Raw genomic sequence first — 57,671 nt, 5'->3', positions numbered from 1 at the left:
GACGATGGGCTCGCCCCAGCCGGAGATGCCTTCGTCGGTGTCGACGCGCAGGAAGACCCAGCGTGGCTCGACGAGGAAGAGTTCGTATCCAGTGATCTTCATGGTGTGGACCTCCGGTCCTGGTGCACGGCCCGGAGGCCGATGGTGTTGTTGTCGAGGGGATGTTGAGGTGCGCGGGGGAGCCCCGGGCGGCCTACTCCTGGGAGCTGATGCCGCGGCCGCCGTCCACGAGCAGGTTCTGGCCGGTGATGAAGGAGGCGTCGTCGGAGGCGAAGAAGGCCACCGCGGCCGCGATGTCCTCCGGGGCGCCGAGTCTGCCGACCGGCGTTCGCGCGCGAGTCAGGGCCTTGTACTCCGGGGGCACCCCCGTCCACAGGGCGGTGACGACGGCTCCGGGCAGGACGGCGTTGAACCTGATCTCCCCGCCGTACTCGACGGCGAGCTGGCGCACCAGGGCGCCGATCCCGCCCTTGGCCGCCGCGTACGCGGGGAAGCCGCGGAAACCGAGGGTGGCGTGCACGGACGAGGTGACGACCACCGCTCCCCGGGCGGTTCTGAGCAGCGGCACCGTGGCCCTCACGCCGTAGAACACCGAGTCGAGGGAGAGCCGCAGCTGGTCGTGCCAGGCGGCGTCGTCCAGTTCGTGCGCGGGACCGGGCACGTTCCGGCCGGCGTTGAGGTGCAGTACGTCGAGGCGTCCGGTCCAGGACGCCACCTCTTCGACGGCCGCGGTCCACTCCTCGGGCGAGGTGGCGTCGAGCCGGCGGGCCTGGGCGTGTCCGTTCTCGGCGCGGATCTCCTCGGCCACCCGGTGAGCGCCCTTGACGTCCACGTCGGTGACGAGGACGGACGCTCCCTCCGCGGCCAGGCGGTGGGCGGTGGCCTCGCCGATCCCGGAGGCGGCCGCGGTGAGCAGGGCCGTACGGCCCGCGAAGCGTGTCAGCCCGGCGGCTGTCATGGCGTTCCTCCGGGTCTCGCGGTGGAGCCGCGCAGTACCAGACGCGGCTCGGTGGGTACGACGACGTCTCCCACGGGCGCCCCCTGGATGGCGGCCACCAGGGCGTCGACCGCCGCGGTGCCCAGTTCGTACAGGGGCATCGCCACCGTGGTCAGCGGCGGGGAGAGGTGGGCGGCGACGGGCAGGTCGTCGTTGCCGACGACGGAGATGTCCTCGGGGATGCGCAGGCCGAGCCCGCGGATCGCCGCCATCGCGCCTATCGCCTGCGCCAGCGAGCTGGTGTAGACGGCCGTGACCTGCGAGCGGGTGCTGCCGTCGGGGCGGAGCAGCTCCAGGGCCGCGGACCCGCCGCCGTCCTCGGTGAAGTCCCCGGACGCAACCGGGGCGGCGGTCAGGCCCAGTGCGTCGGCGTGCTTCAGGAACGCGTGCTTGCGGGCATCACTGGGGGTGATGCCGGGTGGGCCCGCGATATGGCCGATGGCCCGGTGCCCGAGACCGTGCAGGTGGTCGAGGGCGGTGACGCTGGAACGGGCCACGTCCATGGTGACGTTCCGGCCGGATCCCTCGACCGACCGGTTGAGGAAGACATGCGGGATCGGGCTGCGGCTCAGGGTGTCCAGCAGCGGGTGACCGGGGCGGGCCGAGGCGATGAGCAGTCCGTCGACCCGGCCTTCCTGTACCAGGTCGTTGAAGGAGTCGTCGGCCTCCTGTCCCTCGAAGTCCTCGGCCAGCAGGGAGAGATAGCCCAGTTCGCGTGCCCGCTGGTAGGCACCGCGGGCAAGGGTGACGTACGTGGGGTTGGCGAGGGCGGGGATCAGCAGGGCGAAGGCGTGCGTGCTGGCGCCCGCCAGAGCACGCGCGCCGGAATGGGGTCGGTAGCCGAGCGCTTCGGCGGCCTCGTGCACGCGGCGCCGGGTCTCCGGTCGGACGGACAGGTCCTGTCGGCCGTTGAGCACCTTGGACACGGTGGCCTTGGAGACCCCGGCCTCTCGGGCGACGTCCACCAGCCTGGCCCGTACTGGCTGCTCCGGCACCTCGCACCCACCCCTTCCGTTACGGGTCACGTGGCCGATCTGTTCCGGTCGGCGGTGACTCGCTTTACACCCTTGACATCTTCTGGCGCCGCAACTTAACGTTCGCCGAAGTTTTAGTCAACCGGTTTCCTTCGGTGGAAAACAGCGCTATACCTACGCAGTACCGAAGAATCGGTTGAACCACCGTAAGCACGACAAGTCGGCGGAAGTCGAGGATGGGTCAGGTGTGCGGTGAAGCGCTCCGGCAGACTCCTCGCGGTTGCCGCCACAGCGGTTCCACGGCCCGAGAACGCAGACGTGTTAGCGGGTTCGTCCTCCGCGGACGGGGCTCCTGGGGCTTGTGCGCCATGAACCCGGTCCCGGCCGCATGACGGGCTTCGGCTCGATGGACGTGTTCCGAGAGATGACCGGGGGCCAGGACGAGGCCCGGTAAGGCCATGAGAACAACCGCTTCACGAGAGCGGTCCGGCACGTTGCCGGAGACACCCTCGGCTACGACGCGTCCGTCCCGGGACAAGCCCAAAGCAGCTGCATCGCTTGTGCGTACCACGAACCCGCCTTGATCCCCACGGCGGTGATTGCGGGTCGGGCCGATCGGCCCCGAACGCCCGCCTACGGCGTGCCCACGTGTCCTGACGGACCGCGGCAGGCACGAACACAACTGCTTCACCTTCCTCCCGGCCGGAGGCTGCCGCCCCGTGCGCTCCTGCCCTGTGCGCTCCTTCCGTTTTCTCGCCGGGTGAATCCCCGTCTTCCCTCGCCACCTCCACCTGCATCGCCTTCTCCATACCGCAAGAAAGGCTGACAAGCATGCCCATTTCCCCCTCGGGTTCCCTCGGACGGCGCCAGTTCCTCGCCGCCTCCGCCGGTGTCGCGCTCGCCGCGACCGCCCTGCCCGGCTGCGCCGCCTCGGTCGACGACGGCGACAGCGGCGGCGGCTCCGCACCTGGCGGCACGACGACGCTCACGGTCATGTGCGCCAAGGACGAGTTCGACAAGAAGGCCGCCGAGCAGGCGCTGGGCATGAAGATCAACGTCATCCTCGACGACGCGACCAAGCTCAACGCGATGCTGGCCGCCAAGACCCCGCCGGACGTGGTGCGCGGCCTGGGCGCGCTGGACACGCCGTTCTTCGCGGCACGCGGGCTGATGACCGACCTGGACCCCTACTTCGCCAAGAGCACGGTGCTCAAGCCCTCCGACCTCGACCCGGTCAACGACGTGTGGCGTTACGACGGCAGCAAGCAGGGCGCCGGCCCCCGCCACGGCATGACGAAGGACTTCTCGCAGGACGGGATGTTCTGGTACCGCACCGACATGTTCGACGCCGCGAACCTGGACCACCCCAGCGGCACCGAGCCGATCTCCCACGACGAGTGGCTGGACCTCGGCGAGCGGCTGGTCAAGCGCAGGCTCGGCAAGGTGAAGGTCTACGGAATGGACCCGGCCGGCATCGGAGTGTTCGTCGCGCTCATGGGCATGACCGCCTCGGCCGGCGGCAGCGTGTTCGCCGAGGACCTGGCCTCCGTCGACTTCTCCTCCCCCGAGGCGCTCAAGGCCCTGAAGTGGTACCTGAAGTACGCGAAGGCCGACATCGGCCCGAACCCCGCCAACCCCAACCCGGACGGCTGGGACGGGCCCACCTACCAGGCCAACCGGCTGGCGATGGCCGGTGACGGCTACTGGTTCGGCGGCCTGATAGGCGGCGACCCCAAGCTCGCCAAGGTCTCACGGTTCGCTCCCGCGCCCCAGCTCGGCAGCAACCGCGTCAGCCCCTGCCACGCGGCCACCGGCTACTGGATCCCCAAGGGGTCCAAGAACAAGGACGCGGCCTGGAAGTTCTTCGAGTGGTTCTTCGCCGGCAAGCCCGCCCAGGAACGGGCGACCAGCGGCTGGGGCATCCCCTCCCTGAAGTCGCTGCGCCCGCAGATGCCGCAGGGCACTCCCTTCCAGAAGCAGGCGTTCGAGGTTCAGCAGCAGGAGCTCGACCACTTCTCCATCCTGACCTTCAGCCCGTACGCCCGGATCAGCGCACTGGAAGGGGTCGTCAGCCAGACGCTTCCGAAGGCGATCAAGTCCGGCACCTCCGCGGGCAAGGTCGCCGACGAGCTGAACAAGCGCATGAACGAGCAGATCACCAACGGCAAGAAGGTCCTCGGGTGAGCGCCCATCAGCTCGCCCGACCCGACGCCGGGTCAGACGTGCCGTCGCCCTCCCGGGCGGCGGCCCCCCGGCCGGGCCGCAGGCCGCGCTCACTTCAGACACGCAGAGCCTGGGCCTTCTACGTCTTCACCGGCCCCTGGGTGCTGGGTTTCCTCACCCTGACGGCCTTCCCGCTCGGGTACGCGCTGTGGCTCAGCTTCACCAACTCCGACGGGCTCTCCGAGAACTCCCACTTCGTCGGCCTGGACAACTACCGGGAGGTCTTCTCCGACCCGGAGACGATGGCCTCCCTGGCCCGTACCGGGCTGTTCACCGCGATCACGGTGCCGCTGACGATCGTGGCGGGACTGTTCCTCGCGGTGCTGGTGAACCAGCCGATACAGGCCCGCGGACTCTTCCGCACGCTGCTGTATCTGCCCGCCGTGGTGCCGCCGGTCGGCGCGGCCCTCACCTTCAAGCTGATCTTCGACCGTGACTCGGGCGCGGCCAACGGTGTCCTGGACCTCCTCAACATCAACGGAGTGTCCTGGCTGGTCGATCCGTACGCCCGCTGGGTGCTGATCTCGCTGACGCTGTGGGGCGTGGGCAACGTCATGATCATCTCGCTGGCGGGGCTGCAGGACATACCCAAGGAGCTGCACGAGGCCGCACGGATCGACGGGGCCAGCTCCTGGCAGTCCTTCACCCGGATCACTCTGCCGCTGCTCTCACCGGTGCTGTTCTTCCAGGTCATCACCGGGATCATCGCGGCGCTGCAGAGTTTCATACCGCTGCTCATCTCGCTCGACCCCACCCTCAAAGGCGTTTCGGCCATCCCGCAGAGCAACTACCTGTTCATGATCCACGTCTTCGCCCAGTACTTCGTCAACGGGCGTTACGGCTACGCCTCCGCGCTGCTGTGGGTGCTGTTCGCGATCATCATCGCCGTCACCGTCCTCGTCTTCAAACTGAGCAAGGGCGCGGTCTTCTACTCCGTGGAACCGGAGCGGGCGAAGAGCAAGCCGCGCACGATCGGAGACTCGCGATGACGTTTCGCCGGCGCAATGCCACCTACATGCTCCTGGTAGGGGTCCTCGTCCTCTTCCTCAGCCCCTTCGGCTGGCTCGTGCTCACCGCGTTCAAGGACCCGTCGGAGCTGCGCGCCCTGCCCATCCACTGGTGGCCGCACGACCCGAACCTGGGCAACTTCCAGCATGCCCTGACCTTCTTCGACTATCTCGGCTACGCCCGCAACTCGCTGACGATCGCGTGCATCTACGCGGTGCTGGTGACGCTTGCCTCGGCCTGGGCCGGATACGGCTTCGCCCGGCTGGAAGCACCGGGAAAGCGGGTGATCTTCGGGGTGTTGCTGTCGACGATGATGCTGCCGCAGATCCTCACCCTCATCCCCACCTATCTGCTCTTCGCCAAGGTCAATCTGCTGAACACCTACGCGCCATGGGTGCTGTGGGGGTTGTGCGGTGCCCCGTATCTGATCTTCCTGTTCCGGCAGTTCTTCACGAACATGCCCAAGGAACTGGAGGAGGCGGCGATCGTCGACGGCTGCGGACAGATCCGTATCTTCCTGCGGATCTTCCTGCCGCAGTCATGGCCGGTCATCGCCACCAGCCTGATCCTCTCCTTCAGCTGGACCTGGGGCGACTTCGTCGCGCCCGCCCTGCTGCTGGACGACGACCGCACCACCCTCGCCGTCAAACTCGCCACCAGCTACGTCAACCAGCAGGGCGGCACGCTCTCCAACCTGGTCGCCGCGGGCGCCGCGATGTACGTCATACCCGTACTCGTGCTCTTCCTGATCGTTCAGCGTGGCTTCGTCTCGGGCATCGCCACCTCTGGACTCAAGTAACCGCCCCACTCCCGTTGTTGAAGGGACCTTCCCCCATGACTCACACCCGGAGGCTCCGGACCGACCCGGCGCACCCCCCGCCGGGCCGAGGACAGACCCGCGGCGGCCGACCGGCCGGTGGCATGTCCCGTCCCGAGCGGGCCCGGCGCACGGTCATGGTGAACGCCCACCCCTTCATCGACCCGCGCACGGCCCGGGCGGCCGGCGCTCCGCACGATGCCCGGTGCCCGGCCACCCTGCCCCGTGTCCTCCCGCTGCCGTCGGCGCCCGCGCGACAGCATGAGGACGCCGGAATCTCCGCCGGGGCGGTCGCATCATGACGGCGCGTCCCGCCCTCACCCCGCAGCTCGGCCGGACCCGGGTCATGGCCATCCTCAGGTCGGCCGACGCCTCGGGCCTGCCCGCCGTGGCCCGGGCACTCGCGGCCGGCGGCATCACCTGCCTGGAGATCACGCTCACCACCTCGGGGGCCCTCGACGCCCTGGCCCGTATCCGCGACGTGCTCGGACCTGACGTGGCGGTCGGTGCCGGCACCGTGATCACCGAGGCACAGGCACGGGACGCACGGGCCGCCGGAGCCGCATTCCTGGTGGCCCCTGTGGTGGACGTCCAGGTCATCCGTACGGCGGCGGACTCCGGTACCCCCTGTTATCCGGGCGCCTGGACACCCACCGAGGTGTCCACCGCCTGGCAGGCGGGCGCCGCCGCCGTCAAGCTCTTCCCGGCGAGCACCGGCGGCCCCGCACACCTGCGCCAACTGCGCGCCCCGCTACCGGACATCCCCCTCATCGCCGTCGGCGGCGTCGACCTCGCGCAGGCACGGGACTACCTCGACGCCGGAGCCCGCGCCGTCGGCATCGGCTCCCCGCTGCTGCGGGGAGCGGACCGGAACCCGACCGCGGAAGCCCTGACGACTCTCACGGAAAGGACGCGCGTGCTGCTGGAAACGGTCGGCGCCGCCGAACGGGCCGAGGAGGCCGGCTCGTGAACAGCCCCGGGAAGGACTCGCCTCCGTACCTGGTGACGGTCGGCGAAATCCTCGGCGTCCTGGCGGCGGCGGAGCCCGGTCCGCTCGGGCTGGGCGCCGCGCTGCGGCTCGGCCTCGCCGGAGCGGAGTCGAACGTCGCCATCGGCGTCAGCCGACTCGGCGGGTCGGCCACCTGGATCGGCCGCGTCGGCGAAGACGGACTCGGCGAGATGATCCTGCGCGAACTGCGGGCCGAAGGTGTCACGACCGTCGCCGTCCGGGACCCGGCGCCCACCGCGCTGTTGATGAAAGAGCGACGGACCTCCACACACAGCCGGGTGCACTACCACCGCACCAACACCGCCGGTTCCCGGCTGTCCCCGCAGGACATACCCGAACACGTCGTGGCCGGCGCGGCGGCCCTGCACATCACCGGGATCACCCCTGCGCTGGGGGAGGGCCCCGCCGCTGCAGTCCGCCGGGCGGTGGACACCGCCATCGACGCCGGCGTACTCGTCTCCATGGACGTCAACTTCCGCTCCCTGTTGTGGGGTGAGGCGGAGGCCAGGCGCACGCTGCTGCCCCTGCTGCGCCGCAGCGACCTGGTGTTCGCGGGACCGCACGAAGCCCGGCTGGTGGTCCCCGGCGCCGACAGCCCCGAGGAACTCGCCGAGGGAATCTGCGACTTGGGACCCGGGGGTGCCGTCATCAAGATGGGCGCCGAAGGGGCTTTCGCGCTGCTCGACGGGAAGCCGTACCGGCAGCCCGCCGTGCCCGTCCGCGTACAGGACTCGGTGGGGGCGGGGGACGCGTTCGCCGCCGGGTACCTGGCCGAACTGCTCGCGGGTGAACCGCCGGAGCGGCGACTGCGGACGGCCGCCCTGGTCGGCGCCTTCGCGGTGAGCACCACCGGCGACTGGGAGGGCCTGCCCCGACGCGCCGAGCTCGCCCTGCTGGACCATCACGACGACATCGTCCGCTGACGCGGTAGGTCGGCAGGCTTTCAACTCCCCCATCGCTCAAGGAACTTCCATGTCAACCAGCTCATCCGCCGAACCGACCCTCGTCGTCACCGGCTCCTACACGCCGGACACCGGTGGCGACGGTGCCGGACTCGTCGCCCTGCGCTTCGATCCGGCGGCCGGTTCCCTGACGCCCGACACCCGGCTCGGACCCATCCCCGTCGGCGGCGCCTCCTTCCTGACCGCGCATCCCTCGCTGGACGTCGTCTACAGCACCGGCGAGACCGAGTCCGGAGCCGTCAGCGCCTTCGCCCGGCACGGTGACGACGCCCTGACGCCGATGGGAGAACCGGTCCCGAGCGGCGGCGCGAACCCGTGCCATCTCACCGTCCACCCCGGCGGAGGCTGGCTGCTGACCGCCCATTACGGCACCGACACCCTGCGCGGAAGCGTGGCCGTGCACCGGCTCGACCCGGACGGGCGCATTCGGGAGCTGACCGACGTCGTGGTCCACGACGGGTCCGGCCCCGTCACCGGACGGCAGGACGGCAGCCACGCCCACCAGGTCCTCGTCGACCCGGCGGGCCGCTTCGTCCTCGTCACCGACCTGGGGGCGGACGCGGTGTTCACCTACCGACTCGACACCGAGACGGGAATCCTGGAGCGGACCGCCACGAACCCGCTCCGCGCGGGATCAGGCCCCCGTCACCTCGCCTTCGCGCCCGGCGGTGAACTGGTGTTCAGCGCGGACGAGCTGTCATCGACCCTCACCTGCCACGGCTACGACACGGAGAAGGGCACCCTGACGGCTCTCTCCAGCGTTCCGGCCACCAGCGCCCGTGACATCGCCAACCAGCCCGGCGGAATCGTCGCCTCGCCCTGCGGACGCTTCGTCTGGCTGACCAACCGCGGCGCGGAGACGGTGGCCGCCTTCCGGATCAGCGGCACCGATCTCCAGCCGATCGGCGAGGTGCCCAGCGGCGGTACCTGGCCCCGAGGGCTGATCCTGACCGACGGTCATCTGCTCGTCGCCAACCAGCACAGCGGCACCCTGGCGGCACTGCGCGTCCTGGACACGGGTGCACTCGACGCGCCCGGCCCGGTGGCACAGCTTCCCTCCGTCGTCTGCGCGCTCGCCCTCTGACCCCGGGGCGCAGCCGCCGCTCCCGGCGGCGGGGACCGCTCAGTCCGGCTCCCCGTCTGTCCCGCGCCCCGTCCACCCCCTCGTCATACGCTCTGAAAGGCAGTCATGTCCCACCCCGACACCACCCCCGCCCGCTTCACCCTCGACTCGGCCTTCGGCGTCGGCCCCGTCGCCCCGCGCCTGTACGGGTCGTTCGTCGAGCACATGGGCCGCTGCGTCTACACCGGCCTCTACGAGCCCGGCCACCCGGCGGCCGACGCCGCCGGCCTGCGCCAGGACGTCCTGGACCTGGTCCGCGAGCTGGGCATCACCACCGTGCGCTACCCGGGCGGCAACTTCGTGTCCGGCTACCGCTGGGAGGACAGCGTCGGACCGCGCGAGGAGCGGCCGGTCCGGCTGGACCTGGCCTGGCGGTCCACCGAGACCAACGAGTTCGGCCTCGGCGAGTTCATGGACTTCTGCGCCAAGACCGACGTGGAACCCATGATGGCCGTCAACCTCGGCACCCGCGGGGTGCCGGAGGCACTGCAGCTGCTGGAGTACAGCAACCACCCGGGCGGAACCGAGCTGTCCGACCGCCGTATCGCCCACGGCGACAAGGAGCCGTACGGCATCAAGATGTGGTGCCTGGGCAACGAGATGGACGGCCCCTGGCAGATCGGTCACAAGACGGCCGAGGAGTACGGGCGGCTCGCCGCCGAGACCGCCCGCGCCATGCGGATGATCGATCCCGGCCTGGAGCTGGTCGCCTGCGGCAGTTCGGGCTCGGGCATAGAGACCTTCGCCGCCTGGGAGGCGACCGTCCTGGAGGCCGCCTACGACCAGGTCGACTACGTCTCGCTGCACGCCTACTACGAGGAGATCGACGGTGACCGCGACTCCTTCCTGGCCTGTGCCGTCGACATGGAGCACTTCATCGAGTCGGTCGTCGCCACCTGCGACCACGTCCGCGCACGGCTGAAGGCGACGAAGCGGATCAACCTCTCCTTCGACGAGTGGAACGTCTGGTACATCCGCCGCAGCGAGGCCGCCACCCCGCCGGACTGGGACAAGGCTCCCCGGCTGCTGGAGGACAACTACTCGGTCACCGACGCCGTGGTCTTCGGCTCGATGCTCATCGCCCTGCTGCGGCACGCCGACCGGGTCACCTCCGCCTCGCTCGCCCAGCTCGTCAACGTCATCGCGCCGATCATGACCGAGCCGGGCGGCCCCGCCTGGCGCCAGACCACGTTCTTCCCCTTCGCCCAGGCCTCCCGGTACGGCCGCGGCCGGGTCCTGCGCGTCGAGGTGGACAGCCCCACGTACACGACCGCCAAGTTCGGCGAGGTGCCGCTGCTGCACGCCACCGCCGTGAGGGACGACGAGACCGGCGACGTCACCGTCTTCGCCGTCAACCGCAGCCAGACCGACGCCCTGCCGCTGGAGATCGACCTGCGCGGCATCGACGCCCACACGCTGGCGGAGCACTTGGTCCTGAGTGACGGCGACCCGGAGGCCACCAACACCGCGGACCAGCCCGACCGCGTCACCCCGCACGCCGCGACCGGCACGAGCCTCACCGGCGGAGTCCTGCGCGCAGAACTGGAACCCATGTCCTGGAACATGATCCGTCTGGTGCGTGCCTGACCGCTCGTGGGCAGGGCCTCCCCGCAGGGAACACGATCACGGCCCGGCTCGGAGCGCCCCGGGAAGACCACCGAGGTGGTGGCAATGCCCGGGTGCGCCCCTTGCCGTTGGCGGAGGCAACGGCGACCGGGCTCGGCCGCACCTGGTCCGGCAACCGTACTGGGTCGTCCTCCGTGATCGTGCCCCCGACCGAGCCACGGCCGGCCGGCGCCATGACATCACCGGTGAACGCGTAGTCGGCCTGGGTGATCATGATGCGGGGCCGGTGACCTCGCCGAGGACCACTCCGGCCTCGGTCTGCGCGGCGGCCGGTCCCGGCACTCCTGGGACAGGCCCGGCCGTGCTGCGGGCAGGGCGGGCACTGGTACGGCGCGGGTGGACGGCGGAGTTCGGGGGCGCGAGTCGGTGGGCCGGAGCCGACCATGGCGGCGTCCACGGCGGACCGGGGCGTGGCGGCTGTCCCTGATGGCCCGGCGCGCCGACGGCGAGACGCTCTTCGACTGTCCGATGGACTGCCCCGCCGGACAACCGGCCCGCCGTACGGTCAGCCGCCTGTCGACTCCCGTACCACCAGGGAGAACTGGCTGACGAATTCCTCCCGGTCCGCGGGGGGCTCAATCTGTTCGATCCGTCGGGCGAGGAGGGCGACCGCCCGTTCGGCCATCGTGCCGTGATCCGGATCGACGGTGGACAGTGAGGGGACGAGGAACTCGCTCTCCTCGACGTTGTCGAAACCGATCACCTTGACCTGTTCCGGGACCCGCACGCCGACGTCGGCCAGGCCGCGCAGTACACCCGTCGCCACGGTGTCCGTCACGCAGAACACGCCGTCGAAGTCGAGCCCGCTCTCCACCATCTCCCGGGCGCGCCGCGCACCCGCGCGCAGGGTGAGCGTCTCCACGTTCTGCGTCAGACCGGGATCCACGGGCAGACCGGCACCCTCCAGTGCCTGCCGGTATCCGGTGTGACGCAGGCTGGACACGTCCACTTCCTCGCCCACCGCCCCGCACACGATCGCGATGCGCCGACAGCCCTGTTCGATCAGGTGGCGAGTGGCCGCTCGCGACGCGTCGACATTGGGCATGGCGATGTGGTCCACGGGACCGCCGAAGATCCGCTCGCCCAGGATGACCACCGGGTAGTCCACCTTGAGCCACTCGACGTCGGCGGGCCCCATGCCCACGGTGCTGAGGAGGAGTCCGTCGTACAGCCGGTTGCGCGACAGGGACAGCGCGTCCAGCTCGTTCTCGCGCAGCGCACCGGTCTGCTCGATGCTCACCCTCAGGCCGTGCCGCTTGGCCGCGGTGATGATGGCGGTGGCCAGCTGGCCGTAGTACGGGCTGTTCACCTCGGGGACGGCGAGACCGATGGTGCCGGTCCGTCCCTTGCGCAGATTGCGGGCGGCCACGTTGACGCGGTAGTCGAGCCGGGCCATGGCTTCGAGGACCTTCTCCCGCGTCGCCCTGCGCACGTTCGGGTGATCGTTGATGACGTTGGAGACGGTCATCGCCGAAACCCCGGCGGCCTTCGCCACGTCCTGGATCGTCGCCACGTTCACCCCCGGTCTGCGGTGGGGTCCGCCACCCGTGACCCATTACACCTCAGCCCTGCCTCCCTCGTGACAGGCAGGGCCCCCGCGCTGCTCAGCCGGTGGTGCCGGGCGGGGTGAGGCGGTAGAGGCCCGCGCCGTGGGCGGGGAGGTCGACGCTCAGGTGGTGGCCGTCGTGCGGGATGTTGGTACGGGTCCACAGTTCCCGGACGTGGTCGGCGGAGCGGGCGCCGACGGATCCGAGCGGGACGGTGACGCGCTCAGGGGTGCCGGACAAGGAGAACACGGCGGCGTAGCGGGTGCGGCCGTCGGTGTCGCCGGCGGTCCACAGGACGAGGTCCCGCTCTCGGAGGACTTCCCGGTTGCCCGTGCTGTGCCACAGGACGGCGAGCGCTTCGTCGTTGGTGAGCAGTGCGATCGTCTCCGGCGGGCTGGTGGGCAGGTCGCCGCCCATCATCAGCGGGGAGCGGGAGATCAGCCACAGCGTCAGCAGGCTGACCTGCTCGGGGTGGGTGAGGGCGCAGAGCCGGTCGTCGCCCCGCTCGGCCCGGATGCCGATGTGGCCGAGGGGCAGCATGTCCGCGTCCGCCCAGCCGCCCGCGGCGGAGCCGCTCATCGGCACTGTCCCCTGCCACGGTGCCCAGCGGGCCATGCGCGCGAACTGGGCCTCGATGTCCTCCCACCGGTCCCACAGGTCGTCGCACACGCGCCACATGGTGGCGTTCTCCCGCAGGTGGTCGAGGTGGGCGAGGGAGACGTCGGTGCCGGGGGAGAGGCTCAGCTCGATGGGCCGGCCGGTGCGGGCGATGGCCCGGGCGTAGGCGGAGATCTCCCGCTCGTGGTAGGGGAAGAGCATGTCGTCGGCCTTGATGAAGTCGACGCCCCACCGGGCGAACTGGGCGACCTGGGAGTCGTAGTACGCCTGCGCGCCCGGGTGGTCGTGGTTCAGGCCGTAGTTGTCGGAGTTCCAGGGGCAGACGGAGCTGGTGTCGGCGACCTCGTCGGCGGTGAAGTCCGTACCCATCACGGGCAGGCGGGCCTCGACGGCCCGGCGCGGGATGCCGCGCATGATGTGCAGGCCGAACCGCAGGCCGAGTCGGTGCACGCGCTCGGCCAGCGGCCCGAATCCCGCGCCCTCCGCGGCTGAGGGGAACCGGTTCGGCGCCGGTAGTTGGCGGCCGTGGCCGTCGAGGACCAGCGGGGCGTCCGCGTTGTAGCCGTGGGCGCGGGCCGTGGGCTCGTACCACTGGATGTCCACCACGACGGTGTCCCACCCGTGGGCCAGCATGTGGCCACTCATGAAGACCGCGTTGGCGAGGACCTCGTCCTCGGTGACGGTCGTCCCGAAGCAGTCCCAGCTGTTCCAGCCCATCGGAGGACGCAGACGGCGTTCGGGGATCGGACGGGCGGGTCGTGCCATGGCTGATCGCTTCCTGTTCGGGTGCGCAGGGCGGTGAAGGAGCGGGGCGGGTTGACGCAAAGGGCCTGTTCAGCCGGTCTTCGGCGGAGGCATCCGGGGCGGGGTCGAAGATCACGTCATCGGCTGCGCTGTCTCGGACGGCCGGGACCGTGTCGTCGTCTCCGTCAGACCTCGAGTGGGGCCTGAACGGTGAGGAAGGAGTGCGGCGGCAGCGTCAGGACCAGACCCTGGTCGGTGACCTTCAGCGCACTGAAGGGCTGCGGGGCTACCGCTGCGGACGCGTCCGGGGTGTTGTGGGCCTGGAGCCTGTCGGCCGTCAGCAGCCGGGCGGTCGGTTCCCCGATGGACCCGCCGCGCAGGTCGAGCGTCACCTCGACGGGTTCCTCCGCGTCCAGGTTGGACAACGAGACGAGGACCGTCCCGTCCTTGACGCTGGCCGAGGCGGAGAGGGTGTCCAGTTCGGCGTCCCCGACGCGGCGCCGGGCGTTGTCCGTACGCAGGTGGACGTCGAGCGCGGTGGCGTCCTGGTGGCCCTTGTTCATCTCGAACACGTGATAGGTCGGGGTCAGCACCAGCGCGTCGCCGTCGGTGAGGACCATCGCCTGCAGGACGTTGACGGTCTGGGCGATGTTGGCCATGTACAGGCGCTCGGCGTGCCGGTGGAAGATGTCGAAGTGCGTGCTCGCCACCAGTGCGTCGCGCAGCGTGTTCTGCTGGAACAGGAAGCCGGGGTTGGTGCCCGGTTCGACGTCCCACCAGGTGCCCCACTCGTCGAGGACGAGGCCGACCTTCCGGCCGGGGTCGTAGCAGTCCATGACGGCGGAGTGGCCCGTGAGGATACGGTCGATCTTCTGGGCCGAGACCATCGTGCGGTAGTAGTCGTCGGTGTCGAAGGCGGTGGCGCTGCCCTTCGCCTCCCAGGGACCGGCCATCGTGTAGTAGTGGACGGACAGGCCCTGGAAGAAGTTCTTCGGCGTGGCCTCGCAGCCGAAACAGCTGATCTGCTGCATCAGCGTCTCGGTCCACTTGTAGTCCGCGTCGGACGCGCCCGAGGCGATGCGGTAGAGCTTGTTGTCGCCGTGGTCGCGGCAGTACGTGGCGTACTGCCGGGACAGGTCGGCGGAGTACTCGGCGCGCATGTTGCCGCCGCAGCCCCACGTCTCGTTTCCGATGCCCCAGAACTTCACGCGCCAGGGCTCGTCCCGGCCGTTGGCCTTGCGCAGCCGCACCATGGGGCTGTCGCCGTCCCGGGTGAGGTACTCGACCCACTCGCTCATCTCCTGGACGGTGCCGCTGCCCATGTTGCCGCTGATGTACGGCTCGGCGCCGAGCAGTTCACACAGGGCCATGAACTCGTGGGTGCCGAAGTGGTTGTTCTCCTCGACGTTGCCCCAGTGGGTGTTGACCATCCGGGGCCGCTGGTCCCTGAGACCGATGCCGTCCTTCCAGTGGTACTCGTCGGCGAAACAGCCGCCGGGCCAGCGCAGGTTGGGGATGTTCAGCGCATGCAGGGCCTGCACGACGTCGAGGCGGATACCGCCCTCGTTGGGGATCGACGAGTCCTCTCCCACCCAGAAGCCGCCGTAGATGCAGCGGCCGAGGTGCTCGGCGAAATGACCGTAGAGGTGGCGGCTGATCCTCGGGCCCTCGATGTCGAGGTTGATGACCGCGGTGGCGGTGGCGGTGGCGGTGGTGGCGGTGGGGGAGGCGGAGGCAGTGGGCACGGGCGTACTCCGGTGTGGGATGTTTGTATCGATAAAAAAACTTGCATGGCCTTGCGGCTGTGTCAAGAGCCGGTGCGCTGCCTGTTCGGCATGCGGGCAAGTCCGGGTGACGACGAGCAGGCGGGCAGGGCCTGCGCAACTCCACGGGCGTGACCGCTGGGCTGGGCGCAGGGCGCCCAATCGCGCACGTTGCACCATCTCGGCGTGGCCACCCACGAATGCCACGGGTCGCCTTCGGCACACTGGGCGAATCCCGCGGTGTGCCCCCGGACCGGGCCGCGGAGCTGCTGCGCGTGGCCCAGGGCATGCTGGCCAACGCGTGCGAGCACGCACACGCGTTGGCCACGTGTGGGTCACGCTCGACCGCCGAGACGCCTGCGCGGTCATGTTGGAGGTGTGGGACAACGGCGTGGGTTTCGACGTCGCGTCACTGAATGGGGGCGACGCCGGCGACGGGCGCGGTTACGGACTGATCGCGGGCCGGGAGCGGCTCGCCGCGTGCGGCGGCACGATGACCGTCGACAGCGCGCCCGGACGTGGCACCCGGGTGCTGGCCACTCTGCCCGTGGAAGCCTCCGTCACAGCGAGCACGCGATGAACGAGCCACCCCCCCCGCGACGATCCGGATCCTGATCGTGGACGACCACGCCGTCGTCCGCGCGGGACTGCTCGCCCTCCTCGACGGCGAGCCGGGCTTCGCCGTCGTCGGCGAGACCGGCGACGGGCAGGAGGCTGTGCGCCTCGCCGGGCGGCTCCGGCCCGACGTGGTGCTGATGGACCTCCGACTGACCGACGGGGCAGGGACAGGCGAAGGGGAGGACGGCATCGAGGCGACCCGGCGGATCATCGCAGCGGTCCCCGGCGTACGGGTCGTCGTGCTCACGAGCTACCGGGCCCAGGGCGACGTCGTGCGGGCGATGGAGGCCGGTGCCTGCGGCTACATCCTCAAGGCGGGCCCGCCCGAGGAACTGTTCCGGGCCGTGCGTGCCGCGGCCACCGGAGGCACGTTCTCGCCCCTGAGGCTGCCGAGCGGTTGGTCGGACACGTCTGCGAGCCGGAGGCGGCGGTGAGTGAGCGGGAGACCGAGGTCATACGACTGCTCGCCCAAGGACACAGCAACCGGAAAGTCGCCGCCGCGCTGTCCCTCAGCGAGGCGACGATCAAGACCCGCCTCGTACGCATCCACCGGAAGCTCGGAACCGAGAACAGGGCGAGTACGGTCTCCGAAGCCGCCCGCCGCGGGCTGATCGAACTCTGACTCCCTGACGCTTCGGTGTCTCCACGGTGTGCCGCTCACCGCAACCACTCCGAAGGCCCCTGCGCCCTTCATACGGGCCGCGAGACTTGCTCCCCACGGGTTCGCATCCATGGCGGGCGGAACACCGCGGGAGGGGAGTACAGAAGCGGCGGCCGCACCCGGAGCGGAACCTCCTGACATCTCCGGCCGTCCCCGACGGCGAGCGTGTGTGCCAGAGTGTGGGTGCCGTCCCTGGCCGCCCAGGACGACGCATCCTCGTTCTCGTGAACGGCCTGGGCTACAGCCGAGGGCGGGGGAAGGGATCAGCTGTAGAAGTTCTTCGACCAGCGGTGCCTGGCCAGCAGCGTGAGCTCCCCGGCGGTCAGCGGCGGTGCGTCGGCGATCACCGCGTTGCGTTCCACGTTCCGCAGTGAGCGCATCCCGACGATGACGGTGGAGACCGCCTGCCCGGCGAGGGCGAAGCGCAGGGCGGTGGACGGGAGTTCCTCGACATCGATCCCCAGGTCGGCGAGGATCGCGTCCACGCGCTTCTCGACCTGGTCGGGCCGGTCGTCCCTGAAGTACCAGTTGCGCCAGTCGCCCTCCGGGAAGGTGACGCCCCTCCGGATCGAGCCGGTGAGGGAGCCTTCGTCGAGTGCGACCCGGACGATCACACCGACGCCGTGCTCCGCGCAGGCCGGCAGCAGGGCGTCGGACGGGGCCTGTTCGAAGACGTTGTAGATGACCTGGACCGTGTCCAGGACGCCGGTCCGCAGCACTGCGAGCACGTTCTCGGGCTGATGGTCCTTGACGGAGATCCCGAAGGACCTGATCTTGCCCTCCTGCTTGAGGGCGTCCACCGTCTCCAGCCAGTCGCCGCGGCCGGTCCACTCGTCTTCCCAGGTGTGCAGTTGGAGGAGGTCGACGTGGTCGCGGCCCAGTTCGCGCAGGCTGGTCTCCAGGCTCTCGCGCAGGTGCGAGCCGGGGAACGCCTCGTCGGGGTGGAGCCCGCTGGGCGACAGGGAGACGTGCACCTTCGGCCCGACCTTCGTCGCCACGTGCACGCCGTCACCCCCGCCGGGGAGCTCCTTGAGCGCACGGCCGACGATGCTCTCACTGCGGTCATAAGCTCTGGCGGTGTCGATGAAGGTGACGCCCAGGTCGATGGCGCGGCGCAGGGCACGCACGCCGGAGTCGTCGTCGGCACCGACCCAGGCCCCCTGGCCCAGCCCCCAGGCCCCGTAGCCGATCTCTGACACGGTGAGCCCAGTGCGGCCGAGTTCCCGAAAACGCATGTGATGTCCGACCCCTCTTAGAACCGTGCCAGGTCCGGTTTCCGTGGGCTTTGAGGCACCACGACTTGCCTGGTCAACGGTACAGACGGCGGGTGACCGGCCACCACCTCGCACGGGCACTGAAACTTTCGAACCCCACGCAGGACCTCCGCACCGACGTACACCTCACAACAGGCCGTGAGTGCGGGCGTTGGCGATCAGTTGGGCCCGGTTGCGGGCGGCGAGCTCGTGCATCATCTCTCGCAGACAGGAATGCACGGTGTTGACCGAGAGATTGAGCTCGTCGCCGTCTCTCGGGCGTGAGGCCCTCGGTTTCCGACTTCACCTTCAGTCACGGTCTCCACGCTACCGAGTGTGTGACGGATGTCCGAACCTTGGAAGCGGGAACTGGTCGGAAGGGTGCCGTTGCAGGAGCGTACGGCGGAAGTTTCAGCGGCGGCCGAGCAACTCGGGGCGGAGGCGGCTCGATGTGGTTCGCTTCATCCGGCACGGACTGCGCACCGCCCACCCGGTCCTGGACCCCCGGTGCCCCGCCTGTGTCCCGTGCACTCCGACACGATTCGGCATGTTCGCGCCCGTGGTGTCGCCGCCCAGCGGGATGTGAGCCGTCGATTGCGTCGACAGCCGGCGCTGAAGGTGCCGAGGTCTCTCGGAGCCGTCAGCGGGCTCGCAGCATGTCGAGAGCCGTGAGGGCCACATGCAGTTCGGTGCGCTGTTCGCCGGATTCGAGGTCACAGTCCAGCAGGCGCTCGATCGTGCGCAGGCGTTGGTAGAACGTCTCACGGGACAGGCCGCCGCGGCGGGCGGCGCTGGTCTTGTTGCCGGCGGCGTCGAGGTAGTGGCGCAGGGTCGTCAACAGGTCGGTGCCCTGTCGGGTGTCGTGGTCAAGAAGCCGGCCGAGTCGGTGTTCGGCGTAGTCCTGGATCCGGGTGTCCGCGCGGAGCGCGTACAGCAGGCGGCGCAGGTCGACGTCGGCGAGCTCGTGGAAGGAGCGGCCCTGGGGGAGAGGCTGGCCGGGCGGGGTGGCCTCGGCCACACGGGTTGCCTGGTGGAAGGAACGGGGGGCGGCAGTGAGGTCGTCGACCTCGGAGCCGACGCTCACCACGGCCTGCGGGGAAAAGTCGAGCGCGGCGCGGCTCAGCCGTTCGACCGCGGGCTGCCAGGGATGCGTCGGGCTCAGCGCGAGCAGTACCCCCAGGCGGCCGGGGGTGAGTTCGCCGATGAGTGCCGGGATTCCCGTCGTGTGGAGGACCTGGGACAGGCGGGTCTCCGCGTTCGCTGGGGAGTCCTTCGCGGGAAGGTCGACCAGGACGGTGAGGAAGCGGCTGTTCACGGTGGGCAGGCCCAGTGCGGCCAGGCGGGCATGGGCGTCTTCGCGGGAGCGGTGGCGCTGCTCGACGAGATCGCGCAGGGCGTTGCGGTGCGCGGTGCGTTCCCAGGGGACGGGGTGGATGAGGCGGGCGACGGTCAGGGCCATCGCCGTTCTCTCCAGGACCGTCACGTGCTCCGGATCGAAGGCCCGCTCGGAGGACGTGTCCGTGGTGGGGGCGGGCAGCATGGCCACGCGGCCCCAGCGTTCGCCCTGGTATTCGACCGGTGCGGTGAGCCAGCCTTCCGGGCCGAGTCGACTCCTGCGGTGGCCGGGCGGAGTGGCCCTGGAGCGCTCTTCCCAGCCGGTGAGTGCCTCCTCCAGGGTGGTGCCGGAGGGTTCGCAGATCAGTGCCTGATGGACGAGGTTCTCCAGGACGACCGTGTGGCCGCTCATCTCGGCCGCCGCGCGCATGACGTCCTCCGGCCCGGCGCCGCGCAGCGTCAGGGTGGTGAACGCCTCGTGGACGCGCTGGGTGCGGCGCATCGCCTCGGCCTGGTTGCCGAGGATGAGGGCGTGCACGACCTGGGTGACCTCCAGGAAGTTGACGTCCTTGGCCAGGGTGATCAGGGGCAGACCGCGGGCGCGACAGGCGTGGACGAGGGCGTCGGGCGGGCGGTGGTAACGCCGTACGAGTTCGATGACCAGGGCCGCCGCGTCCACGTCGGCGAGTTCGTCGACGTAGCGGCGCACCCCCGCGGCGTCGTCGGGCAGCGGCATGCCGGTGGTCAGGACGAGTTCGCCGCCCTTGAGAAAGGAGGCGGGGTCGGTCAGCTCGGTGATGTGGACCCAGCGCACAGGACGGTCGAGGAGGGGCACGCCGGTGACGACCTGGGGCTGTCCGGAGGCCAGGACGGGCAGCGCCAGAACGTCCGCGACGGTGAGGACACGGCCGGGCGGACCGCCGGCCCGGTCGCCCGTGTCCGGCGGCCGGGCCGTCGAGGGATTGTCGTTCACGGTGTCTCCCTGAGTGCCCGGCCACTGTGACAAGCATCGCTGACCTGCGCAAGAGATGTTCCGCTTCGGTCGGACGGGGCTACGAGCCGCCTTCCCACCTCACGTTTGACACAACGTCCGAACATTGTGCCCCCACCAGACAGATCGCGCGTTGGCTCCGGGAGGGGCTCCGGAGATGCTCGATGGACCGCAAGAGTCCGACGACCCACGCCGGGAGACGAACATGACCGCACTGTCGCCGCACCTTCGCCAGGCCACGCCCGTGACGGCGGTGCGGGGCGAGGGCGTCCACCTCTTCGACGAGGACGGCCGCCGCTACCTCGACTTCACCGCCGGTATCGGTGTCACCAGCACCGGGCACTGCCACCCCAAGGTCGTGGCGGCGGCGCAGGAGCAGGTGGGCACGCTGGTCCACGGCCAGTACACGACGGTCATGCACCAGCCGCTGCAGCGACTGGTCGAGAAGCTCGGCGAGGTGCTGCCGGCCGGTCTGGACAGTCTGTTCTTCGCCAACTCCGGCAGTGAGGCCGTCGAGTCCGCGCTGCGGCTGGCCCGCCAGGCGACCGGCCGCCCGAACGTCATCGTCTGTCACGGCGGCTTCCACGGCCGTACGGTCGCCGCCGCCTCCATGACCACCTCGGGCACCCGCTTCCGCTCCGGCTTCTCCCCGCTGATGAGCGGTGTGGTCGTCACCCCGTTCCCGACGGCCTACCGCTACGGCTGGGACGAGGAGGCGGCCACCCGCTTCGCCCTCCAGGAGCTGGACTACACGCTCCAGACGATCTCCTCGCCCGCCGACACTGCCGCGATCATCGTCGAGCCGGTGCTCGGGGAGGGCGGCTACGTCCCCGCGACCCGTGCCTTCGTCCAGGGACTGCGGGAGCGGGCGGACCGCCACGGTTTCCTGCTGATCCTCGACGAGGTGCAGACCGGCGTGGGCCGGACCGGCCGGTTCTGGGGCCACGACCACTTCGGCGTCACGCCCGACATCCTCGTCACCGCGAAGGGCCTGGCCAGCGGCTTCCCGCTGTCCGGCATCGCGGCCTCGGAGGAACTGATGACCAAGGCGTGGCCCGGCTCGCAGGGCGGAACCTACGGTGCCAACGCGGTCGCCTGCGCCGCGGCCTGCGCCACCCTCGACGTCGTACGCGACGAGAAGCTCGTCGAGAACGCCGACGCGATGGGCGCACGGCTGCGCACCGGTCTGGAGGCGGTGGCCGACCGGACCCCGGGCATCGGCGACGTGCGGGGCCTCGGGCTGATGCTGGCCACCGAGTTCGTCACCGAGGACGGCAGCCCCGACCCCGAGACCGCCGCCCGCGTGCAGCGCGCCGCCGTCGACGAGGGACTGCTCCTGCTGCTGTGCGGGGCCTGGAACCAGGTCGTACGGATGATCCCGGCGCTGGTCATCGACGAGACGGCGGTGGACGAGGGCCTCCAGGCGTGGGCGACCGCGGTGGAGGCGGGAACCTCAGGAGCGTCGGCACGATGAGCGACGCCCTCGCGCGGCTGACCGCCCGGCTGGCCGAGTCCGCTCCGGGCCTGCGGGTGGAGACGGGTCCGGGCACCGGCCCCTACGCCTACGACGCCTCCAACTACCGGATCCCGCCGCGGGCCGTGGCGTTCCCCCGCTCCACCGCCGACGTGATCGCGGTGCTGCGGAGCTGCCGTGAGGCGGGCGTTCCGGTCACCGCGCGGGGCGGCGGCACCAGCATGGCCGGCAACGCGGTCGGGCCCGGTGTCGTCCTGGACTTCTCCCGGCACATGAACCGGATCCTGGACATCGATCCGGCGGCCGGGCTCGCCCGGGTCCAGGCCGGAGTGGTCCTTGACGCGCTGTGCGGTGCGACCGCGCTGCACGGACTCACCTTCGGCCCCGACCCGTCCTCGCACAGCCGCTGCACCATCGGCGGGATGATCGGCAACGACGCCTGCGGCAACCGGTCGGTGCGGCACGGGCGGACCAGCTCTCACATCGAAGCCCTGGAGATCGTGACGGCCGACGGTGTGCGGGCCGTCGCCGACCGCACGGGGCTGCACCCGGTGGACCCGGCCGACGCGGAGCACGTCGCCCGCCTCGAAGCGGACGTACGACGCCTGATCGACGCCGACCTCGCGCCGATCCGCACCGAGCTGGGCCAGATCCCGCGCCAGGTGTCCGGCTACCAGCTGCACCACCTGCTGCCCGAGCGCGGCTTCGACATGGCCCGCGCCCTGGTGGGCACCGAGGGCTCCTGTGCGGTCGTCACCGCGGCGACGGTCCGCCTGGTGGCGACCGCACAGGCTTCGGCACTGCTGACCCTCGGCTACGACGACGTGGTCGCCGCCGCCGAGGACATCCCGGAGATCCTGCGCTGGAACCCCACCGCCGTGGAGGGCATGGACGAGGCGATCGTCGCCACCATGCGCGCCCGCCGCGGCCCCGACTCGGTCACCGGACTGCCCGAGGGACGCGCCTGGCTCTACGTCGAACTCGACGGCGACGACCAGGCGACGGTGGACACCCGAGCGGCCGAGCTGCTCGACGTGCTCAAGGCCCAGGAGCGGATGACCGGCGGCCGGGTCGTGGCGAGCGCGGCCGAGCGGCGCTCGCTGTGGCGGGTCCGCGAGGACGGGGCCGGGCTGGCCGCCCGTCTCGTCGACGGCGGGGAGTCCTGGCCCGGCTGGGAGGACTCGGCGGTCGCGCCCGAGAACCTGGCCGGCTACCTGCGGGACTTCCGCAAGCTGCTCGCGTCCCACGACTTCACCGGCGTGATGTACGGGCACTTCGGGGCCGGCTGTGTCCACGTACGCATCGACTTCGACTTCGCTTCGGACGAGGGCCGTGACGCGGCCCGTCGCTTCCTCCAGGAGGCGGCAGCCCTGGTCGTCGCGCACGGCGGAACCCTGTCCGGCGAGCACGGTGACGGACGGGCGCGCGGTGAGCTGCTTGAGGTCATGTACAGCCACCGGATGATCCGGGCGTTCGCCGCCTTCAAGAAGGTCTTCGACCCCGAAGGGCTGCTCAACCCGGGCGTCATCGTCGCCCCCGCCCCGCTCGACGCCGACCTCGCACTGCACCAGATCCAGCCCCTCGCGACGGAGTTCGCCTTCCCGCACGACGAGGACGGCTTCGCGGGCGCGGCCCGCCGCTGTGTCGGCGTCGGCCGATGTCGCAGTGACGCGGGCGGGGTGATGTGTCCCAGCTACCGGGCGACGGGGGAGGAGAACGACTCCACCCGGGGCCGGGCCCGCATGCTCCAGGAGATGGTGCGCGGCGAGACCGTGAAGGACGGCTGGCGCTCGACCGAGGTCAAGGACGCCCTCGATCTGTGCCTGTCCTGCAAGGCGTGCTCCAGCGACTGCCCCGTCGGCGTCGACATGGCCACGTACAAGGCCGAGTTCCTGCACCACCACTACAAGGGCAGGCTCCGCCCCCGCTCCCACTACTCCCTGGGCTGGCTGCCGCTGACCTCCGCCCTCGCGGGTTTCGCGGCCCGCCCGGTCAACGCGCTGCTGCGCGGGCCGGTCGGCAAGCTGCTCGCCCGACTGGGAGGCGTGACCACGCAGCGCAGAATCCCGGCCTTCGCCTCCCGCCGCACGCTGCGCAAGGTCCTGCGCGCGGCGAAGCCGGAAGAACCGGCGAAGGCCCTGCTCTTCGTCGACAGCTTCACCCGTGCCTTCCGCCCGCACGTGGCGGGTGCCGCCAGTCGCGTCCTCGCCGACGCGGGTATCTGCAGCACGGCCGAGGACGGCCTGTGCTGCGGTCTGACCTGGGTGAGCACCGGCCAGCTGTCGGTGGCCCGCCGCATCATGGCCCGTACGGTCGCCCACCTGGACAACGGCGACGAGCGGCCCATCATCGTGGCCGAGCCCAGCTGCGCCGCCGCGTTGAAGCGGGACGTGCCCGAACTCCTCGACACCGATGCCGCCCGGCGCGTCGCGGACCGCGTCCACACCTTCGCCGGCGCCCTCACCGACCTCGCGGAACCGGGCTGGACCCCGCCGCCGCTGCCCGAGAACGTCGTCCTGCAGACCCACTGCCACGAGTACGCCACCTTCAAGGGCCGCCGCCCCGCCGACCTGCTGCGTCGGCTCGGTGTCCGCAAGGTCGACGAGGCCGAGGGCTGCTGCGGACTCGCCGGGAACTTCGGCTTCGAGGAACAGCACTACGACACCTCGATGGCCGTCGCCGGCCTGGCCCTCACACCCCGCCTCGACGGCATCGACGAGACGGCACCGGACGACACGCGGACCGCCGTCGTGGCCGACGGCTTCAGCTGCGCCACCCAGATCGACCACCTCGCCGGAGACCGGGACGTCCGCGCCCTGCACCTCGCGGAACTCCTCGACCCCGCCGCCGACCGACCAGGAGAGACACCATGACCGACACCCCCACGCAGTTGTTCATCGGCGGCGCCTGGGTGGACGCCGCGGACGGCGCCACCCTCCCCGTCGACGACCCCGCGACCGGCGAGATCATCGCCCACGTCGCCGACGCCGGCCCCAAGGACGCCCGGCTCGCGGAGGAGGCGGCTGTCCGGGCGCAGGAGGGATGGGCGCGTACGGCACCGCGGGCCCGCAGCGAGATCCTGCGCCGCGCCTACGAGATCATCATCGAGCGCACCGACGAGCTCGCCCACCTGATGACGTCCGAGATGGGCAAGCCGCTCGCCGAGGCCCGGGGAGAGGTGGCGTACGCGGCGGAGTTCTTCCGCTGGTTCTCCGAGGAGGCCGTGCGCATCGACGGCGGCGGTGGTGTTCTGCCCGACGGCCGCAACCGCATGCTGCTCTCCCGCCGCCCGGTCGGCCCCTGTCTGCTGATCACCCCGTGGAACTTCCCGCTCGCCATGGGCACCCGCAAGATCGGCCCCGCCATCGCGGCGGGCTGCACGATGATCCTCAAGCCGGCCCCCCAGACCCCGCTCTCCAGCCTGGCCCTCGCCGCGATCCTCAAGGAGGCCGGGCTGCCGGACGGCGTACTGAACGTCGTCACCACTTCCCGTGCGGGGGAGGTGTGCGAACCGCTCCTGCGCGGCGGGCGGATTCGCAAGCTTTCCTTCACCGGCTCCACGGCCGTCGGACGACTGCTGCTGGCCCAGAGCGCGGAAGCGGTCGTACGGACCTCGATGGAGCTGGGCGGCAACGCGCCGTTCATCGTCTTCGAGGACGCCGACCTCGACAAGGCTGTCGACGGCGCGATGCTCGCCAAGATGCGCAACATGGGCGAGGCGTGCACCGCCGCCAACCGCTTCTTCATCCACCGGTCGGTGGCGGAGGAGTTCGGGCGGCGCCTGTCGGAACGCATGGGCGCGCTCGTGGTGGGTCCCGGCACCCGGGCCGGGGTCGACGTCGGCCCGCTGATCGACAGGACCGGCCGTGCCAAGGTCGAGGAGCTGGTCGCCGACGCGGTGGAGCGCGGCGCCCGGGTGCTCGTCGGCGGCCGTACGCCCGAAGGGCCGGGCTGCTTCTACCCGCCTACCGTGCTCGCCGACGTCGACGCCGAGAGCCGCCTGATGGACACGGAGATCTTCGGCCCGGTCGCGGCGATCCTCACCTTCGACGACGAGGACGAGGTCCTGCGCCGGGCCAACGACACCCCCTGGGGACTGGTCGGCTACGTCTTCACCGAGGGCCTCGACCGAGCGCTGCGGGTGAGTGAGCGCCTGGAGGTCGGCATGGTCGGCCTCAACACGGGCCTCGTCTCCAACCCGGCCGCGCCCTTCGGCGGCGTCAAGCAGTCCGGGCTCGGCCGCGAGGGCGGCCGGGTCGGGATCGACGAGTTCCTGGAGTACCAGTACCTCGCGGTGCCTGTGCGATGACGGCGGTAGTCCTGCCCTGACATACGCCCCATCGCGCTCCGCGCGGGCCGCCCCGTGCCCGGTCGCTCCTTTGCTGACCGGGCACGGGGCAGACGGCCTTGCCTCCTCGGCACCGGCAGGTGCGGTGTCCTTGGCCGACGCCACCCGGTGTGGGGCCGTCTCCGCTGCCGGGTGCAGCGCCCAGGCGCAAGCTCGTGCGTACCGTCAGCTCTTGCGTACCGTCCGGTGCTGAAGGTTCGGGGATCAGCAGTCCTTCGGCTCCGCCCCACGCGAACGGAGCGCGGCGCCGGGGCGACGCCCGCCCCCCGCGCCGACGAGGGCCCGCAGGGGGAGCCACTGTCAGCCCAGACGGCGAGCGGTGATCTCCGCCGCGGTGTCGGCGACCAGCCGGCCCAGCTCGGGCAGCCGGTCATGAGCGAAGCGGGAGTCGGGCAGGGAGACGGCCACCGCCGCGAGCGGCGTGCCGTCGCCGTCCAGGACGGGCGCGGCGATGGCACAGACACCGGGCAGGTACTGGTTGCGGTTCACGGCGTAGCCGTCGCTACGGACGCGGCGCAGTTCGGCGCGCAGTTCCGCGGGGTCGGTGGGGGTGGAGTCGCTGTAGCTCTCCAGTCCACGGGTGACGATCTCGTCGATGTCCGCCTTCGGCACATGCGCGAGGACGGCGTGTCCGGTGGCGGTGGCGTGCAGGGGTGAGGTGTCGCCGATGGCGTGGTAGGTCCGCACGGCGTGGTCGCAGTCCACGCGGTCGACGACGACCATGCACTGCAAGGCGTCCGGTACGCAGAGGTGGATGGTCTCGTTCACCGTGTCGCGGAGGCGGACCATGGGTTCGCGGGCGGCGGCGTAGAGGCTGGATCCCTGGAGGGCGGCGGGGCGTACGGCGAGGACGCGGGCGCCGATCTCCCAGCGGGTGGTGTCCTTGCGGTTGGCGCGCAGCCAGCCGGCTTCGGCCAGGGAGACCAGGGTGCGCTGCACGGTCGACTTGGGCAGTCCGAAAATCTTGGTCAGTTCGCCCACGGTCACCGGTTGGTGCTGGGCGACCGCTTCCAGGATGCGCAACGACCTGGTCACGCTCTTCATTTCCATCCGGTTTCCCCCCGTTGGTCCTCGAAATATCCGGACGACACCCTCTTGACTCCCTCCCGGACGACTGCCATTGTCATGCCGTATTCTAGCACGTCATTCCACAATGTGGCACAGTCGCGCGGCGTGAACGTTTGCGTCGCTCACCGAGGAGTTCCTCGGTGAGCATGTACCTCGCGGTGTCCAATGACATGGAGGTGCCCCCATGGGCAGTACTGATCCCGCCGGCGACGACTTCTGGGAACGCGTTCGTGCGGCCTATCCGGAGCAGCGCCCGTTGCTGAACCTGAACAACGCGGCCGTGAGCCCGCCGCCGTTGGTCGTGGAGCAGGCGGCGATCGATGCCTACCGGTTGGTCAGCCACAACCCCGACGTCACCATGTGGCAGAAGCTCGATCCCGCGCTCCCCGACGCCAAGGCGCTACTGGCGCAACTGATCGACTGCGAGCCCGACGAGATCGCGCTCAACCGCAACTCCACTGAAGGACTGTGCACGGCGATCTTCGGTATTCCGCTGTCGGCGGGCGACCAGGTCGTGGTGTCGGCGTGGGACTACCCGAGCGTGCTCGCGGCCTGGCGGCAGCGGCAGGAACGCGAGGGGATCGAGGTGGTGACGGCCGAATTCGATCTGATGGACAGCGACGACGATGTCGTGGCGGCGTACACCGCGGCCCTCACCCCGCGCACGCGGGTGCTGCAACTGACGCACATGTACCACTGGACGGGGCGGGTCGTGCCGGCCGAGCGGCTGTGCCGTCTGGCGAGGGAGAACGGCACCCTCACCGTCGTCGACGGCGCTCAGATCTTCGCCCAGCTGCCGGTCAGCTTCCGCGAGCTCGGCTGTGACTACTACGTCACCAGCCTCCACAAGTGGATGGGCGCGCCGGTGGGCAACGGCATGCTCGTGGTCAGGCGGGACCGGATCGACGACACCTGGCCCCTGCTGGCCCCTTTCGACCCGCCGCCGTTGCGCATTGACAAGTTCGACCACTGGAATCTCGGCACGTACAACTCGGCCCTTCAGGCGGGGATTGCGCCGGCCGCACGGCTCCACCAGGAGATCGGCGTCCAGAGGATTCACACGCGGCTGCGGGAGCTGACCCGTCACTGGGTGGATCTCGCCCGGGACATTCCCGGATTCCGGCTGCACACCCCACTGGACACCGAGAACCTGGGCGCTGTCACCCTCTTCTCGATCGACCACCTGGACAACAGGGCCGTGGAGCGGGAGCTGAGAGAGACCCACCAGGTCCATACGAAGTACCGCGAGGTACGGCAGCTGCGGGGGCTCCGCGTGTCACCGGGCATCTACATGCGGAAGGACGAGCTCGACCGCTTCGTCGCGGCGCTCTCCGAGGTGGTCCAGAAGGAGTACGCGGCGCGCGGGCTCCGCTGACCTTCGCGCCGGCTGCCGGCCGGCGTCTGACGGGCCGCCCCGGTCGCGGCGCGGCTGCCTGGCCCCGTGCTCACTGGGCCAGGCAGCGCGTTCCGGCCTCAGGCACCCAGGCGGCGCGCCGCGATCTCCGCCGCCGTGTCGGCGACGAGGCGGCCCCACCTGGGCAGCCGGTCCGGGTCGTACCGGGAGTCGGGCATCGAAACGGCGACCGCCGCGAGCGGCGTGCCGTCCTCGTCCAGGATGGCCGCGGCCACCGCGCACACGTCCGGCCGGTACTGGTTGAGATTCACTGAGTAACCGTCCGCCCGCACGCGGTCCAGTTCGGCCCGCAGTCCGGCGGAATCGGTCGGAGTGGAGTCGCTGAAGCGCTCCAGGCCATGGTCGATGAGTTCGTCGACGTCCGCCCTCGGCAGATGCGCCAGGATCGCTCGCCCTGTGGCGGTGGCGTGCAGGGGCGAGGTGTCGCCGATGCCGTAGAACGTCCGTACCGCCTGGTCGCAGTCCACGCGGTCGACGACGACCATGCACTGCAAGGCGTCCGGTACGGAGAGGTGGATGGTCTCGTTCACCGTGTCGCGGAGGCGGACCATGGGTTCGCGGGCGGCGGCGTAGAGGCTGGATCCCTGGAGGGCGGCGGGGCGTACGGCGAGGACGCGGGCGCCGATCTCCCAGCGGGTGGTGTCCTTGCGGTTGGCGCGCAGCCAGCCGGCTTCGGCCAGGGAGACCAGGGTGCGCTGCACGGTCGACTTGGGCAGTCCGAAAATCTTGGTCAGTTCGCCCACGGTCACCGGTTGGTGCTGGGCGACCGCTTCCAGGATGCGCAGCGACCTGGTCACGCTCTTCATTTCCATCCGGTTTCCCCCTGTTAATCCTGAAGATTTCTGGCCGACACCCTCTTGACTCCCCTCTAAGTGGCTGTCATTCTCGTGCCAGATTCTAGCACACCGTTCCACAATGTGGCATGCGCCAGCGAGAAGCAGCTGGAGCCCCTTCCCCGGACAGTGCAGGCGCGGCCCTCGGCCCATCGCCGCAGTCCCTCCGGAATCCGAGAGTCCGCAAACCGGGCGTTCAGCATCCCCGCCCCGGGAGACGAAAGGAACCCCTCGTGTCTGCCAAGAAGCGCGTCGCCGTCGTAGGCGTCGGAACGATGGGCAGTCAGGCCGCCTGGCGGCTGGCCGCCCGCGGAGCCGAGGTCGTCGGGTACGACCGCTTCGCCCCGGGCCACGACCGCAGCGCGGCCGGCGGCGAGACCCGGATCTTCCGCAGCGCGCACTTCGAGGACTCCCGGTACGTCCCGCTGCTCAAGCACGCCGACGCCCTGTGGGGGCAGCTCCAGCAGGACACCGGCCGGGAACTGCGCCGGCTGACCGGCTGCCTGCTGATGGGGCCGACCGGGCACCAGCAGATGGCCACGGTCCTCGAGTCCATCGCCGAGCACGGCCTGGACCACGAGGTCCTCGACGCCGAGGCGCTCGCCAAGCGCTTCCCGCAGTTTCGGATCGAGGACGGCGACGCGGCCGTACTCGACCGCCGCGCGGGCTTCATCCGGCCCGAGCTGACGATCCAGACCGCCGCCCGCCGCGCCGAAGAGCTCGGCGCCCGCATCCACCGCTACACCACGGTCCGCGAGATCGTGCCCGTCGCGAACGGTGTCGAGATCCGCACCGACGCGGGCAGCGAGCACTTCGACACCGCCGTCGTCACCCCCGGCCCGTGGGTGAACGACCTGCTGCCGGACCTGCCGTGGGAGGTGGACATCCGCCGGCTGATCAGCGCCTGGTACGTGCCCGCCACGGACGCCTGGTTCGGGGAGGAGCGCCCGGCCTTCATCCGCACGGCCCCGACCCACTGCTACGGCCTGCCCTCCCCGGACGGTGTCTCCGTCAAGCTCGGCCTGTCCCGTGCCCTGCACCGCCCCGCCGGCGACCCCAACCAGCTGGACCGGACCGTGCAGCCGGAGGAGCTGGAGATCTTCACGGAGCTCATCGGCCGGTACATGCCGGACCTGAACCCCGACCCGACCCGGCTCTCCGTCTACATGGAGGGCTACACCGAGAGCAGCCGTCCACTGGTCGGACCGCTGCCGGGCGGTCAGGGGAATGAGCATATTGTCCTGCTTGCCGGGTTCTCCGGCCACGGTTTCAAGCTCTCGCCCGCCTTCGGCGACATCGCGGCCGACCTGGCGCTCGACGGCGCCTCGCCGCAGCCCATCGACTTCATCTCGACCCTAGACCGGACGGAAGCGTAACGACGATGACCACGAACACCCCCCTCTTCGTCGGCACGCTCAGCGCCGAGCCCGGCAGCAAGACCCGCGGCACCCTGCCCGTCGACCTCGGCACCCTCACCGTCGACATCCCGCTCACCCTCGTCAACGGCACCCAGCCCGGTCCCCGCGTCCTCATCACGGCCGGTGTGCACGGCGGCGAGTTCAGCGGCATCGACGCGGCCACCCGGCTCGCCGCCCTTCTGGAGCCCGGCGAGGTGCACGGCCAGGTCGTCATCTGCCCCGTCGCCAACCCCCCGGCCGTCTACCAGGGACGCCTCGGCATCTCCCCCGTCGACGGCGTGAACATCAACCGCGTGTTCCCGGGCGACCCGGAGGGCGGCCCCACCGAGCGTCTCGCGGCGTGGCTGTTCGCCAACCTGGTGGACGGCGCCGACGCCTACGTCGACCTGCACTCCGGCGGCATCGACGAGGTCCTGAAGAACTTCGTCGGCTACCGCCTCACCGGCGAGGCCGAACTGGACGCGAGGACCGCGGACATGGCCGGCGCCCTCGGCATCGAGGACGTCATCTTCGGATTCAACGCCGACGGCGGCAACAGTCACGCGGCCGCCGCCCGCCAGGGCGTCCCGGCGATCCTCGTGGAGACCGGCCAGCTCGGCGAACGCGACGCGGACACCGCCCGTCGTCTCGTCGACGGTCTCTACGGGGTACTGGGCCGGCTCGGCGTCCTGGAGACCAAGCCCCAGGACGACACGGCCGTCCGCGCCTGGGTCTGGGCCGCCGGTGTCACCTCCGAGGCGACCGGCCTGTGGTACCCGGAGTTCGGCGCCGGCGACGACGTGACGGACGGCCAGCTCCTCGGCCGCGTCATCGACCCGGTCGACGGCACCGAGCACAAGGTCCACGCCCCGGCCGCCGGGCGGATCTTCTACGGCATGCGCGGCCTGACCGTCACCCCCGGTGCCGAACTGGCCGCCATCGCCGCCCCCGCGCCGCGGGACCCCGGCCACTGACCCCCACCCCCCAAAGCCCCCCGCACGGCAAGAACGAGAAACCGCACCAGCCCGCACCCCCCGCGCACATCCCCTCCTTTCTCCCCTCGTACCGCACCCTCAGGAGTCCCCGGTGAAAGATGTTCGGATAGACCGCAGAGTGTTCCTTCGCGGAGTCGGCGGCGTCGCCGCAGGCATCGCCGCGACCTCGCTCACCGCCTGCGGCACCGGCAGCAGCCGCTCCGTCGGCAGCGGCGGCAAGAGCTCCAAGACGCTCGTCGTCCGCGACAGCGGCGGCACCTACGGCGAGGCCAACCAGAAGGCCATCTACGAGCCGTTCACCAAGGAGACCGGCATCCAGGTCAAGGTGGTCAACATCGCCTACGCCCAGATGCTGGCCCAGATCAAGCAGGGCCGCCCGCAGTTCGACGTGATCGACGACTCGATGGCCGACTACATCCTCTTCAAGAGGGAGGGCGCCAGCGAGGAGCTGGACTTCGACCGGCTGAAGAACTTCAAGAACTCCGGCATCGCCAAGTCCCTCGTGACCTCCAACGCGGTCGGCAAGAACTACTGGGCCAGCGTGATGGCGTACCGAACGGACGCATTTGGGGGGAAGAAACCTTCCTCCTGGGCCGACTTCTGGAACACCGGATCGTTCAAGGGCAACCGCGCCCTCCAGGCGCTGGACGCCGACTACCCAGAGCTGGAGTTCGCCCTCCTCGCCGACGGCGTGCCGCTGGACAAGCTGTACCCGCTCGACGTGGACCGGGCCTTCAGGGTCCTCGACGAGATCAAGGGCTCCGTCCGGAAGTTCTGGGACACCGGCGCCCTGCCCGGCGTGTTGCTGGGCCGCAAGGAGGTCGTCGCCTCCAGCGTGTGGCACGGCCGCCTCGACGCGCTGATCAAGGGCGGCGCCCCGCTCGCCTACCAGTGGAACGGTGCCCGCCGGCAGAGCAACGCGTGGGGCATCCCCAAGGGCACCGACAACCTCGACGCCGCCTACCAGCTCATCGACTTCGCACTGCGGCCCGAGGTGCAGGCCGCCTACGCCGAGATCTACCCGATGGCCCCGTCGGTGCCCGCCGCCTACAAGAAGCTCTCCACCGCGACCGCCGCGAACCTGGCCAGCTCCCCCGAGCACCTGGAGACCGGCTTCGACCTGGACGTCGAGTGGTGGATCAAGAACCAGGACGCCGTGTCCAAGCGCTGGCAGGAGTGGACGCATGCCTGACATCGACCTGATGCCCTCGCGGACCGCGCCGGCGCCGGCGACCGGTACCGGAAAGCCCTTGTCAGTGAAGGCACTGCGCAAGACCTACGGCGGCGTCACCGCCGTCGACGAGGTCTCCATGGAGATCGCCGCCGGCGAGTTCGTCACCTTCCTGGGGTCCTCCGGCTCCGGCAAGACCACCACCCTGATGATGATCGCCGGGTTCTGCGAGCCCGACTCCGGCAGCATCGTCGTCGGCGGCCGTGACGTGACCCGCCTGGCCCCGCAGAAGCGTGGCCTGGGCTTCGTCTTCCAGCAGTACCTGCTCTTCCCGCACATGACGGTGTGGGAGAACGTCGCCTTCCCGCTGCAACTGCGCGGCGTACCGAAGGCGGAGCTGCGCCGCCGGGTCGGCGAGACCCTGGAGATGGCCGGACTGTCGGCCATGGCCCGCAGGCGACCGCGCGAGCTCTCCGGCGGCCAGCAGCAGCGCGTCGCCCTGTGCCGGGCGCTGGTCTACCGCCCGCCGGTGATCCTCATGGACGAGCCGCTCGGCGCCCTCGACAAGAAGCTGCGCGACCAGCTCCAGACCGAGATCAAGCGCATCCAGCAGGAACTCGGCCTGACCGTCATCTATGTGACGCACGACCAGGAGGAGGCCCTCGTGCTCTCCGACCGGATCGCGGTCATGCGGGACGGGCTGATCGACCAGTTCGACACCCCGCAGGAGCTCTTCGAGCGCCCCCGCACCCCGTTCGTCGCCGACTTCCTCGGCGCCGCCAACTTCCTCCCGGGCCGCCTGGAGGACCAGTCGGCGGAGCACACCCTCGTGCGGCTGGACACCGGCGGTCTGATCACGGCCCGCTCGCAGGCCGTGCCGGACGGCGCACGGGTGCGGGCAGCGGTCCAGCCGGGCCGGCTCGCGCTGTGTCCACCGGGCGACGGGTTCTGTACCGGGACCGTCGAGACGGTCACCTACGTCGGCACCCTCGTCCGCGTCACCGTCCGCCCCGTCGGCGGTGCGGCCACCGAACTCGTACGCCTGGAGCTGCCCGCCGGACGCGCCCCCGCACTCGGCGAGAGCGTCGGCCTGACCGCGGACCCCGCCAACGTCAGTGTCTTCCCCGACGTGCTCCCCGACCCGGAAAACGGGGGGTGACAACCATGGCCGTGCTGGCTCCCGCACCGAGCTCCACCGCCCCTGTGCCCCACAAGAAGCGACGCGCCCGCGTTTCGCTGTCCGACCGGCGCACCCGCTTCGGACTGCTCAACGCCACACCCGTCGTCGTCTACCTCCTGATCCTCTTCGTCTACCCGATCTTCAGCACGCTGATGCTGAGCCTCAAGGGCGACAGCGGCGGCTTCACCCTGCACTGGTACGCCGACGCCTTCCGCGGCGCCAACCTGGAGATCCTGCTCACCACCCTGCGGATCTCCGCCGAGACCTCCCTGCTCGCCCTGGTCGTCGGCTTCACACTGGCCTCCGCGATCTCCCGGCTCAAGCCGCTGTGGGCCGGCCTCGCGATGCTCGTCGTGGTCGTCCCGCACTTCATCAGCGCGCTGGTGCGCACCTACGGCTGGATCATCCTGCTCGGTGACAACGGCGTCGTGAACAACACCCTGACGGACCTTCACTTCCCGGGCGCACCCTTCCAGATGCTCTACAACGAGATCGGCGTCGTCATCGGCACCACCGCCGTGATGCTGCCGTACACCGTGCTCCTGCTGTACGCGGTCATGAAGGGCATCGACCGCCGGCTCATGGCCGCCGCGGCCAGCATGGGCGCCGGACGGATCACCATCTTCCGTCGCGTCTACGTCCCCCTGGTGGCCCCCGGCCTGGTCAACGCGGGCGTCCTGTCCTTCATCCTGTGCCTCGGCTACTACCTCACCCCCGCCCTGATGGGCGGCGAGAAGCAGACGATGGTCGCCTCGCTCATCGACGAGCAGGTCATGAAGCAGAACGAGTGGAACGGTGCCTCGGCACTCGGCATCATCCTGCTGCTGCTCACCTTCGCCGGACTGCTGCTGCTCAGGCTGCTGAAGTCGGCCGGCGAGGCCCTTCGGAATCGGGGTACGGCGTCATGATCGAGCTCCGCTCCACCCTCGCCGGCCGCATCACCCTGGCGGTGCTGGCGACCCTGATCCTGGTGTTCCTGGCCCTGCCGATCGTCGTCATCGTCGTCACCTCCTTCGGCAAGGACGCCTTCGGCAACTTCCCGCCGGCCGCCTGGACGTTCGGCTGGTACAAGCAGCTGTTCGTCGAGGGCAGCAAGTGGCCGGCCGCGCTCTCCCTGAGCGCCCTGGTCGCCGCCATGACCACGGTCTTCTCGCTCGTGCTGGGCATGACCGCGGCCACGGCGCTGGTCCGCAGCGAACTGCCGCTGCGTTCGGCGGTCTACGGCCTGGTCCTCGCCCCGCTGGTGATTCCCCAAGTCGTCGTCGCTCTCGGCCTGTTCCTCCTCTTCGAGCCGGCCGCGATGCTCGGCAGCCCGATCGCCATCGCGCTGGGCCACACCGTGCTCGCCTCACCGATCGCCGTGATGATCCTCATGGCCACGCTGAAGGGCATCGACGAACGGCTGGAGGACGCGGCGGCCAGCATGGGCGCGAGCCGGCTGACCGTCTGGCGGCGGATCACCCTCCCGCTGGCCATGCCCGGCATGGTCGCCGCCGGCATCTTCTCCTTCATCACCAGCTTCGACGAGTTCTTCATCTCGCAGTTCCTGTCCTCCGTGGACACCACGACCCTGCCCGTGCAGGTGTTCAACGTCCTCCAGTACAACGTCGACCCGTCGGTGACCGCCGTCAGCGCGATCCTCATCGCGGTCGCCGTCGTGGCCCTCGCCCTGGTCGGAGTGGTCCGCAAGCTCAGCGGCTCCGGCAAGCAGGACGGCCTGCTGCCCGCAGAACCCGGACTGGGCCTGTCCGCCGGAAGTGAGACCGCATCATGACCACCAGCACCAGCACCAGCACCAGCACCAGCACCCGCACCAGCACCCGCACCCCCACCGGGGGCCTGTCCGCCACCGCGGCCAGACACCTCCTGCTCAACATGACTCCCAACGGCTCACTCGGCCCCGAGGGAGAGAACCTCTTCGTCGTCCAGCGCGGCGAGGGCCCGTACGTCGACGACGCCGACGGCCGGCGCTACATAGACGGCCTGTCCGGCCTGTACTGCTGCCAGCTCGGCTACTCCTACGCCCCCGAGTTCGCCGAAGCCGCCGACAAGCAGCTGCGCGAACTGTGCTTCAGCCCGCTGTGGTCCTCCTCCGCGCACCCCACGGCCATCGAACTCGCCGAACGGCTGTCCCGGATCGCCCCGGTCGACATCGAGGCCACCTTCTTCTCCGGCGGCGGGGCGGAGGCGGTGGAGACCGCTTGGAAGATCGCCCGCCGCTACCACGCCCTGCGCGGGGAACCGGGGCGGGTGAAGGCGATCTCCCGCCGTGGCGCCTACCACGGGCTGACCATCGGCGCCCTTTCCCTCACCGACGACCCCGGGCTGCGCGAGCCGTACGGCCCCGGCGCGATCGAGACCCGGTTCGTGTCCAACACCAACCGCTTCGGTCTCGCGCCCGAATATGTCGACGATGAGACGTACACCTCCCGGCTGCTCGCCGAGCTGGAGGCCGCGATCCTGGCCGAGGGCCCGGAGACGATCGCCATGCTGATCGCCGAGCCGGTCCAGAACCGCGGCGGCTGCATCACCCCGCCCGAGGGCTACTGGCCCGGCCTGCGAGCGCTCGCCGACCGTTACGGCTTCCTCCTCGTCGCCGACGAGGTCATCACCGCCTTCGGGCGGCTGGGGGAGTGGTTCGGCGGCGACCGCTACGGCGCCCGCCCCGACATCGTCACCGTCGCCAAGGGCATCACCGCCGGGTACGCCCCGATGGGGGCAACTCTCGTCAGCAACCGGGTAGTCGAGGTCATCAATCAGCCGGGCGTCGTCCTCAACCACGGCTACACCTTCGCCGGACACCCGCTCAGCGCGGCGATCGCCCTGCGCAGCCTGGAGATCATGGAGCGCGACCGGATCCTGGAGAACGTCCGCGGCCACCAGGACCACCTCGCGACACGCATGGCCTCCCTCGCCGACCTGCCGATCGTCGGCGACGTCCGCGGCGCCGGATTCTTCTACGCCCTCGAACTCGTCGGCGACCTCGACGGCGGCGGCTTCAGCGACACCGCCCGCGCCGACCTGATCGCCGACCTCATCCCGCGCCGACTGCGCGAGGCCGGCCTCCTGGCCCGCGTCTACAACCGCGCCGCCCCGCTGGTCCAGATCGCGCCCCCGCTGATCAGCGACCGGCACCTGCTCGACCGTATCGCCGACATCCTCGCGGAGACCCTCGACGAGGCGTCCACCCGCCTGTGACCCACGTCTGTGTACCCGCATTCGAAAGGAACCCTCTGATGTACTCCATCGGTCCGCTGACCGTCGCCCCCGGCGAGCGCGCCCAGGGCCTCATCCCGGTCGGCACCATCAGCTACGGCGTGGAGCTCGGCATTCCGCTGATCGTCGTCAACGGCGCCGAGCCCGGCCCGGTGCTGTGCGTGGACGCGGGCGTGCACGGCGACGAGTACGACGGCCAGGAGTCCATCCGCCGCGTCCTCGCCGAGGTCGACCCCGCCACCCTGCGCGGCACGCTGGTCGGCATCCCCTGCATGAACACCCCGGCCTTCGAGGCAGCCGCCCGCACCAGCGGCCTGGACTACCTCAACCTCAACCGGATCTTCCCCGGCGACGCGGACGGCTCGTACTCGCTGCGTCTGGCCGCCACCTTCGTCGAGCAGGTCGTCCCGGCCATCGACGCCCTCGTCGACCTGCACACCGGCGGCACCTTCGGCGAGATCGCCCCGCTGGTCATCCTCCAGGGCGGCTACGAGGAACTGGCCACGGACCTCGCCCTCGCCGCGGGACACGACCTGGTGTGGAAGGGCGGCAAGTGGGGCGGCACGGTCCGTCACCCCACCCTCGCTGCCGGAAAGCCCGCGATCACCATCGAGGCGGGCGGCGGCACCTACCGCGAGTCCAACGTCGAGCTGCACATCAAATCGATCCGCAACATCATGCGCCAGCTCGGCATGATCGACGGCGACGCGGAGCTGCGCGACACGTACACGACCGTCTCCGGGACCTTCGCCCGCTCCGCCGCCGGCGGCTTCTTTCTCGGCCACGCCGAGCCGGGGGAGACCTGCAAGGAAGGCGACCTGATCGCCCACATCGTCGACCACTACGGCAACACGCTCGAAGAAGTCCGCGCCCCCCAGGACGGCGTCGTGCTGTGGGTGCGCCGGATCCGCACCGTGCGCCCCGGTGACGAGGTCGTCATCTTCGGCGAGGTGCAGGGAGAGATCCGGCCATGACCATCGACACGCAGTCGCTGCTCGTGGACGGCAAGCAGGTCCCGGCCGCCGACGGGCGCACCTTCACCGTCCTCGACCCGTCGGACGGGACGGCCATCGCCCAGGTGGCGCTGGCCGGGGCGGCCGACGTGGACCAGGCGGTGGCGGCGGCCAGGGCGGCCTTCACCGCGCCCGAGTGGGCCCGGATGCGCGCCGCCGACCGGGGCAAGGTCCTCTACCGGATCGCCGAGGCCATCCGCTACCAGGGCGAACGTCTGGCCCGCCTGGAAAGCCAGGACGTCGGCAAGCCGCTCAGCCAGGCCAAGGCCGATGTCGAGGCCGCCGCCCGCTACTTCGAGTTCTACGCGGGCATCGCCGACAAGCTCGGCGGCACGACCATCCCCCTCGGGCCCGGTCTGATCGACTACACGGTCCGCGAGCCGATCGGTGTCTCCGGGCAGATCATCCCGTTCAACTACCCGCTCCAGAACACCGCGAGGGGCTCCGCCCCGGCGCTGGCCGCCGGCTGCACGGTGGTGCTCAAGCCCTCCCCGGAGGCGCCGCTCACCCCGCTGGAGATCGGCAGGATCGCCCTTGAATGCGGCCTGCCGCCAGGGGTGTTGAACGTGGTTCCCGGCGACGGCGAGACGGGCGCCGCCCTCGCCGGTCACCCGGGCATCGACCAGGTCACCTTCACCGGTTCGGTGCCGACCGGCATCAAGGTCGCTCAGGCGGCGGCCGCCAACGTGGTGCCCTCCGTAACGGAGTTGGGCGGCAAGTCACCCTTCGTCGTCTTCGCCGACGCCGACTTCGACCTGGCGCTGAAGGCGATCCTGGGCGCGTCGTTCAGCAACGCCGGGCAGATGTGCTCGGCGGGCACCAGGCTGCTTCTCCAGCGCGGCGCCGAGGACTTCCTGGACCGGCTGACGGAGAAGATCGCCACCCTGCGCGTCGGCCCCGGCCTCACGGACCCGGACATCGGTCCGCTGGTCGCCGCCCGGCAGCGCGACCGGGTCCTGGGCTACCTGGACCTCGCCCGACAGGAGGGCGCGACGGTCCGTGTCGGCGGCGGCGCCCCGTCCGATCCCGCCCTGGCCGACGGCTACTACGTCGAGCCGACCGTCCTCACCGGCCTGACCAATCAGTCCCGGTGTGCCCGCGAGGAGATCTTCGGCCCCGTCGTCACGGTCATCGACTTCGACGACGCCGACGAGGCCCTGGACATCGCCAACGACAGCCCGTACGGCCTGTCCTCCTACGTCTGGACCCGCGACATCGACAAGGCGATGCGCCTGGCCGAGGGCATCCGGGCCGGGCAGGTCTACGTCAACGCCACCGGCGTCGGCACCGGCGTCGAACTTCCCTTCGGCGGCTACAAGCACAGTGGCTGGGGCCGGGAGAAGGGCCTCGAAGCGCTGGCGAGTTATACGCAGACCAAGAACGTCTGCATCGGATTCGGGAGCCGGTCATGAGGTATCGCACGCTCGGTGCGCGCGGGCCGGTCGTCTCGGTGGTCGGCGTCGGCGGCAACAACTTCGGCTCCCGCCTCGACGAGGACGGCACCAAGGCCGTCGTCCACGCGGCCCTCGACGCCGGCGTCACCCTGTTCGACACCGCCGACATGTACGGCGGGTTCGGGGAGAGCGGCGGCGCGCGCGGCGACGGTGAACGGCTCCTCGGCGCCGCCCTCAAGGGACACCGGGACGGGGTCCTGCTGGCCACCAAGTTCGGCATGGAGATGGGCCGGGAGGCCGATCTGTACGGCCCGCGCGGCGCCCGGGGCTACATCCGGTACGCCGTGGAGGCGTCGCTGCGCCGCCTGGGAACCGACCGGATCGACCTGTTCCAGTACCACGAGCCGGACGGCGTCACCCCGCTCGACGAGACGATCGCCGCTCTGCGGGAACTGGTCGACGAGGGCAAGATCGGGTACATCGGCTGCTCCAACCTCCCGGTCGAGGACCTGTCCGATGCCTTCGTGTCGACCCAGGCCCGCTACCACCTGCTGGACCGCGGCGTGGAGAACGACCTGATCCCCGCCTGCCTGCGCAGCGGCATCGGCCTGCTCCCGTACTACCCGCTGGCCAACGGCCTGCTCAGCGGCAAGTACCGGCGCGGCGAGCAGCCCCCGGCCGGCAGCCGCCTGTCCTGGCGGCAGGGCTGGCTCACCGACGAGGCCCTCGACCGTGTCGAAGCGCTCACCGCGTACGGCGCCGAGCGCGGCCTGACCCTCCTCCAGGTCGCGGTGGGCGGACTGGCGGCCCTGCCCGCCGTCGGCTCCGTCATCTGCGGCGCCATGACCCCCGAACAGGTCACCGCCAACGCGGCGGCCGCCGACTGGATCCCCGACGCGGCCGACCTGGCCGCCCTCGACGCGATCGTCACCCCCGGCGAACGCGTCGTCTAGAGCTCTCAACCCCTCCTGAAAACCCTCGAATCGGAGCCAAGAACCATGCGAGAGATCGTCACCTTCGACGCCTACGGCACCCTGGTCGACTTCCAGCTCGGCCCCACCACCCTGAAGGTCCTGGAGGACCGGCTGGACCTGGACAACCTGGACGTCGACGAGTTCCTCGACGACTTCCGCGTCATGCGCTTCCAGGCCGTCCTGGAGGCGTACCGCCCCTACCACGAGATCCTGCACTCCAGCCTGCGGATGGCCATGCGCCTGCACGGCCTGGAGTACCGCACCTCGGACGGCGACGCCCTCGTCGAGGCCGTCCCCACCTTCGGCCCCTTCCCCGAGGTCCCGGACGCCCTGCGCGCGCTGAAGAGCAAGTACGAGATCGCCATCATCACCAACAGCGACGACAACCTCATCGCGCGGAACGTCGAGAACATCGGCGTCGAGTTCGACTACGTCATCACCGCCGAGCAGGCGGGCGCGTACAAGCCGGACCGGCAGACCTTCGAGCACGCGTTCAAGACCATGGGCGTCGAGCCGTCCCAGGTCATCCACACCGCACAGGGATGGGAGTACGACCACATCCCGACCCGCGACCTGGGCCTCAAGCGCCGCGTGTGGATCAACCGCTACGGCCGCCCCGGCAGCGCCGACTACCAGCCCTACGACGTGCTGCCGGACCTGTCGGGTCTGCCGGCACTGCTCGGCTGCTGAGACCACCCAGACGTTTGTGAGGACGCACGCCATGAAGCAGATCCCCTACTGGCTCGACACCGCCCCCGCCCTGCCCGACCGGTCCGGCAAGGACCTGCCCGACGAGGCGGACCTGGTGGTCATCGGCGGCGGTCTCACCGGCCTGTCCACCGCCTACCACGCCGCCCGCAAGGGCGCCCGGGTCGTCCTCGTCGAGAAGGACAAGGTCGGCTCTGGCGCCTCCGGGCGCAACGGCAGCATGTGCACCCAGGGCATCACCATCGGTGTCGGCGAGGCCCGCAAGCGCTTCGGCCAGGAGCGCGCCCGAGAGCTGTACGACGTGTTCCGCGAGGCGGTCGACGTCGTCGAGGACATCACCCGCACCGAGAAGATCGACTGCGACTTCGACCGCGCCGGCCGCCTGGGCGTGGCGTACAAGCCGCAGCACTTCGAGGCGATGAAGGCCACCCAGCGCGACCTGGCCGAGAACTTCGACCACGAGACGCAGCTCCTGAGCCGCGGCGATCTGAAGTCGGAACTCGGCTCGGACTACTACCACGGCGCCCTGCTCGACCCGCTCAGCGCCGCCCTGCACGTGGGCAAGTACGTCCACGGCCTGGCGGAGGCCGCCGAACGCGCCGGAGCCGAGATCCACGAGCGCAACGCCGCCACCGGTCTGACCCGCCTGTCCGGCGGCGGGTTCGACGTGGAGACGCTGCACGGCACCATCCGCGCCAAGCAGGTCATGGCCGCCACCGACGCCTACACCGACAAGGCGCTGCCCTGGTTCCGCAAGCGGCTGATCAACGTGGGCAGCTTCATCATCGTCACCGAACCGCTCGGTGAGGCGCGCGCCCGCGAACTCATCCCCAACGGCCGCCTCGTGGTCGACTCCAAGAACATCGGCCACTACCTCCGTCTCACCCCGGACAACCGCCTCGCCTTCGGCGGCCGGGCCCGCTTCGCCCCGTCCAACCCCGCCTCCGATGTCAAGAGCGGGGACATCCTGAAGCGGGAGATGGTGGAGGTCTTCCCGCAGCTGGCCGACGTGCGGATCGACTACGTGTGGGGCGGCATGGTCGGCTTCTCCTGGGACCGCCTGCCGCACGCGGGCGAGGCCGAGGGGGCCAAGGGCCTGTACTACTCCATGGGTTACTGCGGCCACGGCGTCCAGATGGCGACCTACATGGGCCGGGCGGTCGCCGAGATGATGGACGGCAAGCCGGAGGCCAACCCCCTGCGCGACCTCGGCTTCCCCAAAGTCCCCGTCCCCTTCTACAACGGCACCCCCTGGTTCCTGCCGTTCGGCGGCGCCTACTACAAGGCCAAGGACCGGCTGCGCTGACCCGTGCCGGCAGCGGCGACACCGCGGGGGCCTGCCGCGACGTGGTCGTGGAAGGCCCCGCGGGTACCGGGACAGCGAGATCCCTCCCCGCTCCCGCACCTCACGTACACGCGTCTGAGCCCACGTGTCCCCAGTCCGAACCCGCTCCAGGCGAAGGTCCGGTTGAGGACCGTGCCGTACGACAGGCCGCTGGTGGCGACGAATTCGTCGACCGTCGCACCGGACTCGTACTGCTTGCGCAGGGACTCAGGGCCAATTCGCCGTGGACAGACGCCCTGGACAAGTACCTGACGATGGAGAAGACCGGCTGCTTCCAGAAGAACCGTTCCTAGGGACTGAGCGGGAGCGAGTCCTGTTGCCTGGTCTCATGCTCGGCCGAACGCCCCGGACGGTGTTGGGCGTTCTGGTTGCCCGCGTTCGCTCCGCGTCCGGGCGGCACGGATCGTGTCCGTGGTCCGTGGTCCGTGGTCCGTGGTCCGGGGATGCGGGGGCGGGGTTCCTCACGCCCAGGGACGCCTGGTCGGGCCTGGCCCGCGAACAGTGAGGCGACCCTGCGCCTTCCGGCCGTCTCCGCCGATGCGGTGCGGGAAGGACGCACTCCGTTGGCGCGAGCGGACGGGGTGCGTTTCCTCGGCCACGCGGACGGGGTGTCGTCCTACCGGATCCCGTCCGGCACGTACCACCTGACCGTTCGGCTCCGCTGACCGACGGACACACCGGCTGCGGTACACGTAGAGGTACCGCAACCGGTTCAGCCGACCGGGCATCTCACCCCGTAGCCACCCATACCGATTTCGCTACAAGTTCCGAAATTATTCGTGACAGCCCCGTGCATATGGCCGAAATGCATCGCTCATAGCTTCGCTCCTGGGTCCGTCGGACCGAAAACGCTACTTCCCCCTGAAATCCCAGGAGCCCAAGGTGCCCAACCTCTCCAGACGCGGTGCCCTGAAGCTGACCGTCGGCATGGCCGTCCTCGGCACCCTCGGCCTGACGGGCTGCGGGCGCGAGGACGACACCGCCGCCGCGAAAGCCTCCGCCAAGCCGATCGATGACTCCCCGGCCACCGGCACCGTCACCGTCTGGGCCGCCCAGGGCGACGCGGACGTGCTCGAGAAGGTCATCAAGCCCTTCAAGGCCGCGAACCCGGACGTCACCGTGAAGGTCACGCTGATCCCGAACGCCGAGTACTACACCAAGCTCCAGTCGGCTGTCGCGGCGGGCAAGGGGCCCGATGTCGCCCAGTTCTTCCCCGAGTCGCAGGCGCAGTTCCTCGACCCGTCGATCCTCCGGGCCGTGCCGGACGGCCTCGTCGACCCGGACGGCTTCTTCAAGAGCCTGTGGGACGCGGGCGTGGTCGACGACGTGGCCTACACCGTGCCCTGGTACGCCTACACGTACGCCCTCGTCTACCGCGCCGACCTGGCGAAGAAGGCAGGTGTCGAGGCGCCGACGACGTGGGACGAGATGGTGCCGTTCTTCAAGGCCCTCCAGGGCGCCGGTGCCAAGCGCGGCCTGGGGGCCGACAACGGGTGGGACATCTTCAACGGCCAGGACGTCGCGATGTACGCCTGGCAGGCCGGCGGCTCGCTGCTCTCCTCGGATGGGACCTGGACACTCGACACGCCGGCGATGGTCGACGCGCTGAAGTACAACGCGTCGTTCTTCACCTCGGGCATCGCCGACACCGCGACGCCCACGTTCCTCGACGCGCAGCCGTACTTCGTCAGTGGCAAGACCGCCACGATGATCACCGGTCCGTGGGTGATCGGGCAGCTCGACACCGCCGCGAAGAAGGACGGCTGGACGGCGTCCCATGTGGCCACCGCACCCCTGCCGGCCGGGTCCTCGGGCAGCGTCTCCTTCTCCGCCGGCGGCAGCTGGGGTGTCCTCGCGGGCAGCGGTGACGCGGACGCGTCGTGGAAGCTCGTCCGGTACATGGCGCAGCCGAGCACCCAGGTCGCCCAGTACCAGGCGTACAGCTCGCTCCCGGCGGTCATCTCGGCCTGGGAGGACCCCGCCATCAAGGGCCAGCCGCTGCTCGACGCCTTCCTCGCGCAGCTGAAGAACACCCGGACCTTCCCGCAGGTCAGCACCTGGCAGCAGGTCGCGACCCGGATCGGCAAGGAGACGGAAGCCGTGGTCAAGGGCACGTCGAGCGCCGAGAAGGCCGCCGCGAACATCCAGTCGTACGCCGAAAGCCTCGGCACGGGCGCGAAGTGAGCCGCCCATGACCACCACCACGCCTGCTGCGGGCACTCGGCAGCGCACCCGGCGGCGCACCCGTCATACGGCCGTCGCCTGGCTGTTCCTCACGCCGTTCGCCCTGGTGTTCCTGCTCTACACGGCCGTCCCGACCGTCGCCGCGCTCGGCTTCAGCTTCACCGACCTGCGGGGCACGGACCTCAGGCACCCGCTCGCGGTCGACTTCACCGGCCTGGACAACTTCGTCCGGCTGTTCCAGGACGAGAGCTTCCTGCGCGACATCCTGAACACCGCCCTGTTCGTGGCCGTCGGCGTGCCGCTGACCATGGTGATCGGCTTCGGGCTGGCCGTCGCGCTGAACTCCGGCATCCGCCGACTGCGCGGCACCTTCCGTACGCTCTTCTTCGCGCCGGTCGTCACCAACGTGGTGGCGGTCGCCCTGATCTGGCAGTACGCCTTCTACGCCGACGGCACCGTCAACAAGGCGCTCGGCGCCGTCGGCCTCGCCGGACCGAACTGGCTGGACGACCCGGACCTCGCCATGCCCGTGGTCATCCTGCTCGGCGTGTGGCGCAACTTCGGTACCGCGATGGTGCTGTTCCTCGCCGGGCTGCAGGCCATTCCGGACGACGTGTACGAGGCCGCCGCGCTCGACGGGGCGGGATGGTGGCGGCAGTTGCGGCACATCACCCTGCCGCTGCTGCTGCCGACCACCCTGATGGTGTCGGTGCTGCTGACCGTGTTCTACCTCCAGGTCTTCGACGAGCCGTACCTGCTCACGGACGGCGGCCCGCTGGGCTCCACCGAGTCCGTGGCGCTGTACACCTACCACCAGTTCGGGGCCGGCGAGTTCGGGATGTCCTCGGCCGCGTCCTTCGTGATGCTCGTCCTGGTGGCCGTGGTGAGTCTTGTCCAGTTCCGACTGCTGAGGCCCCGCGCATGACCGCTCTCGCCGCGTTGCGGAACACCGCAACCACCACCGACCGCCTTGCCCCGCCCCGCCGGTCCGTCGCCCGGCCGCTGCTGTACGCCGCGCTGGTGCTGTGCGCCCTGCTCACGACGCTCCCGTTCTTCTGGGTGGTCAGCGGCTCGCTGCGCAGCCTCGACGAGATCCGCTCCGACCCCGGCGCCTGGCTCCCCCAGCAGGTCACCTTCGACAACTTCCTGCGGCTGTTCAGGACGGAGGGTTTCGGCCAGTTCATGGTCAACAGCGTCGTGGTCGCGGTCATCGTGGTGGCGGGCAACATCGTCGCGGCGTCGGCCGCCGGGTACGCCCTCGCCAAGCTCGACTTCGCGGGCAGGCGGATCGCGTTCGGCGCGGTCATGGCGGCGATGATGGTGCCGTTCACCGCGGTGTTCGTCACCCAGTTCGTGATCACCGTCGACCTCGGCCTGGCGGACACCCTCACCGGTATCGCCCTGCCCGGCGTGGCGATGCCGCTGTCCGTCTTCATCATGCGGCAGTACGCGTCGTCGATCCCCGACGAACTCCTCGAAGCGGCCCGGATCGACGGCGCGGGCGAGTTCCGGATCTTCTTCCGGATCTTTCTTCCGCTGGCGGGCCCCGCCGTCGCGACGATCACGATCATGTCGTTCCTCGCCTCGTGGAACAACTTCATCTGGCCGCTCATCGTCGCCCAGAGCATGTCCACCTACACGCTGCCGGTGGGCCTGGCCGCCACCAGCCAGGCGGCCGCCCACGTCACGGACTACGGCCTGCTGCTCGCCGGTGCGATCGTCGTGATGCTGCCGGTGCTGCTGCTCTTCCTGTTCCTGCAGCGCTACTTCGTGCAGGGGATCTCCGGAACGGGAATGCGGTGACCGAGATGCACTCCCTCGACGCACCCGGAGAGCCGGACGCCGTGCACGCCCCCGCCGGCACGATCGTCGGCCTGCGCGACGGCCGGACCCGCCGCTTCCTCGGTATCCCCTTCGCCCAACCGCCCACGGGCGCACGGCGGTTCGCCGCACCGGTCCCACGCGGCCGGTTCCGGCAGCCGTACGACGCGTCCCGGCACGGCCCCACCTACCAGCGCGTGCCCCTGTTCGCCACGACCACCGTGCCGGAACCGTCGGTCCCGGGCGACGACGTGCTGAACCTCGGCGTCGTCGCCCCGGCCGCGGACGACGACCGGGGGCCCTTCCCGGTCCTGGTGTGGATCCACGGCGGTGCGTTCCTCGCGGGGAGCCCGGCCAGCCCGTGGTACGACGGCCGGGCCTTCGCCCGTGACGGCGTCGTCTGCGTCACCGTCGGCTACCGTCTCGGCGTCGACGGCTTCGCCGTACTGGACGACGTCCCCACCAACCTAGGGCTGCGGGACCTGCTGCTCGCCCTCGACTGGGTGCGGGAGAACATCGCGGCCTTCGGCGGAGATCCGGACCGGGTCACCGTCGCCGGCCAGTCGGCCGGGGGAGCGGCGGTGCTCGCGCTGCTCTCCTCGCCCGCCCGCGACGGCCGCTTCCACCGCGCGGTCAGCCTGTCCGGCGGCTTCTTCGAGGCGGGCGCCGTACCTGACTTCCTCGACGAACTCGGGGACAGACTCGGCGTTCCCGCAACCCGCGCCGGGTTCGGGGGCCGCACCGTGGAGGAACTCCAGCGGGCTGTGCTCGACCTGCGGAACGAGAGGGGCGACGGCGACCCGCTCGTACTCGCCCCGTTCGTCGGCGACGACATCCTGCCGGTGCCGGTCGCCGACGGACTCGCCGCGCACGGGCACGACGTACCGCTGCTGCTCGGGGCGACGGGGGACGAGTTCGACAGCGGCGCCGATTCGTCCGACGAAGGCCGCCTGGCCGGAACCCGCCGCACGGACACCCTGTTCCGCGCCGCCTGCCCGCGCGCCGCGGCCGCCCGTCGTGACGCCGCCGCCGGCACCTGGCTGTATTCCTTCGAGTGGCCCTCGCCCGTGCTCGGCGGCGCCGCGCACTGCGTCGACATCCCGTACTTCTTCGACGTACTCGACGCACCGGGAGTCGCCCAGGCACTCGGCCCGAACCCGCCCCGCGAACTGGCCACGTCGATGCACGCCGACCTGACCGCGTTCGTCCACGGCCGGGAACCGGCCTGGGCGCGGGCGACCGGGACGCCCGGTGACCCGGCGCGCGAGTACGGTCGGCCCGGCGCGGCACTCGTGGCCGACACCACGGGCGTGTTCGATCCCGTCGTACGGCCGGGGTCAGGGCAAGGGTCCGAGGCGGCGGGGGCGTGCTGATGTCAGGGATGAACCAGAGCGCCGTCCGACGCGTCAACACCTCGGTCATCCTGCGCGCCCTGGCGGTGTCCGCCGGGCCGACGACGCTGACCGCGCTCGCCGAGCAGGCCGGCCTGTCTCGCCGCACCATCGAACTCATCCTGGACTCGCTCGTCGAGGCCGGCTGGGTGGCGGAACTGGACCGGGTGCCGGTCAGCGGTTCCGCCGGGCGCCCCGCCCGACGCTACGAACTGCGCGCAGAACACGCCCTGTTGGCGGCCGTATGCATCACCACCTCGGACGCGACCGCGGTCGTCGCCGACGTACGCGGCCGCATCCTCGGCCGGGCGCACGGGCCGCTGCGCGCCTACCAGGACCCACAGGTCACCCTCGACGACGCGGCGGCACTGGTCCTTGAGGCGCTCGACGACGCGGGCGGATCGGCGGACCGGCTGCGCGCGGGCGCGGTCGCGAGCGGCGGCGCGATCGACGACGAGGGAGTCGTACGGCGCCTGGTGCACACGACCCGCTGGGAAGGCGTGCACCTGCCCGAGGAACTCAGCCGGCGCATCCCGATGCCCTGGTTCGCGGACAACGACACCAACCTCGGTGCGCTCGCGGAGCGTTGGCGGGGCGTGGCCGACGATCACGACAATGTCGTCTGGGCGATTCTCGGCAATCGCACCGGTCTCGGCATCCTCATCCGGGGCGCCGTGCACCGCGGTCTCGACGGCGCGGCGGGCGAGATCGTCGAGGCGCGGTCGATACCGACGGCCTCGGTCGAGAACCACCCGGTGGCCTGGCTGAGCTCACCGGAACCCGCCCAACGGGCCGTCGCCCTCGCCCGCTGCGAGGCCGCCCGGGCGGGTGAGCCGGCCGCGCTCGCGGAGGTCGACGAGTTCGTGGAGAACATCGCGTCGATCCTCACCATCCTGTCGTGGACGGTCGCGCCCTCGCTCATCGTGCTCGGCGGCGGTCTGGAGAACGCGGCCGACGTGCTGCTGCCCCGGGTGCGGGAGGCGATGCTCGACGCCCGCGCCCCCGAGACAGAGCTGCGGGCCACTCGCCTGGGCCGTGACGCGGCCCTCGTCGGCGCCGTCAAGCTGGCCCTCGACCGCATGGACACCCAGCTGTTCGGCCCGCTCGTCCCGCGCGCGTGACACCAACGCCCCCCCACCTCCCCGCACCCGTGGCACAACACATGGAGTCTCACCTTGACCGACACCCCCCGCACCGACGTCCTCATCGTGGGCAGCGGCATCATGGGATCCGTCGTGGCCCGGCAGCTGCGCGAGGGCGACCCGGCGCTGCACATCACGATGGTGGACGGCGGCAGCGCGATCGGCGAGGCCCCCGGACTGCACCTGCACGACCTCGACGACCCGGACCTGTGGGCGCGCTACAACGAACAGGTCGCCACCGGCATCCAGGGCATGTACACCGGCGCCGAGGTGGTGCGCGAGGTCGCGGGCGACCTGACCGACCTGACGCCCGGCATGTTCCACGCCCTGGCCCTCGGCGAGGACGCCGAGGCGATGCCCGCGACGGCGCTCGCGTGGAACGCGGGCGGCATGGGCGTCCACTGGACCGCCGCCACGCCCTGGCCCGCCGGGCACGAGGTGTTCGACTTCGGCGACCCGGCCCGCTGGGCGGCGGACCTCGCCACCGCGCACCGGATCCTCGCCGTCACCCCCGCCGCGATCGGCCCGACCGAGGTCGGCCGCACGGTGCTCGACGTCCTGCGCCGACGCTTCGACGGCGTGGGACCGCACGACCGGGGGCCGCAGCCGATGCCCATGGCCGTCACCCCGACGCCGTCGGGCCCCATGCCCCGCACGGCTCCGGGGACGATCTTCCCCGCCCTCGCGACCGGCGGCGACCCGGCCTTCACCCTGGTGACCGGGACGCTCGCGACCTCGCTCCTGGTCTCGGACCACCGTGTCGCCGGCGCCCGGCTGCGCCGCGTCGCCGACGGCGCCGAGTCCGAACTCCTCGCCGACACCGTGGTGGTGTGCGCCGACGCGCTGCGCACCCCGCAACTGCTGTTCGCCTCGGGCATACGGCCCCACGCGCTGGGCCGCCACCTCAACGAGCACGCCTTCGTCACCGCCCGGGTCCTGCTCGACCTCGACCGCTTCGGCATCGACGTCGACGCCCTGCCCCTGCCACGCCCCGGCGAGTTCAGCACGGACTCGCTCTGGCTGCCGCAGAACGGGACGGCACAGCCGTTCCACGGTCAGATCATGAACCGCACCTACGTGGACGAGGGCAGCCGGCCCCTCGCCCACTCGGTGGGCCTCTCCCTGTACGTCCCCGTCGAGTCGCGCCCCGAGAACCGGCTCGTGTTCTCCGAGACCGGGACCGATCTCGCCGGGATGCCCCGGATCACCGTCGACTTCGGCTACTCCGACGCCGACCGTGCCCTGATCGGCCGGGCACTGGACGACGTACGGTCGCTGGCCGAGGAGTTCGGGCCCTTCGACCCCGCGACCGAGAGCGCCCTGCTCCCGCCCGGCTCGTCGCTGCACCAGACCGGCACCGTCCGCTGCGGCACCGCCGACGACGGCACCAGCGTGTGCGACCCGGACGGCAGGGTGTGGGGCTACGACAACCTCTACCTCGCCGGCAACGGCGTGATCCCCACCGCGATGGCCGCCAACGTCACCCTGACCGGCACGGTGACCGCCGTCCGGGCCGCCCGTGCCGTAGCCGTACGCAACACCGCGCTCGCCGCCCACTGACAGGAACCCCATCATGATCGACATCGCCAAGCGGTACCAGGTGGCCCTGCCGGCCTGGATCGACGACGCACTGGCCGACGTGCCCGCCGCCGTTCCCGACCGCGACGACCGCATGCGCCTCGTGCACCGCCTCGCCGACCGCAACTGGCGCGAGGGCAACGGCGGCCCGTTCGCGGCCCTCGTCGCCGAGCGGGCCAGCGGCCGGATCGTCTCGGTCGGCGTGAACGTCGTCCTCGCCTCCGGCATCTCCAGCGCCCACGCCGAGGTCGTCGCGCTCGGCCTCGCGCAGACGGCGACCGGGGGCTGGGACCTCGGCGGTGACGGGCTGCCCGCGCACGAACTGGTCGTCAACTGGCGTCCCTGTATCCAGTGTTACGGCGCCACCCTGTGGTCCGGCGTGCGCGGACTCGTGGTCGCCGGCGAGGGCCCGGAGCTGGAGGAGATCACCACCTTCGACGAGGGCCCGCTCGGCGCCGACTGGGCCGGACAGTTCGAGGCACGCGGCATCGAGGTCGTGCAGGACGTGCTCCGGGACGAGGCGCTCACCGTGTTCCGCGCCTACCGCAAGGCCGTTGACTCCGCCGACGGCATCGTCGTCTACAACGCCCGCGGAGGTGCCGAATGACGCCCCGTTTCGCCACCGACATCATCACCTTCTACCACCCGGACTTCTGGGGCCTCGAGTCCGCGGACGCCGTGCGGGACTGGGCCGCGGCGAACCCGGAACGCTTCTGGGAGCGGGTCATGCACGCCCTGGTCGACGCCGGAGTCACCGGCATCGAGCTGACCTTCGCCCCCGGCGACCTCGACTCCGCCCTGCGGGCCTTCGGCAGCGCGGCCGCGTTCCGCGCCGAGCTCGCGAGCCGGGGCCTGTCCGTGGTCAGCGCCTTCATCGCCGGCAGCGACGCCCCCGACTGGCGGCAGGTCGAGAACCTGCCCGCGATCGTCGCCGACGCCGAACGCCGCGCGGCCTTCCTCTCCGACGTCGGGGCGGGCCTCCTCGTCGCCGGCCTGCCCATGCGGACGACGTACGGGACCCGTCCGCCCTTCTTCGTCGACGCCGCCTACATGACCCGCATGGCCGACATCGCGCACGCGGTCGGCGAGGCGGTGGCCCGGCACGGTGTGCGGCTCGCCTTCCACACGGAGTCCAACAGCACCCTCTGGTACGAGCGGGACATCGACCTGTTCATGACCCTCACCGACCCGCGCTACGTGTGGCTGTGCCCCGACTCCTGCCACATCGCCCTCGGCGGAGGAGACCCCGTCGCCGTGGCACGCCGCCACACCCCGCGCATCGCGCTGGCGCACTGGAAGGACGCGGTCAGGCCGATCGACGTCGAACTCACCATCGACGACACGGTCTTCGCCCAGCAGCAGCCCTACATGACCGCACTGGGCACGGGCATCGTGGACTGGAAGGGCTGGGCCGACGCGATGTCCCGCACGCCCGGCGCCGGAACGGTACTCGTCGAACTGGACGAAGCGGCCGACCCCGTGGCCGCGCTGCGGGCGGGCAAGGCCGTGGCGCAGCGGTGGGCCTCAGCGCCGTAGCTCCGTGTGGGCCGTCTCCGGCAGGCGCAGATACACCAGCGACGACCCGAGGCAGAGCACGGCGACGTACCAGGGGAAGAGCCCGGTGTGCCCCAACTCCCGTGGACAGTGAGGTGTGGGTCTCCGTCGTGATCGCGAACCTGCCCTCACTCCGGCCCCGAGCACCCCACGTACCGACGACTTTCACATGAGCGCCATCGCACCCTTCCCTGACGTTTGGTGCTCCTGGAACACTCTTTTCGCGCGCATTCCGTCACCATCCGGCCGGTCGAACAACTTTCCAGGCGAGAGGTCCCTCAGCCATGTCCGAAGTCAACCGGCGCAGATTCCTCCAACTCGCGGGTGCCACCACGGCCTTCACCGCGCTCTCGGCCAGCATCGAGCGCGCCGCCGCACTGCCCGCGAACCACCGAACGGGATCGATCGAGGACGTCGAGCACATCGTCGTCCTGATGCAGGAGAACCGTTCCTTCGATCACTACTTCGGCAGGCTGAGGGGCGTCCGCGGCTTCGGCGACCCGCGTCCGGTCACGCTCGACAACGGCAAGTCGATATGGCACCAGCCGGACGGCACCAAGGAGGTGCTGCCCTTCCACCCGGACGCCGACGACCTCGGCATGCAGTTCCTGGAAGGCCTGCCGCACGGCTGGACCGACGGGCAGGCCGCCTACAACGGGGGCAAGTACGACAAGTGGGTGCCCGCCAAGGGCACCACGACCATGGCGTACCTGGACCGCGAGGACATCCCCTTCCACTACGCGCTCGCCGACACCTTCACCGTCTGCGACGCCTACCACTGCTCGTTCATCGGCTCGACCGACCCGAACCGCTACTACATGTGGTCGGGCTACACGGGCAACGACGGTCAGGGCGGCGGCCCGGTCCTCGGCAACGACGAGCTCGGCTACGGCTGGACGACCTACCCGGAGCGGCTGGAGAAGGCCGGGATCTCCTGGAAGATCTACCAGGACACCGGCGACGGCCTCGACGCGAAGGGCAGCTGGGGCTGGATCGAGGACGCCTACCGCGGCAACTACGGCGACAACTCGCTGCTCTACTTCAACACCTACCGGGGCGCCGAGCCCGGCGACCCGCTCTACGACAAGGCCCGCACCGGCACCGACGTCAAGAACGGCGACGGCTACTTCGACCGGCTGAAGGCGGACGTCAAGGCCGACCGGCTGCCGCAGATCTCCTGGATCGCCGCTCCCGAGGCCTTCTCCGAGCACTCCAACTGGCCCTCGAACTACGGCGCCTGGTACATCTCGCAGGTCCTCGACGCGCTCACCGCCAACCCGGCGGTGTGGGCGAAGACGGCCCTGTTCATCACATACGACGAGAACGACGGCTTCTTCGACCACGTGGTGCCGCCGCTGCCGCCGGCGTCCGCCGCGCAGGGCAAGTCCACGGTCGACGTCTCCCTCGACGTCTACCCCGGTGACAGCAAGCGCCCGGCCGGCCCCTACGGCCTGGGCCCGCGCGTGCCGATGCTGGTCGTCTCGCCGTGGAGCAAGGGCGGTTACGTCTGCTCCGAGACCCTCGACCACACCTCGATCCTCCGGTTCATGGAGCGCCGCTTCGGCGTCCGCGAGCCGAACATCTCGCCCTGGCGGCGCGCGGTCTGCGGCGACCTGACGTCCGCGTTCGACTTCTCCCGCAAGGACACCAGGCCGGCCGCGCTGCCGGACACCGACGGCTACGAGCCGCCGGACCGCGAGCGACACCCCGACTACAGCCCGACGCCCCCGGCGGACCCGGACATGCCCGTGCAGGAGCGCGGCCTGCGCCCGGCCCGCCCGCTGAAGTACGCCCCGCTCGTGCACGGTTCGGCGGACGTGAGGGCCGGCACGTACACGCTCACCTTCGCCTCGGGGGCAAAGGCGGGTGCCGCCTTCCACGTCACCTCCGGCAACCGCACCGACGGCCCGTGGACGTACACCACCGAGGCCGGCAAGAGCATCGCCGACACCTGGAACTCGGCGTACTCGAACGGCTCCTACGACCTGGCCGTGCACGGCCCGAACGGCTTCCTGCGCGTCTTCAAGGGCCCGAACAAGAACGCAGGACCCGAGGTCACCGCCCGCCACACCGGCGACGACATCGAGCTGACCTTCACCAACAAGGGCTCCGGCACGGCCCGGTTGAAGGTCACCAGCGGATACGGCGACCGGGACAGGACCTTCACCGTGCGCGCCGGAGCCACCGTGAGGCACACCTTCGACCTCACGGCGAGCAGGCGCTGGTACGACCTGACCGTCACGTCCGAGGCGGACCCGGCGTTTCTGCGAAGGTTCGCGGGACATGTGGAGAACGGGCGTCCGGGGGTGAGCGACCCGGCCGTCATGACTGGGTAAAGCCTTCCCGAGGGTAAAGATCCGGTCTGGTCAGGGACCGGGACGCTCGGGATAGTGTGCCTCGGTGACCACGCAATCGAACACACCTGCAGGCTGGTACCCGGATCCGCACGGAGCGGCCCAGACGCTCCGTTACTGGGACGGCGCGCAGTGGACCGAGCACACGAACCCGAACCAGCAGGCCCAGGCGGCGCCGCAGATGCCGCCGCAGCCGGCCGGCCCGGACCAGCGCGTCCAGCATCAGGTGCAGCAGCAGGCCGGGGTCGCGGCGGGCGGCCCCGGCGGCGGCAGCCTGTTCAGCGAGCCCGTCCTGGTGGTGAACCAGAAGGCCAAGCTGATCGAGCTGACCAATGAGTACAAGGTCATGGACCAGAGCGGCAACCAGCTCGGCTCGGTCGTGCAGGTCGGGCAGAGCGCGCTGAAGAAGGCCGTACGCTTCGTCGCCAGCGTCGACCAGTTCATGACGCACAAGCTGGAGATCCGCGACGCCCACGGCCGGCCCGTGCTGCTGCTGACCCGGCCAGCGAAGTTCCTCAAGTCGCGGGTGGTCGTCACGCGTCCGGACGGTCAGCCGGTCGGTGAGATCGTCCAGCAGAACATGATCGGCAAGATCAACTTCGCGATGAACGTGGACGGCCGGCAGGTCGGCGCGATCAAGGCGGAGAACTGGCGGGCGTGGAACTTCGCGATCGTCGACCACACCGACAAGGAGGTCGCCCGGATCACCAAGACCTGGGAAGGCCTCGCCAAGACGATGTTCACCACCGCGGACAACTACGTCCTGCAGATCCACTACCAGCTGCCCGAGCCGCTGCTGAGCCTGGTCGTGGCGACGGCGCTGACCGTCGACACGGCGCTCAAGCAGGACTCGCGGGGACTCGGCTGAGCCCCGTCACGGCGGCCCCTGTCACGGTGGCGTTCGTCACAGGGGTGTGAGGTGTCCAGGCGCGGACGGTCGGGGCACCAGGGCCGGTTCGGCCGTTGCCGATTCCGGCTTCAGTGCCAGGACCGCGGCGACGGGGTGTTCCTCGTCGTCGTTCGCGTGCAGGTCCACGGCGGGCGGTACCTGGGACAGCAGCACCACGCCGCCCTCGCCGTTGAGCCCCGGCACGGTGGCGTTCGTCACAGGGGTGTGAGGTGTCCAGGCGCGGACGGTCGGGGCAGCAGCGACGGTTCGGCCGTTGCTGATTCCGGCTTCAGTGCCAGGACCGCGGCGACGGGGTGTTCCTCGTCGTCGTTCGCGTGCAGGTCCACGGCGGGCGGAACCCGGGACAGCAGCACCACGCCCCACGCCGCGAGCCCCGCCCCCGCCAGCGCGAGCAGCACGCCCGCCGCGCCGCCCTGCAGCCGCTCGCCGAGCAGAGCGAGGCCGATCGCGGCGGCGGCCACCGGGTTCGCCAGGGTCACCACCGCGAGCGGGGCGCCGAGGCCGCCCCGGTAGGCCGTCTGGGACAGCAGCAGTCCGCCGGTCGCGAAGGCGGCGACGAGCAGCGCCACCCCGACGACCTGCACGCTGAGCAGTGATTCCGTGCGGTCCGTCACGGCCACCGTCACGGTCTGGGTGAGCGCCGAGGCGACACCTGAGGCGAAGCCGGACGCGGACGCGTGCCGCAGGCCCGGACGGGTGCCCGGGCGTGCCAGCACGCCGATCAGGGCCGCCGTCACGCCGGCGACCGCCACCGCCTCGGGCGCGTTCAGCACGCGCTCGGGCGCCGGTCCGGACGCCGTGACGAGGATCGCGGACAGACCGAGGAGCGTCAGCGCGGTGCCCCGCCACTCCACCGGGCTGACCCGCCGCCCAGCGACCCGCGCCCCCATGGGCACCGCCGCGACCAGGGTGAGCGCGCCGAGCGGCTGGACCACGGTCAGCGGCCCGTACTTCAGGGCGACGACGTGCAGCAGCGCGGCCGACGCGTTGAGCACGACCGACCCCCACCAGGCGCCCGAACGCAGCAGCCGCAGCACGCCCGAGCCCGGGTTGCGCGCGGCCAGCCGCTCCTGGGCGACGGCCGCGGCCGCGTAGGCGACGGAGGAGAAGAGGGACAGGACGACGGCGAGCAGGGTGGCGTTCATCGGCCGGCTCCCACGAGAACCTGCTCCTCGGCGGGGGCGGGTACCAGGGTGGTGTCCTGAGCGCGTCCGGCGGTGGTCGCCGTCCGGTGCGGCAGGTGGATCACCGCGTGGATCACCGCGAGCGCGAGGCCGAGCAGGGCGCCCGCGGCGAGCGCGTCCAGCCAGTAGTGGTTGGCCGTCCCGACGATCACCAGCAGCGTCAGCAGCGGATGCAGCAGCCACAGCCAGCGCCAACGCGACCGGGTGGCGACGATGAGGCCGATCGCCAGCATCAGCGCCCAGCCGAAGTGCAGCGAGGGCATCGCCGCGAACTGGTTCGACAGGGTGTCGGTCTGCGGCGGGCCGTAGACCGAGGGGCCGTAGACCCGGGCGGTGTCCACCAGGCCGGTGGCGGCCAGCATGCGCGGCGGGGCGAGCGGGAACACCAGGTGCAGCACCAGCGCGGCGGTGGTGAGCGCGGCCAGCACGCGCCGGGCCCACACGTAGTGCGCCGGGCGACGCAGGTAGAGCCAGACCAGGAAGGCCAGGGTCGCCGGGAAGTGGACGGTCGCGTAGTAGGTGTTCGCCAGGTGCGCGAGCGTGTCGCCGTGCAGCAGCAGGGACTGCACCGAGCCTTCGCCGGGCAGATGGAGGGTCCGTTCCAGGTCCCACACGCGGTGCGCGTTGTGGAAGGCCTCGCCGGTGTGGCCCGTCGCCAGCTGCCGGCCGAACTTGTAGACGAGGAAGAGCCCTACGACGAGCAGGAGCTCACGGACGAGCGGCGGCCGCGCTGTCGCGCTGGTCGCCGCCTGGG

At 70.7% G+C, this 57,671-nt stretch carries 48 protein-coding genes and 1 pseudogene (2 of these 49 only partly in view); 36 read left to right on the top strand and 13 right to left on the bottom strand.

Going from position 1 to position 57,671, the window contains the following annotated elements:
- The 3 genes from dgoD to AC5P09_RS10630 all read right to left on the bottom strand — a co-directional run.
- A protein-coding gene (gene dgoD, locus AC5P09_RS10640; protein WP_493873613.1) for a galactonate dehydratase crosses the window boundary here: on the bottom strand, window positions 1-102 show its beginning. The gene continues 1,044 nt to the left of window position 1, outside the view; the window shows 102 of its 1,146 coding nt (coding positions 1-102); its start codon is at window positions 100-102; the stop codon falls past the left edge of the window.
- 91 nt (window positions 103-193) lie between these two features.
- Complete coding sequence (locus tag AC5P09_RS10635) at window positions 194-958, bottom strand: SDR family NAD(P)-dependent oxidoreductase (protein WP_493873612.1); 765 nt, start codon at window positions 956-958, stop codon at window positions 194-196.
- Complete coding sequence (locus AC5P09_RS10630) at window positions 955-1,992, bottom strand: LacI family DNA-binding transcriptional regulator (RefSeq protein WP_493873611.1); 1,038 nt, start codon at window positions 1,990-1,992, stop codon at window positions 955-957. Before AC5P09_RS10630 ends, AC5P09_RS10635 begins: the two co-directional genes overlap by 4 nt.
- Before the next feature lie 810 nt (window positions 1,993-2,802).
- On the opposite strand from AC5P09_RS10630, the gene AC5P09_RS10625 reads away from it, so the two are divergent.
- From AC5P09_RS10625 to arfA, 8 genes are all read left to right on the top strand, one after another.
- Window positions 2,803-4,155: an extracellular solute-binding protein gene (locus AC5P09_RS10625; protein WP_493873610.1), complete on the top strand. Its 1,353-nt coding sequence runs from the start codon at window positions 2,803-2,805 to the stop codon at window positions 4,153-4,155.
- Window positions 4,152-5,183: a carbohydrate ABC transporter permease gene (locus tag AC5P09_RS10620; protein ID WP_493873609.1), complete on the top strand. Its 1,032-nt coding sequence runs from the start codon at window positions 4,152-4,154 to the stop codon at window positions 5,181-5,183. The genes AC5P09_RS10625 and AC5P09_RS10620 overlap by 4 nt, the downstream gene beginning before the upstream one ends.
- Complete coding sequence (locus tag AC5P09_RS10615; protein ID WP_493873608.1) at window positions 5,180-6,001, top strand: carbohydrate ABC transporter permease; 822 nt, start codon at window positions 5,180-5,182, stop codon at window positions 5,999-6,001. Before AC5P09_RS10620 ends, AC5P09_RS10615 begins: the two co-directional genes overlap by 4 nt.
- 122 nt (window positions 6,002-6,123) lie before the next feature.
- The gene (locus tag AC5P09_RS10610) at window positions 6,124-6,321 is read left to right on the top strand and encodes a hypothetical protein (protein ID WP_493873607.1); all 198 of its coding nucleotides are present in this window, start codon (window positions 6,124-6,126) and stop codon (window positions 6,319-6,321) included.
- Window positions 6,318-6,989 (top strand): bifunctional 4-hydroxy-2-oxoglutarate aldolase/2-dehydro-3-deoxy-phosphogluconate aldolase, encoded by a 672-nt coding sequence (locus AC5P09_RS10605; protein ID WP_493873606.1) that lies wholly within the window; start codon window positions 6,318-6,320, stop codon window positions 6,987-6,989. The genes AC5P09_RS10610 and AC5P09_RS10605 overlap by 4 nt, the downstream gene beginning before the upstream one ends.
- Window positions 6,986-7,951 (top strand): sugar kinase, encoded by a 966-nt coding sequence (locus AC5P09_RS10600; protein WP_493873605.1) that lies wholly within the window; start codon window positions 6,986-6,988, stop codon window positions 7,949-7,951. The genes AC5P09_RS10605 and AC5P09_RS10600 overlap by 4 nt, the downstream gene beginning before the upstream one ends.
- Before the next feature lie 49 nt (window positions 7,952-8,000).
- Window positions 8,001-9,074 carry a lactonase family protein gene (locus tag AC5P09_RS10595; RefSeq protein WP_493873604.1) on the top strand — a complete coding sequence of 358 codons (1,074 nt, stop codon included), beginning with the start codon at window positions 8,001-8,003 and terminating at the stop codon, window positions 9,072-9,074.
- A 105-nt stretch (window positions 9,075-9,179) separates the two neighbouring features.
- On the top strand, window positions 9,180-10,700 hold the full coding sequence (arfA, locus tag AC5P09_RS10590; RefSeq protein ID WP_493873603.1) for an arabinosylfuranosidase ArfA: 1,521 nt from the start codon (window positions 9,180-9,182) through the stop codon (window positions 10,698-10,700).
- A 544-nt stretch (window positions 10,701-11,244) separates the two neighbouring features.
- On the opposite strand, the gene AC5P09_RS10585 is transcribed toward arfA, so the two are convergent.
- The 3 genes from AC5P09_RS10585 to AC5P09_RS10575 form a co-directional block, all read right to left on the bottom strand.
- Window positions 11,245-12,252: a LacI family DNA-binding transcriptional regulator gene (locus AC5P09_RS10585; protein ID WP_493873602.1), complete on the bottom strand. Its 1,008-nt coding sequence runs from the start codon at window positions 12,250-12,252 to the stop codon at window positions 11,245-11,247.
- Window positions 12,253-12,343: 91 nt separating this feature from the next.
- Complete coding sequence (locus tag AC5P09_RS10580; protein WP_493873601.1) at window positions 12,344-13,669, bottom strand: glycoside hydrolase family 27 protein; 1,326 nt, start codon at window positions 13,667-13,669, stop codon at window positions 12,344-12,346.
- A gap of 164 nt (window positions 13,670-13,833) precedes the next feature.
- Complete coding sequence (locus AC5P09_RS10575) at window positions 13,834-15,393, bottom strand: alpha-N-arabinofuranosidase (protein WP_493873600.1); 1,560 nt, start codon at window positions 15,391-15,393, stop codon at window positions 13,834-13,836.
- Window positions 15,394-15,712: 319 nt separating this feature from the next.
- On the opposite strand from AC5P09_RS10575, the gene AC5P09_RS10570 reads away from it, so the two are divergent.
- A complete protein-coding gene (locus AC5P09_RS10570; protein ID WP_493873599.1) occupies window positions 15,713-15,991 on the top strand; it encodes an ATP-binding protein in 279 nt (92 codons plus the stop codon).
- A gap of 22 nt (window positions 15,992-16,013) precedes the next feature.
- Window positions 16,014-16,651: pseudogene (locus AC5P09_RS10565) on the top strand (response regulator).
- A 302-nt stretch (window positions 16,652-16,953) separates the two neighbouring features.
- Here AC5P09_RS10565 and AC5P09_RS10560 read toward each other — a convergent pair.
- Both AC5P09_RS10560 and AC5P09_RS10555 read right to left on the bottom strand, forming a co-directional pair.
- On the bottom strand, window positions 16,954-17,925 hold the full coding sequence (locus AC5P09_RS10560) for an aldo/keto reductase (protein WP_493873598.1): 972 nt from the start codon (window positions 17,923-17,925) through the stop codon (window positions 16,954-16,956).
- Window positions 17,926-18,583: 658 nt separating this feature from the next.
- Entirely contained in the window at window positions 18,584-20,251 is a 1,668-nt protein-coding gene (locus AC5P09_RS10555; protein WP_493873597.1) for a PucR family transcriptional regulator, read from the bottom strand.
- 223 nt (window positions 20,252-20,474) lie between these two features.
- On the opposite strand from AC5P09_RS10555, the gene AC5P09_RS10550 reads away from it, so the two are divergent.
- From AC5P09_RS10550 to AC5P09_RS10540, 3 genes are read left to right on the top strand one after another with little or no spacing between them, the layout of a single operon-like run.
- Complete coding sequence (locus AC5P09_RS10550) at window positions 20,475-21,743, top strand: aspartate aminotransferase family protein (RefSeq protein ID WP_493873596.1); 1,269 nt, start codon at window positions 20,475-20,477, stop codon at window positions 21,741-21,743.
- A complete protein-coding gene (locus tag AC5P09_RS10545; protein WP_493873595.1) occupies window positions 21,740-24,616 on the top strand; it encodes an FAD-binding and (Fe-S)-binding domain-containing protein in 2,877 nt (958 codons plus the stop codon). Before AC5P09_RS10550 ends, AC5P09_RS10545 begins: the two co-directional genes overlap by 4 nt.
- Window positions 24,613-26,052 (top strand): NAD-dependent succinate-semialdehyde dehydrogenase, encoded by a 1,440-nt coding sequence (locus tag AC5P09_RS10540; RefSeq protein ID WP_493873594.1) that lies wholly within the window; start codon window positions 24,613-24,615, stop codon window positions 26,050-26,052. The genes AC5P09_RS10545 and AC5P09_RS10540 overlap by 4 nt, the downstream gene beginning before the upstream one ends.
- 339 nt (window positions 26,053-26,391) lie before the next feature.
- Here AC5P09_RS10540 and AC5P09_RS10535 read toward each other — a convergent pair whose 3' ends face one another.
- Window positions 26,392-27,135: an IclR family transcriptional regulator gene (locus tag AC5P09_RS10535; protein WP_493873593.1), complete on the bottom strand. Its 744-nt coding sequence runs from the start codon at window positions 27,133-27,135 to the stop codon at window positions 26,392-26,394.
- A gap of 208 nt (window positions 27,136-27,343) precedes the next feature.
- On the opposite strand from AC5P09_RS10535, the gene AC5P09_RS10530 reads away from it, so the two are divergent.
- On the top strand, window positions 27,344-28,534 hold the full coding sequence (locus AC5P09_RS10530; protein WP_493873592.1) for an aminotransferase class V-fold PLP-dependent enzyme: 1,191 nt from the start codon (window positions 27,344-27,346) through the stop codon (window positions 28,532-28,534).
- A 98-nt stretch (window positions 28,535-28,632) separates the two neighbouring features.
- On the opposite strand, the gene AC5P09_RS10525 is transcribed toward AC5P09_RS10530, so the two are convergent.
- Entirely contained in the window at window positions 28,633-29,379 is a 747-nt protein-coding gene (locus AC5P09_RS10525; RefSeq protein WP_493873591.1) for an IclR family transcriptional regulator, read from the bottom strand.
- 260 nt (window positions 29,380-29,639) lie between these two features.
- Here AC5P09_RS10525 and solA point away from each other — a divergent pair, with 260 nt between their 5' ends.
- The 22 genes from solA to AC5P09_RS10415 all read left to right on the top strand — a co-directional run bounded on the left by solA (window position 29,640) and on the right by AC5P09_RS10415 (window position 55,691).
- The gene (gene solA, locus AC5P09_RS10520) at window positions 29,640-30,782 is read left to right on the top strand and encodes an N-methyl-L-tryptophan oxidase (protein WP_493873590.1); all 1,143 of its coding nucleotides are present in this window, start codon (window positions 29,640-29,642) and stop codon (window positions 30,780-30,782) included.
- Window positions 30,783-30,787: 5 nt separating this feature from the next.
- Window positions 30,788-31,777 carry a succinylglutamate desuccinylase/aspartoacylase family protein gene (locus AC5P09_RS10515; protein ID WP_493873589.1) on the top strand — a complete coding sequence of 330 codons (990 nt, stop codon included), beginning with the start codon at window positions 30,788-30,790 and terminating at the stop codon, window positions 31,775-31,777.
- Between the two features lie 112 nt (window positions 31,778-31,889).
- Window positions 31,890-32,990, top strand: coding sequence for an ABC transporter substrate-binding protein (locus AC5P09_RS10510; RefSeq protein ID WP_493873588.1), 1,101 nt, complete (start codon window positions 31,890-31,892; stop codon window positions 32,988-32,990).
- Window positions 32,983-34,128 carry an ABC transporter ATP-binding protein gene (locus AC5P09_RS10505; RefSeq protein ID WP_493873587.1) on the top strand — a complete coding sequence of 382 codons (1,146 nt, stop codon included), beginning with the start codon at window positions 32,983-32,985 and terminating at the stop codon, window positions 34,126-34,128. Before AC5P09_RS10510 ends, AC5P09_RS10505 begins: the two co-directional genes overlap by 8 nt.
- A 5-nt stretch (window positions 34,129-34,133) precedes the next feature.
- Entirely contained in the window at window positions 34,134-35,057 is a 924-nt protein-coding gene (locus tag AC5P09_RS10500; RefSeq protein WP_493873586.1) for an ABC transporter permease, read from the top strand.
- Window positions 35,054-35,923 (top strand): ABC transporter permease, encoded by an 870-nt coding sequence (locus AC5P09_RS10495; RefSeq protein ID WP_493873585.1) that lies wholly within the window; start codon window positions 35,054-35,056, stop codon window positions 35,921-35,923. The genes AC5P09_RS10500 and AC5P09_RS10495 overlap by 4 nt, the downstream gene beginning before the upstream one ends.
- The gene (locus tag AC5P09_RS10490; protein ID WP_493873584.1) at window positions 35,920-37,347 is read left to right on the top strand and encodes an aminotransferase class III-fold pyridoxal phosphate-dependent enzyme; all 1,428 of its coding nucleotides are present in this window, start codon (window positions 35,920-35,922) and stop codon (window positions 37,345-37,347) included. The genes AC5P09_RS10495 and AC5P09_RS10490 overlap by 4 nt, the downstream gene beginning before the upstream one ends.
- 38 nt (window positions 37,348-37,385) lie before the next feature.
- Complete coding sequence (locus AC5P09_RS10485) at window positions 37,386-38,339, top strand: succinylglutamate desuccinylase/aspartoacylase family protein (protein ID WP_493873583.1); 954 nt, start codon at window positions 37,386-37,388, stop codon at window positions 38,337-38,339.
- Window positions 38,336-39,790: an aldehyde dehydrogenase family protein gene (locus AC5P09_RS10480; RefSeq protein WP_493873582.1), complete on the top strand. Its 1,455-nt coding sequence runs from the start codon at window positions 38,336-38,338 to the stop codon at window positions 39,788-39,790. Before AC5P09_RS10485 ends, AC5P09_RS10480 begins: the two co-directional genes overlap by 4 nt.
- Entirely contained in the window at window positions 39,787-40,725 is a 939-nt protein-coding gene (locus tag AC5P09_RS10475) for an aldo/keto reductase (RefSeq protein ID WP_493873581.1), read from the top strand. The genes AC5P09_RS10480 and AC5P09_RS10475 overlap by 4 nt, the downstream gene beginning before the upstream one ends.
- Before the next feature lie 45 nt (window positions 40,726-40,770).
- On the top strand, window positions 40,771-41,436 hold the full coding sequence (locus tag AC5P09_RS10470; protein WP_493873580.1) for a haloacid dehalogenase type II: 666 nt from the start codon (window positions 40,771-40,773) through the stop codon (window positions 41,434-41,436).
- Between the two features lie 31 nt (window positions 41,437-41,467).
- Entirely contained in the window at window positions 41,468-42,760 is a 1,293-nt protein-coding gene (locus tag AC5P09_RS10465) for an NAD(P)/FAD-dependent oxidoreductase (RefSeq protein ID WP_493873579.1), read from the top strand.
- A gap of 921 nt (window positions 42,761-43,681) precedes the next feature.
- Entirely contained in the window at window positions 43,682-44,983 is a 1,302-nt protein-coding gene (locus AC5P09_RS10460) for an extracellular solute-binding protein (protein WP_493873578.1), read from the top strand.
- Between the two features lie 7 nt (window positions 44,984-44,990).
- Window positions 44,991-45,908: a carbohydrate ABC transporter permease gene (locus tag AC5P09_RS10455; RefSeq protein WP_493873577.1), complete on the top strand. Its 918-nt coding sequence runs from the start codon at window positions 44,991-44,993 to the stop codon at window positions 45,906-45,908.
- Window positions 45,905-46,786 carry a carbohydrate ABC transporter permease gene (locus tag AC5P09_RS10450; protein WP_493873576.1) on the top strand — a complete coding sequence of 294 codons (882 nt, stop codon included), beginning with the start codon at window positions 45,905-45,907 and terminating at the stop codon, window positions 46,784-46,786. Before AC5P09_RS10455 ends, AC5P09_RS10450 begins: the two co-directional genes overlap by 4 nt.
- A 5-nt stretch (window positions 46,787-46,791) precedes the next feature.
- Window positions 46,792-48,177, top strand: coding sequence for a carboxylesterase family protein (locus tag AC5P09_RS10445; protein WP_493873694.1), 1,386 nt, complete (start codon window positions 46,792-46,794; stop codon window positions 48,175-48,177).
- A gap of 8 nt (window positions 48,178-48,185) precedes the next feature.
- Window positions 48,186-49,316, top strand: a complete 1,131-nt coding sequence (locus tag AC5P09_RS10440) for an ROK family transcriptional regulator (protein WP_493873575.1) — start codon at window positions 48,186-48,188, stop codon at window positions 49,314-49,316.
- 54 nt (window positions 49,317-49,370) lie between these two features.
- The gene (locus AC5P09_RS10435; RefSeq protein WP_493873574.1) at window positions 49,371-50,897 is read left to right on the top strand and encodes a GMC oxidoreductase; all 1,527 of its coding nucleotides are present in this window, start codon (window positions 49,371-49,373) and stop codon (window positions 50,895-50,897) included.
- Window positions 50,898-50,910: 13 nt separating this feature from the next.
- Entirely contained in the window at window positions 50,911-51,522 is a 612-nt protein-coding gene (locus AC5P09_RS10430) for a tRNA-specific adenosine deaminase (RefSeq protein ID WP_493873573.1), read from the top strand.
- On the top strand, window positions 51,519-52,451 hold the full coding sequence (locus AC5P09_RS10425; protein WP_493873572.1) for a sugar phosphate isomerase/epimerase family protein: 933 nt from the start codon (window positions 51,519-51,521) through the stop codon (window positions 52,449-52,451). The genes AC5P09_RS10430 and AC5P09_RS10425 overlap by 4 nt, the downstream gene beginning before the upstream one ends.
- Before the next feature lie 302 nt (window positions 52,452-52,753).
- A complete protein-coding gene (locus AC5P09_RS10420) occupies window positions 52,754-54,805 on the top strand; it encodes a phosphocholine-specific phospholipase C (RefSeq protein ID WP_493873571.1) in 2,052 nt (683 codons plus the stop codon).
- A 64-nt stretch (window positions 54,806-54,869) separates the two neighbouring features.
- Complete coding sequence (locus tag AC5P09_RS10415) at window positions 54,870-55,691, top strand: LURP-one-related family protein (protein ID WP_493873570.1); 822 nt, start codon at window positions 54,870-54,872, stop codon at window positions 55,689-55,691.
- A gap of 36 nt (window positions 55,692-55,727) precedes the next feature.
- Here the strand turns inward: AC5P09_RS10415 and AC5P09_RS10410 are convergent, their stop codons facing one another.
- The 3 genes in view from AC5P09_RS10410 to AC5P09_RS10400 are tightly spaced (each overlapping or abutting the next) and all read right to left on the bottom strand, a layout consistent with a single transcriptional unit that may run on beyond the window.
- Window positions 55,728-55,931: a hypothetical protein gene (locus tag AC5P09_RS10410; protein ID WP_493873569.1), complete on the bottom strand. Its 204-nt coding sequence runs from the start codon at window positions 55,929-55,931 to the stop codon at window positions 55,728-55,730.
- Window positions 55,928-56,878 carry a DMT family protein gene (locus AC5P09_RS10405; RefSeq protein WP_493873568.1) on the bottom strand — a complete coding sequence of 317 codons (951 nt, stop codon included), beginning with the start codon at window positions 56,876-56,878 and terminating at the stop codon, window positions 55,928-55,930. The genes AC5P09_RS10410 and AC5P09_RS10405 overlap by 4 nt, the downstream gene beginning before the upstream one ends.
- Window positions 56,875-57,671: the 3' portion of a phosphatase PAP2 family protein gene (locus tag AC5P09_RS10400; protein ID WP_493873567.1), read on the bottom strand. The gene runs 22 nt beyond the window's last position; the window shows 797 of its 819 coding nt (coding positions 23-819); its start codon lies off the right edge, out of view — the gene reads right to left on this strand; its stop codon occupies window positions 56,875-56,877. Before AC5P09_RS10400 ends, AC5P09_RS10405 begins: the two co-directional genes overlap by 4 nt.

It is taken from the genome of Streptomyces sp. a15 (assembly GCF_059026085.1).
This window is presented reverse-complemented; position numbering and strand designations above follow the sequence as displayed.

What these genes read in the sequence shown, in the direction of transcription:
- AC5P09_RS10635 (WP_493873612.1), bottom strand. Translation starts at nt 958, where the DNA reads ATGACAGCCGCCGGGCTGACACGCTTCGCGGGCCGTACGGCCCTGCTC.
- AC5P09_RS10625 (WP_493873610.1), top strand. Translation starts at nt 2,803, where the DNA reads ATGCCCATTTCCCCCTCGGGTTCCCTCGGACGGCGCCAGTTCCTCGCC.
- AC5P09_RS10615 (WP_493873608.1), top strand. Translation starts at nt 5,180, where the DNA reads ATGACGTTTCGCCGGCGCAATGCCACCTACATGCTCCTGGTAGGGGTC.
- AC5P09_RS10610 (WP_493873607.1), top strand. Translation starts at nt 6,124, where the DNA reads ATGTCCCGTCCCGAGCGGGCCCGGCGCACGGTCATGGTGAACGCCCAC.
- AC5P09_RS10605 (WP_493873606.1), top strand. Translation starts at nt 6,318, where the DNA reads ATGACGGCGCGTCCCGCCCTCACCCCGCAGCTCGGCCGGACCCGGGTC.
- AC5P09_RS10595 (WP_493873604.1), top strand. Translation starts at nt 8,001, where the DNA reads ATGTCAACCAGCTCATCCGCCGAACCGACCCTCGTCGTCACCGGCTCC.
- arfA (WP_493873603.1), top strand. Translation starts at nt 9,180, where the DNA reads ATGTCCCACCCCGACACCACCCCCGCCCGCTTCACCCTCGACTCGGCC.
- AC5P09_RS10580 (WP_493873601.1), bottom strand. Translation starts at nt 13,669, where the DNA reads ATGGCACGACCCGCCCGTCCGATCCCCGAACGCCGTCTGCGTCCTCCG.
- AC5P09_RS10560 (WP_493873598.1), bottom strand. Translation starts at nt 17,925, where the DNA reads ATGCGTTTTCGGGAACTCGGCCGCACTGGGCTCACCGTGTCAGAGATC.
- AC5P09_RS10550 (WP_493873596.1), top strand. Translation starts at nt 20,475, where the DNA reads ATGACCGCACTGTCGCCGCACCTTCGCCAGGCCACGCCCGTGACGGCG.
- AC5P09_RS10545 (WP_493873595.1), top strand. Translation starts at nt 21,740, where the DNA reads ATGAGCGACGCCCTCGCGCGGCTGACCGCCCGGCTGGCCGAGTCCGCT.
- AC5P09_RS10540 (WP_493873594.1), top strand. Translation starts at nt 24,613, where the DNA reads ATGACCGACACCCCCACGCAGTTGTTCATCGGCGGCGCCTGGGTGGAC.
- AC5P09_RS10535 (WP_493873593.1), bottom strand. Translation starts at nt 27,135, where the DNA reads ATGAAGAGCGTGACCAGGTCGTTGCGCATCCTGGAAGCGGTCGCCCAG.
- AC5P09_RS10530 (WP_493873592.1), top strand. Translation starts at nt 27,344, where the DNA reads ATGGGCAGTACTGATCCCGCCGGCGACGACTTCTGGGAACGCGTTCGT.
- AC5P09_RS10525 (WP_493873591.1), bottom strand. Translation starts at nt 29,379, where the DNA reads ATGAAGAGCGTGACCAGGTCGCTGCGCATCCTGGAAGCGGTCGCCCAG.
- AC5P09_RS10515 (WP_493873589.1), top strand. Translation starts at nt 30,788, where the DNA reads ATGACCACGAACACCCCCCTCTTCGTCGGCACGCTCAGCGCCGAGCCC.
- AC5P09_RS10505 (WP_493873587.1), top strand. Translation starts at nt 32,983, where the DNA reads ATGCCTGACATCGACCTGATGCCCTCGCGGACCGCGCCGGCGCCGGCG.
- AC5P09_RS10500 (WP_493873586.1), top strand. Translation starts at nt 34,134, where the DNA reads ATGGCCGTGCTGGCTCCCGCACCGAGCTCCACCGCCCCTGTGCCCCAC.
- AC5P09_RS10495 (WP_493873585.1), top strand. Translation starts at nt 35,054, where the DNA reads ATGATCGAGCTCCGCTCCACCCTCGCCGGCCGCATCACCCTGGCGGTG.
- AC5P09_RS10490 (WP_493873584.1), top strand. Translation starts at nt 35,920, where the DNA reads ATGACCACCAGCACCAGCACCAGCACCAGCACCAGCACCCGCACCAGC.
- AC5P09_RS10485 (WP_493873583.1), top strand. Translation starts at nt 37,386, where the DNA reads ATGTACTCCATCGGTCCGCTGACCGTCGCCCCCGGCGAGCGCGCCCAG.
- AC5P09_RS10480 (WP_493873582.1), top strand. Translation starts at nt 38,336, where the DNA reads ATGACCATCGACACGCAGTCGCTGCTCGTGGACGGCAAGCAGGTCCCG.
- AC5P09_RS10475 (WP_493873581.1), top strand. Translation starts at nt 39,787, where the DNA reads ATGAGGTATCGCACGCTCGGTGCGCGCGGGCCGGTCGTCTCGGTGGTC.
- AC5P09_RS10470 (WP_493873580.1), top strand. Translation starts at nt 40,771, where the DNA reads ATGCGAGAGATCGTCACCTTCGACGCCTACGGCACCCTGGTCGACTTC.
- AC5P09_RS10465 (WP_493873579.1), top strand. Translation starts at nt 41,468, where the DNA reads ATGAAGCAGATCCCCTACTGGCTCGACACCGCCCCCGCCCTGCCCGAC.
- AC5P09_RS10455 (WP_493873577.1), top strand. Translation starts at nt 44,991, where the DNA reads ATGACCACCACCACGCCTGCTGCGGGCACTCGGCAGCGCACCCGGCGG.
- AC5P09_RS10450 (WP_493873576.1), top strand. Translation starts at nt 45,905, where the DNA reads ATGACCGCTCTCGCCGCGTTGCGGAACACCGCAACCACCACCGACCGC.
- AC5P09_RS10445 (WP_493873694.1), top strand. Translation starts at nt 46,792, where the DNA reads ATGCACTCCCTCGACGCACCCGGAGAGCCGGACGCCGTGCACGCCCCC.
- AC5P09_RS10440 (WP_493873575.1), top strand. Translation starts at nt 48,186, where the DNA reads ATGAACCAGAGCGCCGTCCGACGCGTCAACACCTCGGTCATCCTGCGC.
- AC5P09_RS10430 (WP_493873573.1), top strand. Translation starts at nt 50,911, where the DNA reads ATGATCGACATCGCCAAGCGGTACCAGGTGGCCCTGCCGGCCTGGATC.
- AC5P09_RS10425 (WP_493873572.1), top strand. Translation starts at nt 51,519, where the DNA reads ATGACGCCCCGTTTCGCCACCGACATCATCACCTTCTACCACCCGGAC.
- AC5P09_RS10420 (WP_493873571.1), top strand. Translation starts at nt 52,754, where the DNA reads ATGTCCGAAGTCAACCGGCGCAGATTCCTCCAACTCGCGGGTGCCACC.
- AC5P09_RS10405 (WP_493873568.1), bottom strand. Translation starts at nt 56,878, where the DNA reads ATGAACGCCACCCTGCTCGCCGTCGTCCTGTCCCTCTTCTCCTCCGTC.